We start from the raw sequence: 56,163 nt of genomic DNA on the forward strand, positions 1-56,163 counted from the left end.
CAGGGGGCGGTCGTCGTGTCGACGGCGCCGGACGGAGCCGCACGCGCGGGTGAACCGGACGGAGCCGCACGCGCGCGTGAAGACGTGGGCGCGCCCCCCACGCCCGAGACCGACGACAACCCCGACTCCGACCGCGACCCCGAATCCGACCACGACCACGACCACGACCACGACGACAAGGAGACGGCCGATGCGCTCGCCGAAACTCGCCGCGCTTGAGCTCAGGCGCTTCGGCCGGGGGAAGCTGCCGCGCGCCGCGCTGGTCTCGCTCCTGCTGCTGCCGTTGCTGTACGGCGCCCTGTACCTGTGGTCCTTCTGGGACCCGTACGGCCGTCTGGACCGCATCCCCGTGGCGTTGGTGAACGACGACAAGGGGGCGTCGGTCGGCAAGGAGAAGCTGACGGCGGGCGACGACATCGCCGAGGGGCTGCGCAGGAGCGACACCTTCGAGTGGCACCGGGTGAGCGCCGCCGAGGCCCGTGCGGGCGTCGAGGACGGCACGTACTACCTGTCGCTGACCATGCCGAAGGACTTCAGCGAGCGGATCGCGTCGAGTTCCGGGGACGTGCCGGAGACGGGCGCCCTTCAGGTGCGGACGAGCGACGCGAACAACTACATCGTGGGGCAGATCTCGCGGACGGTGTTCTCGGAGGTGCGGACGGCGGCGTCGACGAAGGCATCGCGCTCGTTCCTGGACCGGATCTTCATCTCGTTCTCCGACATCCACGGGAAGACCGAGGAGGCGGCGGACGGCGCCGACGACCTCAAGGGCGGCATCGACAAGGCGGAGAAGGGCTCCAAGAACCTCGCGGACGGCCTGAGGACGGCCAAGGAGGGCAGCGGGGAGCTGTCCGGTGGCCTGAAGGACCTGGACGAGGGCGCGGGCGATCTGGAGGACGGCGCCCAGCAGGTCGCGGACGGCACCGGCAAGCTCGCCGACAAGGTCGGCGCCGCGGCGGACCAGGTGCGGCCCTTCCTGAAGGACAACGGCGACACGATCGCCGACACCGCCACCCTGGTCGCCGACTCGGCGGCCACGATCCGGGACCACCTCGACGCGTTCGTGGAGACGGCACCGGCCGCCGCGACCGGCACCCGTGCCGCCTCGGACACACTGAACGACGTCCACAAGCGGCGCTGCGAGGAGGCCGTGCTGCCCGACGCGGCCTGCGCGGACCTGAAGAAGGCCAAGGACGCGGCGGCGGAGGCAGCCGTGCTCGCCGAGGACGTCAACACCGTGGTGAAGAACTACGGCGGTGACATGAAGGCCTTCGACAAGGACCTTCAGACCCTGGAGAAGCAGGCCCGCGCCCTCGCGAAGGCGGCGCCCACCCTCTCCACGGACCTCGACGACGCCGTCGCCAAGGTGAACGCGCTCGACAAGGGCGCCACGAAGGTCGCCAAGGGGGCCAAGACGCTGCACACGGGCCTCGGCACCGCGAAGACCGGCGCGGAGGACCTGGACACGGGGGTCGGCGCCCTGAAGACGGGCGCGGCCGACCTCAAGGGCGGTATGTACAAGCTGGCCGACGGCTCCGGGAAGCTCGCGGGCGGTCTGCACGACGGGGCCGAGCAGATCCCGGACTACGACGAGCGGGACCGCGACCGGCGTACGGAGGTGATGGCCGACCCGGTGCAGTTGGCGACCAGGGACCTGCACAAGGCGCCCAACTACGGCACCGGGTTCGCCCCGTACTTCATCCCGCTGTCCCTGTGGGTGGGCGCGATGGTGGCGTACATGCTGATCCAGCCGCTCAACCGGCGGGCCCTGGCGGCCGGTGCCTCGGCGTGGCGGATCGCGCTGGCGGGCTGGCTTCCGGTGGCCGCCCTGGGCGTGCTGCAGACGGTCGCGCTGATGGCCGTGCTGCACTGGGCGGTCGGCCTGGAGATGGCGCGGGCGGCCGGAACGGTGGGTTTCCTGTTCCTGGTGACGGCGTGCTTCGCGGCGATCGTGCAGTGGCTCAACGCACGCTTCGGAGCGGCGGGCCGGATCCTCGTCCTCGCCTTCCTGATGCTCCAGTTGACGTCCGCGGGCGGCACGTATCCCGTGCAGACCAGCCCGGACTTCTTCAACGCGGTCCACCCCTTCCTGCCGATGAGCCATGTCGTCGACGCCCTCAGGAGGCTGATCACGGGCGGCGGCCTCGGCCCGGTGTGGCAGGCCTGCGCGGTACTGACGGCCTTCACCGTCGGAGCCCTCGCCCTGACCGCCCTGTCCGCCCGCCGCAAGCAGGTGTGGACCCTGGACCGGTTGCACCCGGAGTTGAGTCTGTGACCGCGCACGGCACGGTTCCTGTGACAATCAGGCCCATGGAAAGCAGCAACGCCCCCGGCGGCGCAGGCGGGGGCCGCCGCGAGGCGACCCGGCAGAAACTCTACGAAGCGGCTGTCACCCTCATCGCGGAGCAGGGGTTCTCCGCGACCACGGTGGACGAGATCGCCGAGCGCGCCGGCGTCGCCAAGGGCACGGTCTACTACAACTTCGCGAGCAAGTCGGTCCTCTTCGAGGAGCTGCTGCGGCACGGCGTGGGACTTCTCACCGCCTCCCTCCGTGAAGCCGCCGAGCGGACCGCGCGGCAGGGAGGCAGCAGAGTCGACTCCCTGGACGCGATGATCCGGGCCGGACTGCTCTTCATCGACCGCTACCCGTCCTTCACCCAGCTCTACGTGGCCGAGCTGTGGCGCACCAACCGCGCCTGGCAGTCCACGCTGATGGTCGTCCGGCAGGAGGCGGTCGCGGTCGTCGAGGGGGTGCTGCGCGAGGGCGTCGAGGGAGGCGAGCTGAGCGACGAGATCGATGTCGGCCTGACGGCGTCGGCCCTGGTCGGCATGGTCCTGGTGGCCGCCCTGGACTGGAAGGCCTTCCAGCCGGAACGCTCCCTGGACGACGTCCATGCCGCGCTGTCACGGCTGCTCCAGGGCCGGGTCAGCGGAAGGCGCTGACCGGGCCGGAGCACGAACGAGAGCGCCGGTTCGAACTGGCCGCGTCCCCCGCGGGCCATCTCGAACCGGCGCTTTCCGTTCCCCCGTACTCCCCCGTGCCTCGCTCCCGCCGACCCACGTCGGCGGAAGGAGCGGTATGAGCGCGGGAGCCGTTCCGCCGCCCCGTGTCGGCGGTACCGCAGCCGCGCCCCTTCCCGTGCCTCCACTCTCCCGTTCCCGCAGGTGGGAGCCCATCCGTACGCGTACTCATCTCACCGGCTGAGTACGGGTACTCAGCCCTGCGTACTCAGCCCCATTTCCCCTGTTGCCAACTGGTGACGATCGCGTACGCGTTCCCGCTCCCCCGCGTCCGCCGGACAACCGCACCCCCCGCGGCTCTCCCACGAGATCGAACTGTCGGTGGCGGCCGATAAAGTTGCCGCCATGGCAAGAATCGCGGTGATCGGCGCCGGCCTCGGCGCCATGGCAGCCGCCGCCCGGCTGGCCGTCGCGGGCCACAGCGTGGTGGTGCACGAGAGCACGGCGACCTACGGCGGAGCCGTGGGGCGCTTCGAGCGCGAAGGCTTCGCGTTCGACACGGGTCCGGGGTTGCTGCCGCTGCCCGCCGTCTACCGCGATCTGTTCCTCAAGACCGGCAAGGAACCGCTGGAGAAGTGCGTCGACCTGGTCCAGGTCGACCCGGCGGCCCGGCACGTCTTCGCGGACGGTACGGACCTCCTGCTGCCCAACGCCTCACGCGCGGGCGTGGTCGCCGCTCTGGACTCCGCGCTCGGCCCGGGGGCCGGCGACCGCTGGGGCGACTTCCTGGTGCGGGCCCGCGAGGCCTGGGACCGTACCCGGCGCCCCCTCCTGGAGGAGCCGCTGTGGCCCGACTGGCGGGCCCTCGCCGAGCGCGAGCCGTACCCGTCGGTGCCCCACAAGCGGCTCCTGCGCACCCGCCGCGCCGGAACCCTCGCCGAGGTCGGCGCGTGGGAGCTGCGCGATCCCCGGCTGACGGCCCTGCTGGAGAGTCACGCCCTCGCGTACGGCCTCGATCCCAGGAACGTCCCGGCGGGCGCGGCGGTCCTGCCGTACATGGAGCACGCCTTCGGGACCTGGTACGTCCGGGGTGGCATACGGGAGTTGGCGCGGGCGCTGTACGAGCGGTGTCTGGCCCGGAAGGTCGAGTTCGCCTTCGGTGTCGAGGTCACGGGCATCGTCGAGAAGGACGGCCGGGCGGCCGGGGTCGAGCTGGCGGACGGTGCGCTGGCCGAGGCCGACTTCGTGGTCGCCGGGGTCGCGCCCGAGGTGCTGGGCCGATGGGTGCGGCAGTCGGCCGTGCGGAGTGCGGGCGAGGTACCCGCCCAGCGGGGGACGACGAGCCGTCTGACGGTGCTGTTGGCGCTGCGCGGTGGCCGGCCGGAGGGCACGGCGCACCGGACGGTGGTGCACACGGAGGACCGCGACAGCGAGCTGGACCTGCTGTTCGGGCCGTCACGCGAAATGGTGGCGGGACCGACGATGACGGTGCTGCGGCCGGACGATCCGGGACTGGTCCCGACCTCCGACCATGAGGCGGTCACGATCACGTGCGCGGTCCCCGCCGAACCCGACTGGAGCCGGGCCGAGTCGGAGGTATTCGATCTACAGGCGGAGCGGCTGATCGACGCCGCCGAGCGCGCCGTACCCGACCTGCGCGACCGCCTTCTCTGGAGCGAGGTGCGTACGCCGGCCGACATCGCCCGGACGACCGGTGCGGAGGGCGGCGCGGTCCCGGCCCCGGCGCTCGCAGCGGCCGACGGCCGTCTGCTGCACCCGTCCAACCGCACCGCGATGCCGGGTCTGTTCACCGTCGGCGGCTGGTCCCACCCCGGCGGCGGCCTCCCGCACGCCGGGATGTCGGGCGCGCTGGTGGCCGGACTGATCGTGGAGGGACCGGACTTCCGCGGCTCGCAGTGAGCCTCACCGGGGACCCGGTCGCGCTTCAGAAACGGTACTGCTGCTCGTCGTAGTCGTTCTGGCCGTTGCCATTGCCGTTGCCCTGGTACGGGTACTGCTGGTCCGCCGGGAGGTCGGTGCCGAACGCGTCGAACGAGTCGTCGGTGCTGCGCTGCTGCGGGACCCAGACACCACCGGGCGGGGTCTCGCCGCTGTAGCCGCCGTTGCCGTACTGGTCCTGGCCGTAGCCCTGTTGCCCGTATCCCTGCTGGCCGTAGGACTGGTCGTACGAGGCCGTGGCGTCGTACGTCTGGGTGCCGATGTACGGGTCGGAGTAGGCGGCGTACTGCTGCTGGTTCGGGTCGTAGCCGTAACCCTGCTGGTCGTAGCCGTAGTAGGCGAAGGCCTCGTCCTGCGCGGACTGGTCGGCGGTCGCGTAGGGCTGACCGGCGGCGCCCGCGTGGGTGTTCTCGTCGCCGTAGATGCCGTAGGTGCTGGTGTCGTCCGGCATGGGTTCCGGGGAGTAGACGGCGGCCGCGGAGGGCGTGGACTGCGGGCGGACGAACACGTCGTCGTCGCGGTCGTCGTCGTGCAGGTCGTCGCCCTGGCGGTACGTTCCGGCAGCCGTGGAATCCAGGTCCATGACCTCCAGGGTCGGGTCCTGACGGTCCGGTTCGCCACGCCGCCGCTTCTTGCCCGCCTTGACGAGCCTGCCGCCGTCCTCGCCCTCACCGGAGCGCGGGCGGACGGCCCAGCCGGCCTCGAAGCCGCGGCGGAACGAGAGGGTGACATAGGTCTGCCCGATCGCGAACGCGATCGCGCCCAGCGCGATGACGATCACGTTGGGGATCAGCACACCGAGGACGACGCAGAGGAAACCGGCGAAGGCGAGCAGCCGCCAGCGCAGACGCGCCTTGTACTGCAGCAGCACCTCACCCAGCAGCCACAACGCGACGACACCGAACGCGATGTAGAGGACCGTCCAGCCCATGTACGCCCCTCTCCCTGTGGCCGCTACGCAGTGTGTCGTACGCGAGTGCGACCGGTCTAGGCCCGTGGTGGATGGTGCGGGCCCAGGTTCTCGTGAATTTCCAGTGTCGCAGTGGAGTTGTTCAGGGTGATGAAGTGGAGTCCGGGGACTCCTTCGTCCAGCAGCCTCGCGCAGAACTCCGTGGCGAACTCGATGCCAATGGAGCGTACAGCGGCCGGATCGTCTTTGGCTGTGACGATCCGCTCTTTCAGGGCGTCCGGGATGGCGGCGTTGCTGAGTTGCGGCAACCGTTCCAGCATCTTCACGCTGGTGACGGGCATGACCTCGGGAATCACAGGGGTTTCACAGCCGGCCTTCGCGACCGCGTCCCTCAGACGCAGGTACGAGTCCGGGTGGAAGAACATCTGCGTGATCGCGTAGTCGGCGCCGGCGCGGCACTTGTCGACGAAGCGCGCCACGTCGCTGTCCCAGTCCGGGGACCGCGGGTGCATCTCCGGGAAGGCCGCGACACCCACGCAGAAGTCACCCGACTCCTTGATGAGCTGCACGAGTTCGGCCGCGTACGTCAGGCCCTGCGGATGCGCGATCCACTCGCCCATCGGGTCGCCGGGCGGGTCACCACGGACCGCGAGCATGTTGCGGATCCCGGCGTCCGCGTACTGGCCGATGATGTTGCGCAGCTCGGCGATGGAGTGGCTGACCGCGGTGAGGTGGGCGACCGGGGTGAGGGTGGTGTCGGCGGCGATCTGCTCGGTCGCCTTCACCGTGCCGGCCCGGGTGGAGCCGCCGGCGCCGTACGTCACGGAGACGAAGCTGGGGGCGACCGCCTCGATCCTGCGGAGGGCGTTCCACAGGTTCCGCTCACCCTTCTCCGTCTTGGGCGCCCAGAACTCGAAGGAGTACGTGGTCCTGCCCGTGGCGAGCATGTCACGCACGGTGCGTGCGTGATCAGTCCTGGTGGAAGCGGTTCCTAGGGCCATACCGGCAGGTTAGCCAGGTCGCGGCCGTCCCCCAACCAGAGGTGGGATTTTTGTCCGCTTTGCCGACCTCCTGTCCACGCCTTGGACAGCCGTGGTCCGCGCCGGGGGCCGGCTAGAGGGCGCGCAGACGCTTGGTGAACTCCGCCGCGGCGGCTCCGGGGTCGTCGGCCTCCGTGATCGCCCGGACGACGACGGCCCGGCGGGCGCCCGCCTCGACGACCTCGTCGAGATTGCCGAGGTCGATGCCGCCGATGGCGAACCAGGGGCGGTCGGTGCCGAGGGCGGCGGTGTACCGCACGAGGTCCAGGCCGGGGGCGTGGCGGCCGGGCTTGGTGGGGGTGGGCCAGCAGGGACCCGTGCAGAAGTAGTCCACGCCCTCCTGGACGGCCGCGGCGGCTGCCTCCTGCTCGGCGTGGGTGGAGCGGCCGATGAGGACGTCCGCACCGAGGACGGCGCGGGCGGCGGGGACGGGGAGGTCGCCCTGGCCGAGGTGAAGCACGTCCGCACCGATGGCGTGGGCGACGTCCGCGCGGTCGTTGACGGCGAGCAGCCTGCCGTGACGGCGGCACGCGTCCGCGAGGACCTGGAGGTGCTCCAGCTCCTCACCGGCCTCCATGCCCTTGTCGCGGAGCTGCACGATGTCCACGCCGCCGCCCAGGACCGCGTCCAGGAACTCCGGCAGGTCGCCCTGGCGCTTGCGGGCGTCCGTGCAGAGGTAGAGCCGGGCATCGGCGAGCTGTGCGGCGGCGTCGGGCATGCGTGAGTCCCCCGTTGGCGGTGCGGTGTCGGTGCGGTGTACGGGATCACGGCCCTCGCGGGCCCCGCCCCCGTACACCGCGCAGGCGGCTGCGTGACAGATTTCGGGTGTTTCAGGTGTTCCGGGTCAGACGGCGAGCGCCTGGGCGCGGCGCTTCACCTCCGTGCCGCGATTCTCGCTCAGAGCCTGGGCCGGGGTTCCGGGCAGGCTCGGGTCCGGAGTGAAGAGCCACTCCAGCATCTCTTCGTCGGTGAAGCCGTCGTCCCTCAGCAGGGTCAGGGTGCCGGTCAGGCCCTTGACCACCTTGTCCTCGTCGATGAATGCGGCGGGGACGTGCAGCGCGCGGTTCTCACCACGGCGTACGGCGATGAGCTGGCCTTCCTTCACCAGCTGCCGCACGCGGGTCACCTCGACGTCCAGCATCTCTGCGATGTCGGGGAGGGTCAGCCACGCGGGGACGAGAGCATCGATCTTTGCGTCAATCTCGGTCACGCCTCCAAGACTGCCATCTGGGACTGACAGTGGGTAGCCGAGCCCCTCCGACGGGGCCCGACAGCGGAGGTCGGAGAGCCCCGGGCAGCGGAAAATACGCCCCTGCCCTACACCGTCGCCGCCTTCAGGGGCCTGGCCGGGTCCTCCAGCATCTCCGGGTCCATCGGCGTGCCCGCCTCGATCAGGCGGCGGCCCTGGGCCAGGTCCCGGGGGCGGCCCACCGCCAGCAGGGCGACCAGCCGGTGCTCGCGGAGCCAGCAGACCGACCAGGCGGCGCCGGTGGGGTCGCCGCGCCGGACCATGGTGTCGGCGGAGGCGTGGTCGCCCGCGTACTGGACGAAGCGGCCGAACTGTTCGGACCAGAAGTAGGGGACGGGGTCGTAGGGCTCGGGGGTCTCGCCGACGATGTTCGCGGCGACCGTGCGGGGGCCCTGGAGGGCGTTGTCCCAGTGGTGGACGAGGAGGCGTCGGCCGTACCTGCCCGAGGGGAAGGAGGCGCAGTCGCCGACCGCGTAGACGTCCGGCGCGGAGGCGCGCAGGTGGTCGTCGGCCACCACCTCGCCGTGTGCGCCCAGCTCGATGCCCGAGTCCTTCAGCCAGGCCGTCGCCGGACGGGCGCCGATCCCCACGACGACCGCGCCGGCCGGTACCCGGGTGCCGTCGTCCAGGACCACCGTCCCGGGCTCGACGCGCTCCACGCGCGCGTGGGTGCGCAGGGTGGTCCCGCTGTCGGCGTACCAGGCGGCCATCGGCGCGGCCACCTCCGCCGGGAGCGCGCCCGCGAGCGGGCGGTCGGCCGCCTCGACGACCGTCACCGCGCAGCCCGCCTCGCGCGCGGCCGTGGCGAACTCGGCGCCGATCCAGCCCGCGCCCACGACCACGATGTCGTGCTGCCGGGCCAGCACGGGCCGCAGCCGCTCGGCGTCGTCCAGGGTTCGCAGCAGATGCACCCCGGGCACCCCCTCGGCACCCGGCAACCGGATCGGTTCCGCGCCGGTCGCCAGGACGAGGAGGTCGTACGGGACGGGCCCCGCGGCCGTGTCGAGTTCGTGCTCGGCCGGGCGCAGGCCCGACACCTCGCAGCCCAGCCGGAGTTCGATGCCGAGCGCCTCGAAGTCGACGTCGAAGGCGGATCCCTCCGCCTTGCCGAGCAGTACGGCCTTGGACAACGGCGGCCGGTCGTACGGCTGGTGCGGCTCGGCGCCGATCAGCGTCACCTCGCCCGAGAAGCCCTGTTCACGCAGAGCGACCGCGGTCTGCACGCCGGCCATGCCCGCGCCCACGACGACCACGCGCCGCGTCGGCGTTCCGCCCCTTTGCTGCGTCTGCTCGCTCACCCGGTCACCATAGACAACTGACATTCGGTCAGTCAGCCGGTGGAGCGTCGCGCGCTCCCCGTGGCCCGGCCCCCGGTCCCCTCGATCTGCTCCACCACGCTCGTCCCGCTGCCCGGCCGCGACTCCCACTCCCAGGTCTCCTCCAGCCGGACCCGCCCGTCGGGCAGTTCGACCACCAGGGACCGGCAGTGCCCGGACGCGGTGGTCCCGTCGGTCTTCAGCTGGACGTACCGGAAGTCCAGCCGGTCCCCCGCGCGCGTGCCCACGAGATGACCGCGCACGACGTCGCCGCCCGCGTACTCGGCCCAGATCTCGCCGTCCTTCTCGTGGTACGTGAACCGGGTACGGGTGCCCACCTGACCAGGGGCCTGGTCCGTGACCGGGGCGAGGACGAGACCGTCGAGCGAGCGGGCCATGGGCGGAGGCTCCCTTACTGGGACGAACGGCGAGGGCTAAGGTGGGCCAACGTAGAGCACTCGCGGGAGCCCGGACGCACCGGGCTGAGAGGGAGGCTGGCGGCCTCCGACCGTACGAACCTGATCCGGGTCATGCCGGCGAAGGGAGGGGCTGGACGCCCATGTCGCGTACGCACACGTCAGACGTCCTCGTCGTGGGGGGCGGAATCATCGGGCTCGTCACGGCGTGGCGGGCCGCGCGGCGCGGGTTCGCCACCGCCGTGGTCGATCCCGCGCCCGGCGGCGGCGCCGCGCAGGTGGCGGCCGGGATGCTCGCCGCGGTCACCGAACTGCACTACGGGGAACAGACGCTGCTGGGGCTCAACCTGGAGTCCGCGCGCCGCTACCCGGACTTCGCGGCCGAGCTGACGGAGGTGACCGGCCTCGACCTCGGCTACCGCCGCTCGGGCACGCTCGCCGTCGCGCTCGACGCCGACGACCGCGCCCATCTGCGCGAACTGCACACCCTGCAGCGCCGGTCGGGCCTGGACTCGGAATGGCTGAGCGGCCGCGACTGCCGCCGTCTGGAGCCGATGCTCGCGCCGGGCGTACGCGGCGGGCTACGGGTCGACGGGGACCACCAGATCGACCCGAGGCGGCTCTCCAGGGCCCTCGTGGCGGCCTGCGAGCGGGCCGGGGTGGTCTTCCACCGGACCTGGGCCGAGGAGCTGTCGGTGGTCCGGGAGCGGGCCGCCGGGGTCCGGGCCGGTGACGGTGACCGGCTGTCCGCCGGCCAGGTCGTCCTCGCCGCGGGCAGCCTCAGCGGGCGGCTCGCCGGGGTCCCGGACGACGTACTGCCGCCGGTGCGGCCGGTGAAGGGGCAGGTGCTGCGGCTGACCGTACCGAAGCCCTACGCGCCGTTCCTGAGCCGTACCGTGCGGGCCGTGGTGCGCGGCAGCCACGTCTACCTGGTGCCGCGCGAGAACGGCGAACTCGTCGTCGGCGCGACCAGCGAGGAGCAGGGCTGGGACACCACGGTGACCGCGGGCGGGGTGTACGAACTGCTGCGGGACGCCCATGAGCTCGTCCCCGGGATCACCGAACTGCCGCTCACCGAGACCCGCGCGGGCCTGCGCCCCGCCTCCCCCGACAACGCGCCGCTCCTCGGCCCCTCCGGGCTCGACGGCCTGATCCTCGCGACCGGCCACCACCGCAACGGAGTGCTCCTCACCCCGGTCACCGGCGATGTGCTGGCCCATGTGCTGACCACGGGTGAACTGCCGGCGGAGGCCCGTGACTTCACGCCGCTGCGGTTCCGCGCCCGCGCGGCCCGCGAACTGATGGAGCAGCCCGTATGAGCGCCACCGGGACACTGAACATCCTCGTCAACGGGGAGCGCCGGCAGATCGCTCCCGGCACGGCCCTCGACGCGCTCGTCACGACGCTCACCCCGTCCCCGTCCGGTGTCGCCGCCGCGCTCAACGAAACCGTCGTCCCGCGCGCGCGGTGGACGACCACCGCCCTCGCCGAGGGGGACCGCGTCGAGGTCCTCACCGCCGTCCAAGGAGGCTGATCCCATGGCAGACGACCCCTTCGTCCTCGGCGGCACGACCTACTCGTCCCGCCTGATCATGGGCACCGGCGGAGCGGCCGGCCTCGACGTGCTGGAACGTGCGCTGGTGGCCTCCGGCACGGAGCTGACGACGGTCGCGATGCGCCGCGTGAACGCGTCCGTGCACGGCTCGGTCCTGTCCGTGCTCGACAGGCTCGGCATCCGGGTGCTGCCCAACACGGCCGGCTGTTTCACGGCGGGCGAGGCCGTGCTGACGGCCCGCCTCGCGCGCGAGGCGCTCGGTACGTCCCTGGTCAAGCTGGAGGTCATCGCCGACGAGCGCACGCTGCTGCCCGATCCGATCGAGCTGCTCGACGCCGCCGAGACGCTCGTCGACGACGGTTTCACCGTGCTGCCGTACACCAACGACGATCCCGTGCTCGCGCGGAGGCTTCAGGACGTGGGCTGTGCCGCGATCATGCCGCTCGGGTCGCCCATCGGGTCCGGGCTCGGCATCCGCAACCCGCACAACTTCCAGCTGATCGTGGAGCACGCGCGCGTGCCGGTGATTCTCGACGCGGGTGCCGGTACGGCGTCGGACGTGGCTCTCGCGATGGAGCTGGGATGCGCCGGGGTCATGCTCGCCTCCGCCGTGACCCGGGCCCAGGAGCCGGTCCTCATGGCCGAGGGCATGCGGCACGCGGTGGAGGCGGGACGGCTGGCGTACCGGGCGGGCCGCATCCCCCGCCGGCACTTCGCGGAGGCGTCGTCACCGGGTGAGGGGCTGGCACGGCTGGATCCGGAGCGCCCTGCGTTCTGACCGGACCGGCCGGCGCGCTGAGCCGGATCCCACGTCACCCCACCCTCACTCGAACAGCCGAACGAGTTCCGCCGCGCACCCGCCTGTCACAGCCGTCCGATCCGGGTCACAGCTCTGCTGCAGTGCGTCTTCGGTGCCACGGGACTCATGGGCCTGTCGGCGGCGGCTCGTACACTCGCCTGCGTGGACACGACCCTTCAGGACCCGCTTGTCGGCCATGTGCTCGACGGCCGGTATCGAGTCGAGGCGCGGATCGCGGTCGGCGGCATGGCCACGGTCTACAGGACCGTGGACACCCGCCTCGACCGCGTGCTCGCGCTCAAGGTGATGCATCCGACGCTGGCCGCGGACCGGACGTTCGTAGAGCGGTTCATCCGTGAGGCCAAGTCGGTGGCCCGGCTGTCCCACCCGAACGTGGTGGGGGTCTACGACCAGGGCACCGACGGCTCGTACGTCTATCTCGCGATGGAGTACGTCGCCGGCTGCACCCTGCGTGACGTGCTGCGCGACCGCGGGGCGCTGCAGCCCCGGGCGGCGCTGGACATCCTGGAGCCGGTGCTCGCCGCGCTCGGCGCCGCGCACCGCGCCGGGTTCGTGCACCGGGACATGAAGCCGGAGAACGTGCTGATAGGGGACGACGGCCGGGTCAAGGTCGCCGACTTCGGGCTCGTACGGGCCGTGGACACCGTCACCAGCACCACCGGGACCGTCCTCGGCACCGTCTCCTACCTCGCCCCCGAGCAGCTGGAGCACGGCACGACCGACACCCGCGTCGACGTGTACGCGTGCGGCGTGATGCTCTACGAGATGCTCACCGGCGCCAAGCCGCACGCCGGCGAGTCCCCCGCGCAGGTGCTGTACCGCGCGCTGAACGACGACGTGCCGCCGCCGTCGGCCGCCGTGCCGGGGCTGGCGTACGAGCTGGACGAACTGGTCGCCTCGGCGACCGCGCGCAATCCGGAGCTGCGGCCGTACGACGCCGTCGCCCTGCTCGCGCAGACGCTGGAGGCACGGGCGGGGCTGAGCGACGAGCAGCTGGACGTGGTGCCGCCGCAGGCGATAGCCGGCGGCCATGACACCGCGGAGGACCGGACGAGCGTGATCCCGCGCTCGCTGTCCGTGTCGCGGTCGGTGGCGGTGGACCCCGACCCGTTCAACCGTACGAGCCGGTTCGAGTCGCCTCCGCCGCCGCCCCGGCGCCCGCGCAACGCCCCGGCGGCGCCCCGGCGTGGGCTGGTGGCGGTCGTCGTCGCGGTGCTGCTCGTCCTCGGCGTGGGCGGGGGCGTCTGGTACATCAACTCGGGCCAGTTCACGCAGGTCCCGGCCGTGCTGCAGCAGAGCCGGGCGGACGCCACGAAGCGGCTGGAGGGCGTTGGGCTGGACGTCGAGGTCGAGCAGGCGTTCAGCGACACCGTGAAGCGCGGCAGGGTGATCAGCACCGACCCGGCGCCCGGGGAGCGGATCCGGGACAACGACACCGTGACGGTGACGATCTCCAAGGGCCCGGAGACCGTGAAGGTGCCCGATCTGAAGGGGTACCGGCTGGACGTCGCGCAGAGCAAGCTGAAGGATGCCGGGCTCGAACCGGGCCTGGTGACAAGGGAGTTCAGCGACGAGGTCATCCGGGGCCAGGTGATCAGCACCCAGCCGGGCTCCGGCACCGAGATCTCCTCGGGCACGGCCGTCAGGATCCTGGTCAGCCGGGGCGCCCCGGTGGAGCTGCCCGAGCTGTCCGGTGCCTCGGTCGACGACGCCAAGGCCCAGCTGGAGGAGGCCGGCCTCAAGGTGGAGATCGCCTCGAAGCAGGTCAACTCCGAGTTCGACAAGGGGCTCGTGGCCGAGCAGTCGCCAGGGGCGGGCAAGCAGGTCGGCGTGGGCGACACCGTCACCCTGACGATCTCCAAGGGTCCCGTGATGGTCGAGGTCCCGGACGTCGTGGGTGACAACGTCGACGAGGCGACCCGCAGGCTGGAGGCCGCCGGCTTCGAGGTCGAGGAGGACCGGGGCATCCTCGGATTCTTCGCCGACGAGGTGAAGGGCCAGTCGGTGGACGGCGGTGACACGGCCCCCAAGGGGTCGAAGATCACGATCGAGATCGGCTGACCGAAGCCGGACCGGCCGTCCGGGATCGCCCGACCGGCCGGCCCCTCATCGGCGACAGCGTGCACTTCGTCGCCCTCGGGCCGTGCTCACTGGCGGGCGGGCTCGCCCAGAAGGTGATGGTGAGCATCGCCGGCGTGGCCGGGTGGCCGGGGCGGCCAGGGTGGCCAGGTGGCCGGGACGGCCAGGTAGCCGGGCGGCCAGGTAGCCGGGCAGCCGGGGCGGCCAGGTAGCCGGGCGGCCAGGTAGCCGGGACGGCCAGGGCAGCCGGGCGGCCAGGGCGGCCAGGTAGCCGGGACGGCCAGGGCAGCCGGGTGGCCAGGGCGGCCAGGGTGGCCCCCAGACCCTGGCCGGCGCGCCCGGCGATTCCGCAGCCGTTCGAGATCGGCCGGCTCCCTGGACCGGCAGAGCGAGATCGGCCGGCCTCCGGGACCGACAGAGCAAGGTCATCCGTGCGGGAGTCACAGGAAGCAGCCATGTCCGGACGGAAGTTGTGGGAGGCAGGGACGTCCGGGGGCAGCCGTCGAAGCTGCCGGTCCGGCGCCGTGGGGCGCATGACACCCTGGTGCCGTGAGCACTCAGCGGTCCTCCGGCCTCTCCGGCCTGTCCTCCAGCCCCTCCGGCAGCCCCTCCGGCCCGTCCCGTAACCCCGTCGGCGGGCACATCCCCGTCGCCGGTGGCCTGAACTCCGTCGGCCTGACGTACGCCCGGGATCTCGGGGCCGAGACGGTCCAGGTCTTCGTCGCCAATCCGCGTGGCTGGGCGACACCGACCGGGAACCCCCGGCAGGACGAGGAGTTCCGGGCGGCCTGTGCCGAGGAGTCGATCCCCGCGTACGTGCACGCGCCTTATCTGATCAACTTCGGGTCGCACACCGAGGCGACGGCGGAGAAGTCCGTGGAGTCGATGCGGCACTCGCTGCGCCGGGGCAGGGAGATCGGCGCGCTGGGCGTCGTCGTACACACGGGGAGCGCGACCGGCGGGCGGGACCGGTCGGTGGCGCTGAAGCAGGTGCGTGAGTATCTGCTGCCGCTGCTGGACGAGTTGACCCACGACGACGACCCGTATCTGCTCCTGGAGTCGACGGCGGGCCAGGGGGCCTCGCTCTGCTCGCGCACCTGGGACTTCGGGCCGTACTTCGAGGCGCTGGACTCCCATCCGAAGCTGGGCGTCTGTCTGGACACCTGCCACATCTTCGCGGCGGGGCACGACCTGACCGGCCCGAGCGGAATGCACCGGACCCTGGACCTGCTGGTGGACACCGTCGGTGAGGGTCGGCTGAAGCTGATCCACGCCAACGACTCCAAGGACGTGGTCGGCGCCCACAAGGACCGCCACGAGAACATCGGCTCCGGTCACATCGGAGAGGACCCGTTCCGCGCCCTGATGACCCACCCCGCCACCGAGGGCGTCCCCCTGATCATCGAGACACCCGGCGGCAAGGAGGGCCACGCGGCGGACGTGGAGCGCCTGAAGAGGCTCAGGGACGGCTGACGCCCCGGCCGCGGGGCCGTCACAGCTCGGGGCCGTCCCCCGGCTCCTCCTGGTACGAGTAGCGCTGTTCCTGCCAGGGGTCGCCGATGTTGTGGTAGCCGCGCTCCTCCCAGAAACCGCGGCGGTCGGCGGTCATGTACTCGATGCCGCGGACCCACTTGGGGCCCTTCCAGGCGTACAGGTGAGGGACGACGAGGCGGAGCGGGAAACCGTGCTCGGCGGTCAGGAGTTCGCCGTCCTTGTGGGTGGCGAAGATCGCGCGGTCGTCGGCGAAGTCGGCGAGGCGGAGGTTGGAGCTGAAGCCGTACTCGGCCCACACCATCACATGGGTGACCTCGGGGCCGGGCGGCGCGGTCCGCAGGATCGTGCGGGCCGGGATGCCGCCCCATTCGGCGCCGACCATGCTGAACTTCGTCACGCAGTGCAGATCGGCCACCACCGAGGCGTACGGCAGGGCGGTGAGCTCGTCATGGGTCCAGGAGTGCTTCTCGCCGTCGGCGGTGGCGCCGAAGACCCGGAAGTCCCAGCGCTCGGGGCGGAACTTGGGGACGGGCCCGTAGTGCGTGACCGGCCAGCCGCGCTGGAGTCGCTGTCCCGGCGGAAGCTGCGACGACGCCGCGTTCTCAGATGCGCGATCTCCTGATTCGCGTCCCACCGGCTGACCCATGACTCCATCCTGACAGACCCCGAGTGGTGCACATGACCAGGGTCCACCCGACTCGGACATTTAGAACTAAGGCTGCACTTACTTACTAAGCTTGCACTTACTGGACGATCTTCGGCAGCGGTGCAATCATCGCGGCGCAACCTCCTCATTCCCCGCTTGGTAAGGAGCTTCTGCGATGCAGGGCGACCCCGAGGTCATCGAATTCCTCAACGAGCAGCTCACCGCGGAGCTCACCGCGATCAACCAGTACTTCCTGCACGCGAAGATGCAGGAGAACTTCGGCTGGACGAAGCTCGCGAAGTACACGCGTCACGAGTCGTTCGACGAGATGAAGCACGCGGAGGTGCTCACCGACCGGATCCTGTTCCTGGACGGGCTGCCGAACTACCAGCGGCTGTTCCACGTCCGCGTGGGCCAGACGGTCAAGGAGATGTTCGAGGCCGACCGGCAGGTCGAGGTCGAGGCGATCGACCGTCTCAAGCGCGGTATCGAGGTGATGCGCAACAAGGGCGACGTCACCTCGGCGAACATCTTCGAGTCGATCCTCGCGGACGAGGAGCACCACATCGACTACCTCGACACCCAGCTGGAACTGCTGGAGAAGCTCGGCGAGCCGCTGTACCTCGCGCAGCTGATCGAGCAGCCGGAGAGCTGAGCTACGCCGCTTCCTCCAGCTCGGCGAGGACCGACCCGACCTGGTCGGCCGGCTCACGGCGCGGGCAGGCACCCCTGCCGAGAATCGCCTGGATCCGGCGTACGCATGAGCCGCAGTCCGTGCCCGCCTTGCAGGCCGACGCGATCTGGCGAGGAGTGCAGGCGCCGTCCGCCGCGTGTTTCTTGACCTGCTGCTCGGTGACGCCGAAGCAACTACAGACGAACACGCGGTTCACCTCCCGCCGGATCGGTACAGGACGCCATCCCGAAGATCGGTGAGGCTAACCTAACCTTACCCGGCGGGCCGGGACCGCAAAAGTGGAGTGGGGCGCGGATCGTATGTGATCCGCGCCCCACTCCATTCAGCTGTCACGGCTGTCACTAGTCGCGGTACAGCTCCGCGACCAGGAACGCCAGGTCCAGGGACTGGCTGCGGTTGAGCCGGGGGTCGCAGGCGGTCTCGTAGCGCTGGTGCAGATCGTCGACGAAGATCTCGTCGCCGCCGCCCACGCACTCCGTGACGTCGTCGCCGGTCAGCTCCACGTGGATGCCGCCCGGGTGGGTGCCGAGGCCCTTGTGGACCTCGAAGAAGCCCTTGACCTCGTCGAGCACGTCGTCGAAGCGGCGGGTCTTGTGGCCGGAGGCCGCCTCGTAGGTGTTGCCGTGCATCGGGTCGGTGATCCACGCGACGGTCGCGCCGGAGGCGGTGACCTTCTCGACCAGCTCGGGCAGCTTGTCGCGGACCTTGTCCGCGCCCATGCGCACGATGAAGGTGAGCCGGCCGGGCTCGCGGTCGGGGTCGAGGCGCTCGATGTACTGCAGCGCCTCCTCGGCCGTGGTCGTCGGGCCGAGCTTGATCCCGATCGGGTTGCGGATCTGCGAGGCGAACTCGATGTGCGCGTGGTCCAGCTGGCGGGTGCGTTCACCGATCCACACCATGTGCGCCGACACGTCGTACAGATGCCCCGTGCGCGAGTCCACGCGGGTCAGCGCCGACTCGTAGTCGAGCAGCAGCGCCTCGTGCGAGGAGAAGAACTCGACGGTGCGGAACTCCTCCGGGTCGGTCCCGCAGGCGTGCATGAAGTTCAGCGCGTTGTCGATCTCACGGGCGAGCTGCTCGTAGCGCTGGCCGGACGGGGACGACTTCACGAAGTCCTGGTTCCAGGCGTGCACCTGGCGCAGGTCGGCGTAACCGCCGGTGGTGAAGGCGCGGACCAGGTTGAGCGTGGAGGCGGAGGCGTTGTACATCCGCTTCAGGCGCTCGGGGTCCGGGATCCGGGCGGCCTCGTTGAAGTCGAAGCCGTTGACCGAGTCGCCCCGGTACGTCGGCAGGGTCACGCCGTCGCGGGTCTCGGTGCCCTTGGAGCGCGGCTTGGAGTACTGCCCGGCGATACGGCCGACCTTCACGACCGGCACGGAGGCCGCGTACGTGAGGACGGCACCCATCTGGAGCAGCGTCTTCAGCTTGTTGCGGATGTGGTCGGCCGAGACGCCGTCGAAGGCCTCGGCACAGTCGCCGCCCTGGAGGAGGAACGCCTCTCCCTTGGCGACGGACGCCATCCGGGCGCGCAGCTGGTCGCACTCGCCCGCGAAGACGAGCGGCGGATACGACTCGAGCTCCGCAACGACTGCGCGCAGAGCCTCGGTGTCGGGGTACTCGGGCTGCTGCGCCGCGGGCAGGTCTCGCCAGGTGTTGCCAGCGCTCGCGCTGGACTTAGCGTTCACGGTCACGACCTCCACATTACGGGGTCGTGTCGGGCGTCCACCCCCATGCTCATCAATTGAGACGAACCCCGCTCGATCGGAGCGGGGTTCGTCGGGCCTGTGGAGTGGGGCCCGCGTCAGTGCAGGTTCATCTCCGCGCTGTCGTCGAAGCCCACGGCGAAGACCGTGCGCAGCGACAGGTCGGCGGCGTTGTCGTAGCCGTCACAGGCGTTCTTCTTCTCGTCCGGCTCCTCGGTGGCCTTGAACTCGTGGGGGTAGCTCGTGCGCAGGCTCGTACCGGGGCAGATGTGCTCCGCCAGTCCCCACAGCTCCTCCACCTGGTCCGCGCCGAGCTTCGGCCAGTAGCTCAGGGCCTGCGGCGTCGGTGCTCGTGTCGGTCATCTTGAACCTGTCGCCGGCCTCATTCTCCGTATGAGTGACACACTCGCCCTTCCGTATCCACAAATCGTCTAGAACATGCCAAAGACCGAACCGGGAGTGATCACAAGGAGAACCTCCGACAGGATCACGTGAGTTCACGGGAGATGTCCGGTAAGGTGCCGCGCATGTTCGCGCACTCGATCCAGAACTGGTGGTGGACCGCTCATCCGGCGGCCCACTGACTGCGCGTACGCAAGACTTCGCGAAGGCCGCCCGAGGGGCGGCCTTCGGCGTTTCCAGGGCCCGGCCGCTCCTCCCCGATCACCGCGACGACCGTGATCCCCCAGGGAAGAGGAATCCATGGACCTGACCCGGCTCCTGTCCGACGAGCGCCCGTTCGCCCTGCTGCGCCGCCGCACACCCGGCCTGCACGACCACGACACGGTGGAGCTGCTGATCGGCCCGGTGACCACCTGCGAGCGGCTCGCCGACATCCCCGACGAGGGGCTGGCTCTCGTGCCCTTCCGGCAGATCCGCGAACGCGGCTTCGACGTCCGCGACGACGGGACGCCCCTGTCGGTGCTGGTGCCGGAGGAGTCGTACGACCTGCCGCTGGACCGGGTCCTCGCGGAGCTGCCCGCGCATGACGTCCGGGTCGAGGACGGAGGCTTCGACGTGGACGACGAGGAGTACGCGGAGATCGTCGGCCGGGTGCTGCACGAGGAGATCGGGCGGGGCGAGGGCGCGAACTTCGTGATCCGGCGGACGTACGAGGGCACGGTCCCGGGCTTCGGCCGCGCCGACGCGCTCGCGCTGTTCCGGCGGCTGCTGGAGGGCGAGCGGGGCGCGTACTGGACCTTCGTGGTGCACACCGGTGAGCGGACCCTCGTGGGTGCCAGCCCCGAGGTGCACGTCCGGATGTCCGGCGGGACGGTCGTGATGAACCCGATCAGCGGGACCTACCGCTATCCGGCCGAAGGGCCGACGCCGGAGAGCCTGCTGGCCTTCCTCGCCGACGGCAAGGAGATCGAGGAGCTCTCGATGGTCGTCGACGAGGAGCTCAAGATGATGTGCACGGTCGGTGACATGGGCGGGGTCGTGGTCGGGCCCCGGCTGAAGGAGATGGCACACCTCGCGCACACCGAGTACGAGCTGCGCGGGCGGTCCTCGCTGGATGTGCGGGAAGTGCTGAAGGAGACGATGTTCGCCGCCACGGTCACCGGGTCGCCCGTGCAGAACGCCTGCCGGGTGATCGAGCGGCACGAGGTGGGCGGGCGCGGGTACTACGCGGGGGCGTTGGCGCTGGTGGGGCGGGATTCGGGAGGGGCGCAGACCCTGGACTCGCCGATTCTGATCCGTACCGCCGACATCGCGGCGGACGGGCGGCTGAAGGTGCCGGTGGGTGCCACGCTCGTCCGCGGGTCGGATCCGGCGGGCGAGGTCGCCGAGACGCACGCGAAGGCGGCGGGGGTGCTGACGGCGCTGGGGGTACGGCCGGGGCGGCCCGGCCCGGAGCGGGTGCGGCCGGTTCTGGCGGACGACCCTCGGGTGCGTGCCGCGCTGGACGGGCGGCGGGGGTCGTTGGCACCGTTCTGGCTGCGGATGCAGGAGCGGACGGCCGAGCTGACGGGGCACGCGCTCGTCGTGGACGCCGAGGACACGTTCACCGCGATGCTCGCGCATCTGCTGCGGTCGTCGGGGCTGGAGGTGACGGTTCGGCGCTACGACGAGCCGGGGCTGCGGGAGGCCGTGCTCGCGCACGAGGGGGTGGTGGTGCTGGGGCCCGGGCCCGGGGATCCCGGCGATCTCGACGATCCCAAGATGCGGTTTCTGCGGTCGCTGACCGCGTCGGTGATCCGGGAACACCGGCGGGGGGTGCTCGGGGTGTGTCTCGGGCACGAACTGATCGCGGTCGAGCTGGGGCTGGAGATCGTCCGGAAGGAGGTCCCCTACCAGGGGGCGCAGACCGAGATCGATCTGTTCGGGCGCCGCGAGACCGTCGGGTTCTACAACAGCTTCGTGGCGCGTTGTGACGACGGGGCGGCGGCGGAGCTGGCCGCGCACGGGGTGGAGGTCAGCCGTGGCGAGGGCGGGGAGGTGCACGCGCTGCGGGGGGCCGGGTTCGCGGGGGTGCAGTTCCATCCAGAGTCGGTGCTGACGATGGACGGGGTGGCTGTGGTGCGGGAGCTGGTGGCGGGGGTTCAGTCCCTGCGGGCGCTCTAGGGTCGCGGGTGGGGTGCGAGCCCGGTGGGGGCTGGTCGCGCAGTTCCCGCGCCCCTGAAGGGCCAGGCCCCTGCGGGCCTGGAAGGCCACGGCCCCGCGCCTCTGAGAAGCAGGGGGCGCAGCCCCTGCTTCTCAGAGGCGCGGGGAACTGCGCGAGAAGCCCCGCCGGACCCGCACCCGCCGACGAACCGAACCCCCGCCCCCTCCCGCGCCCGCCTCAGCCGAAGAAGACGCCGACCTCCTCGTAGAGCTTCGGGTCGACCGTCTTCAACCTTGCCGTCGCGTCGGCGATCGGGACGCGGACGATGTCCGTCCCACGGAGGGCGACCATCTTGCCGAAGTCCCGGTCATGGACGGCGTCGATGGCGTGGAGGCCGAACCGCGTGGCGAGCCAGCGGTCGAAGGCGGAGGGGGTGCCGCCGCGCTGGACGTGGCCGAGGACGGTCGTACGGGCCTCTTTGCCCGTGCGCCTCTCGATCTCCTTGGACAGCCATTCGCCGACGCCGGAGAGGCGGACGTGCCCGAAGGAGTCGAGTGAGCCGTCCTTGAGGACCATCTGGCCGTCCTTCGGCATGGCCCCCTCCGCGACGACCACGATCGGCGCGTACGAGGCCTTGAAGCGGGACGTCACCCAGGCGCACACCTTGTCGACGTCGAAGCGCTGTTCGGGGATGAGGATGACGTTGGCGCCGCCGGCCAGGCCGGAGTGGATGGCGATCCAGCCGGCGTGCCGGCCCATCACCTCGACGACGAGGACCCGCATGTGGGACTCGGCGGTGGTGTGCAGGCGGTCGATCGCTTCCGTGGCGATGCCCACGGCGGTGTCGAAACCGAAGGTGTAGTCGGTGGCGGAGAGGTCGTTGTCGATCGTCTTCGGGACGCCCACGCACGGCACCCCGTACTCGTCCGACAGACGCGCGGCCACACCGAGCGTGTCCTCGCCGCCGATGGCGATGAGTGCCTCGACCTCCTGCTTCGCGAGGTTGTCCTTGATGCGGCGGATGCCGTTGTCCTGCTTGAGCGGGTTGGTGCGCGAGGAGCCGAGGATGGTGCCGCCGCGGGGCAGGATGCCGCGGACGGCGGGGATGTCGAGGCGGACGGTGTCGTTCTCGAGCGGACCCCGCCAGCCGTCCCGGAAGCCCACGAAGTCGTAGCCGTACTCCTGCACGCCCTTGCGGACGACGCCCCGGATGACGGCGTTGAGCCCGGGGCAGTCGCCGCCTCCGGTGAGTACTCCGACGCGCATGGAAATGTCCCTTCGCCGCAGTTGCCTGGTGAAGCCACGCTAGTAGTGATCCAGGTCACTTCGGCATGTACGGGAAGTCAATTCCGGCGAATTACCGCCGTTTGAGGGTGAGTTGATCAGAGTTGATCAAATCGCCTTCACTCTATGGGGTGATTCGCGGCGTTTACTCGTCGTCGAGACCGCGCTCTATGGCATAGCGGACCAGTTCCACCCGGTTGTGGAGCTGGAGCTTGCCGAGGGTGTTCTGGACGTGGTTCTGGACCGTGCGGTGCGAGATGACGAGGCGTTCGGCGATCTGCTTGTAGCTCAGCCCCTTCGCGACGAGCCGGAGCACCTCGGTCTCGCGGTCGGTGAGCTGCGGCGCCTTGGGCTCGTCGGCGCCCGGCGCGGGGGCGGGCTCGGAGGCGAGGCGGCGGTACTCGCCGAGGACCAGGCCCGCGAGACCGGGGGTGAAGACGGGGTCGCCGACCGCGGTGCGGCGTACGGCGTCGGTCAGCTCCTCGGTCGAGGCCGACTTCAGCAGGTAGCCCGTGGCGCCGGACTTCACCGCCTCCAGTACGTCCGCGTGCTCCCCGCTCGCCGACAGGACCAGCACCCGCAACGCCGGGTTCGCGCCCACCAGTTCCTTGCAGACCTGCACCCCCGGCTTCGCGGGCAGGTTCAGGTCCAGGACGAGGACGTCCGGCGCTGCGGCGTGGGCGCGCCGTACCGCCTGCTCGCCGTCGCCCGCCGTCGCGACCACGTCGAAGCCGGCCTCGGCCAGATCACGGGCGACGGCGTCGCGCCACATGGGGTGGTCGTCGACCACCATGACCCTGATGGGGCCGCTCCCGCCGGATTGTGCCCGTCCGTCCGCCGGCCCGCCGTTCCGCACGCTCTCCACGCTCTCCGTCACCGCTTCTCCACCTTCCCCCGTACGCCCTTCGGCCCTTCCGGGGCCTTGGGCACCTTCAGTTCGACTTCCGTGCCCTGTCCGGGCACCGAGATCAGTTCGGCCGTGCCGCCGATGTCGCGCAGCCGTCCCCGGATGGAGTGGGCCACCCCGAGCCGTCCCTCGCCCTCGGCCTGGGCGAGCCGCCCCTCGGGGATGCCGGGGCCGTCGTCCCGTACGGTCACGATGATCTCGTCCGGCCAGTCCTCGACCAGGATCCAGGCCCGCGCCCCGTTCCCGGCGTGTTCGCGCACATTGTCCAGGGCGGCGCCGACGGCCGCCGCCAGCTCCCGCGCGGCCCGCGGGGCGAGCGGCACCGGGCCGCCGGGCTCGGAGAAGGTGACCATCGCGCCGGCGTACGGGGCGAGGAGGGCGCGCAGATCCACCGGGTCCGCGGCGTCGCCGTCGTCGTCTCCCGCGTCCCGTTCGTCCACCACCCGTACGACCGCTCCCTGGGCCGCGTCCTCCGAGACGCGGGAGACGGGGACCAGTCCGGCGGAGACCAGGGTGCGCAGGGCGACCTCCTGCTCACCGGCCATCCGGCCCAGTTCGGCGGCCTCGCCGCCGAGGGCGTTTCCGCGCCGCTGGACCATGGCGAGCACCTGGAGCACTCCGTCGTGGATGTCCCGGGCGAGGCGTTCCCGTTCGCGGGTGGCGGCCTCGATCTCCAGGGCGCGGGCGAGGGTGCGCTCGGAGGCGCGGGCGACCTCGACGACGTATCCGATGGCGATGGAGGCGACCCAGACCAGCAGCACGTTGTGGACGGTGTCGCGAGTGGGGGCGCCCCGGTGGATCAGGTTGGCGACGGCGACGAGCGTGGAGGCGAAGGCGGCCCAGCGCCAGCCGCCCTTGATGGCGAACGCCAGCACCGCGCCGGCGGTCCATATCGAGGGGAGCGTCGGGCCTCCGGCCTCCACCCGCGCGGTCGAGTCGGCGAACCGGGTGAGCAGGATGCCGACGATCGCGATGGTGACGTCGGCCGTGAGGAACCGTTTGGTGCAACTGGCCGCGCCCGCCACCTTCGGCAGGGTCACCAGCGTCCAGCCGGCCAGCACCGCGAAGTAGGCGACGGCCAGCCATGGGCGCTCGAACTTGTCGTACGCGCTGACGAAGAGGCCGATCGCGTAGATCATCGTCAGGATCCGGTAGCCGGTGAGCGCTCGCCACAGCGGCTGCTCGACCGACATGCGCATGACCCGCTCACGCTCAGGCATATCCCCCACCCCACCCACGACGATCGCGTCCGGGACCGCGACCGTACCCGGGAACGCGGCCGTTACGAAGCCGGCCGGTCCCTGTCCGACCGGGTCTTCTCCGCCTGTTCCCTCTGTTCCTCGGCCTTCTGCTCCTTGGCCGTCTGCTCCTCGACCTTCTACTCCTTGGCCTTCTGCTCCTTGGCCGTCTGCTCCTTCTCGGCCTTGGCGAGGGCAGCCCTGGCGGCCTTGTCGGCCTCCCTCTCGGCCTTGGCCGCGTCCGCGATCTGCCGCTTGGCGGCGGTCGCGTAGATGTCGACGTACTCCTGGCCGGAGAGCTTCATGATCTCGTACATGACCTCGTCGGTCAGCGCCCGCAGGACGAAGCGGTCGTGCTCCATGCCCTGGTAGCGGCTGAAGTCGAGAGGCTTGCCGATCCGGATGCCGGGGCGCATCACCTTCGGCAGGACCTTGCCCGGGGGCTGGATCTTCTCCGTGTCGATCATGGCGACGGGGATGACGGGCGCGCCGGTGGCAAGGGCCACGCGGGCCAGGCCACCGGGCTTGCCGCGGTAGAGCCGGCCGTCGGGCGAGCGGGTGCCCTCGGGATAGATGCCGAACAGCTCACCGCTCTCGATGACCTGTATGCCGCTCCTGATCGCGGCCTCACCCGCGCCCCGCGCGCCGGAACGGTCCACCGGGAGCTGGCCGACGCCCTTGAAGAAGGCGGCCGTCAGCTTGCCCTTGATCCCGGGGGTGGTGAAGTACTCGGCCTTCGCGATGAACGTGACCTTGCGGTCGAGGACCGCGGGGAGGAAGAACGAGTCCGAGAAGGAGAGGTGGTTGCTCGCGAGGATCGCGGCGCCCTCGGGCGGAATGTTCTCCAGGCCCTCCACCCAGGGCCTGAAGGTGACCTTGAGCGGTCCCCCGATAGCGACCTTCATCGCGCCGTACAGCAACCGAGTGCCTCTCTGTGATCCGTGGATCAGACCTTAACCCGGACGTCTGAAGAAGAGTCCGACAGGTCCGACCGGTGTCGAGCGCCCCCATCACTCCCCCATCACTCCCCCATGATTCCCACCCGCTCCCCGCCCGCTCCTCGCCGGGTCCTCGCCGGGTCCTTCGCCCGCTCCCCGCCGGGCCCTCCGCCCCCTCCCCACCGGGCCCTTCACACGCCCTCCACCGCGCGAAGCCCCTGGTCGGTGTCGGAGCGGTCGCGTACGGTGAACCACATCCGGACTTTCACACCCTTCTCATGAACAGGAGACCGAACCGTGCCGGTCCTTCCTGGAGCCGAGCCGTACCACCACGAGGGCGGGGAGGTCGGTGTCCTCCTCTGCCACGGATTCACCGGGTCCCCCCAGTCCCTGCGCCCCTGGGCGGAGCATCTCGCCGCGCGGGGGCTGACCGTCGCGCTGCCCCTGCTGCCGGGACACGGCACCCGCTGGGAGGACCTCTGCCCGACCGGCTGGCAGGACTGGTACGCGGAGGTGGACCGCGAGCTGCGGGCCCTGCGCGAGCGTTGTGCGCACGTCTTCGTGGCCGGGCTTTCCATGGGTGGCGCGCTGGCGCTGCGGCTGGCCGCGAAGCACGGGGACGAGGTCGCCGGCGTGATGGTCGTCAACCCGGCGAACAAGGTGCACGGCCCCGCCGCGCACGCCCTCCCGCTGCTCCGGCACTTCGTCCCCACCACCAAGGGGATCACCAGCGACATCGCGAAGGAGGGCGTCGAGGAGGTGGGGTACAGCCATGTACCGCTGCACGCGGCGCACTCGCTGCGCAACTTCCTGCGTCTCGTCGACGGCGAACTGCCCCAGGTGACCCAGCCGTTGCTGCTGCTGCACAGCCCGCGGGACCATGTGGTGCCGCCCGTCGACTCCGAGCGTGTCCTCGGCCGGGTGTCGTCGACCGACGTCACGGAGATCCTGCTGGAACAGAGCCACCATGTCGCGACGTTGGACCACGACGCGGACCGGATCTTCGAGGAGAGCCACGCCTTCGTCACCCGTCTCGTGGCGGACTCCGATGCGCGACGCGTGACGGAGTCCGGGGCGGCCGGTGTGAAGGAGTCCGACGCGGAATCCGTACAGCAGTCTGATTCGGGGTCCGCGGAGCAGATCGGTCCGGGATCCTTGGAGCAGAGGGAAGGGACGGCCACTGGTGGCTGAGCACGACTCCGAGCGTGAGCCGGAGGAGAAGGGAGCGCCCCTCGGCGAGCGCCACGGTGACTCACGGGGCGACTCCCCGGGCGGCTCCGCGGGCAGCTCCGCGGGCGCCTCGTCCGGCGAGTCGCCGGGCGAGGAGCAGCACGTGGGCGAGGAGCAGCACGTGCCGTTCGACGAGGACGCCGCCTGGCGGGCCATCGTCGCCGGGTTCGGCAACGAGCCGCCGGACCCGCCGGGCACCAAGCCGTTCAGGTCGGTGGAGGACCTGGCCCTGCTGGAGGCCGAGCCGGAGGAATCTTCCGACAAGTCACCCGATGCCGCCGCCGGTCCCGCGGCCCCCAGGCCGCTGGGCAGCTCGGTGGCGTTCGCCCCCGGCGTCGGCTCGGGTCCACGCGACTACAGCGTGCCCGACCCGGTCGGCGAGGAACTGGACAAGGGCGACAGGGACTCCGCCGAGGAGGACGAGGACGGTGAGGGCCACTTCGTGCCGCCCGAGCCGCCCCCGCTGCCGGCGGCCGACGCGACCGCCAAGTTCGCCTGGCTGGGGGTGATCGGCGGCCCGGTCCTGCTGCTGCTCGCCGTCCTCCTCGGCTGGGAGATGACCTGGTGGCTCACCACCCTGGGCATCGGCGGCTTCCTCGGCGGCTTCGCCACGCTGGTGATGCGGATGAACGGCGACGACGAGGACGACGACGATCCGGGCCGGGGCGCGGTCGTCTGACCGCACCACCGCCGCCGTACGAGGGCCCGTCCGGGAGAGTTCCGGGCGGGCCCTCGCCGTTGCCCCGCGACGAGGGCGCGGGGATCTGTCGCCGTCGCCGCACGACGGGTGCGCGGAGATGATCTGTCGCCATCGCCCTGCGACGGGATGGAACTCGATTCCGGTGAACGGCGAAGTACGGGTGCACGACCTGAACGAGCCCAGGCCTTCAGGGCGTTCGGACGAACGAAAGGAGCCCCGATGACCGTCGGACCACCGGGCGTCGGCACCCGCGACGGGGACCGCGAGGAGAGTGATGCCCGCGTGATCGAGCGGTCCCGGGACGAGCCCGAGCTGTTCGCCGTCCTCTACGACCGGTACGCCGACACCGTGCATCGTTACGCGGCACGGCGGCTGGGCCCCGAGGCGGCGGAGGATCTGATGGCGGAGACCTTCGTCACCGCCTTCCAGCGGCGGCACACGTACGACCTGGGGCGGGCCGACGCCCGCCCCTGGCTGTTCGGTATCGCCACCAACCTCGTGGGCCGGCACCGCCGGGCCGAGGCGCGCCGGTTCAGGGCGCTCGCCCGGCTGCCGGCGCCGGTGGAGCACGAGGAGGCGGTCGCGGACCGGGCGGTCGCCAGGGCCGGTGCCACGGGGGTGCGCCGGGAGCTGGCCGCCGCGCTGGCCGGGCTGTCCGCCCGGCACCGCGACGTGGTGCTGCTGGTGGCCTGGGCCGGCCTCGACTACGAGGAGGCGGCCCGCGCCCTCGACGTGCCCGTCGGCACGATCAGATCCCGGCTGAACCGGGCTCGCGGCAGATTGCGCGAAGCACTGGGCGGATCCGATCCGACCGCTTTCCGAGAGGCAGACGCCCATGCGTGACATCGACGGACCGAGGGACCTGCGGGACCTACGTGACCTGCGGGACCTCGCCGACTTCGACGCGGGGGCTCCCCCACTGGACGACGAGGCCCGGCGGCGGGGGCGCGCCCGCCTGCTCGCCACGATCACCGCACCCGGTGCGGACCGGGCGACTCGCAGGGCGATCGGGCCCGATCGCCCGGTCCGCCGTCGCCCGGTCCTGCGTATCGCCCTGGCCGGTATGGTCGCCGCCGCGGTCACGGCGGGTGCCCTGGTCACCGTGCAGCACGACGACGGCCGGGGGAAGACCGCTGCGCCGCCGGTGGAGAACGTGCCGCACATGCGGAACGTCAGCGCGCGGACCGTGCTCAACGGGGCGGCCTCGTACGCGCGGAAGAACGACAAGGTGGTCAGTCCCCGGGACGACCAGTTCATCTACACCAAGGAGATCATCAAGGAGACCGACCGGAAGACGGGGAGGACGAAGACCCACGTCGACGAGATCTGGCGCTCCGTGGACGGCTCCCAGCGGTCCTGGATCATGGAGATCGGCAAGGGGTGGTGGTCGCCACCGAACGAGGAGAACCAGACCAGCTGGCCACCGAAGGACTGGGGCACGCTGCGAAAGCTCCCGACCGACCCGGAACAGCTGATCCTCGCGCTCCAGGACGTGGGCTTCGCGCGCGACAGGAAGAACACCTCGCTGGACAGGATCACCGACCAGGAGTGGTCGCACATCCACTTCAGCCTCGCCGGGCTGCTCAAACTGGTCCCGGTGATGCCCGAGGGGCTGCGGCCGGCGGCGTACGAGGCGCTCGGGATGGTGCCGGGGGTCAAGGCGGTGCCCGGCCAGAAGGACGCCAAGGGACGGGTAGGCGTGGCCATCAGGTACGACGACCCGACCCTACCCAAGGGCGCCGCAGGGTACGGCAGTTACTTCATCTTCGACCCGGTGACCTACGCCTTCCTCGGCTTCCGTGACGAGCGTTCCTCGGGCGACGGCAAGAACATGAAGACGTACACCCAGCTCTCGTACCTGGACAGTTGGGCCATCGTCGACAAGGTCAAGCAGTATCCGTCGGCCGCGGGCTAGAGCTCGGCGGGCACTCTGAGGGCGGCCAGGACCGGAAGATGGTCCGTGGCCGCCCTCAGGTCGTCCTCGGAGATGCCGGGGTGGTCGAGGGGGACGCCGCAGCCGAGGACCTCGATGCCGGGGGTGGCCAGGATCGCGTCGATGCGCTGGTGGGGGTCGGTGGGCGTGGAGCTGTACTCGCCGCCCCAGGGCGTGGTGGTCCAGCAGTCCTGGAGTTCGCCGGCGAGGCGACGGAACGTGCGGCCGTCCGGGCGCTCGTTGAGGTCGCCGCCCGCGACCGCGTGTGTCACGCCCAGGCCGGCCAGGTGGTCGAGGAGCAGGCCGCCCTGCTCGTACCGCTCGTCCTTCTGCAGGGAGAGGTGGCAGGACAGGACGCCGAGACGGGCGCGGCCGAAGCGGACCACTGCCGTGGCGAAGCCGCGTCGGTGCAGGCCGGGGGTGAGGGGCAGGAGCACGTCGTCGGTGTGCTCGACCGTGGCGCGGAGGTTGCACAGCAGCGCGGGGCCGGAGGCGGTGGCACCGCCGGAGAGGGTGACCAGGTGGGAGGCCGCGGCGAGCCTGGCGAGTTTCTTGCGCCAGCGGAAGAAGCGGGGGGCTTCCTGGATGAGGACCAGGTCGGGGGCGCAGGCGGTGATCACTCGGGCGAGGGCGTCCGTGTCGTCCCGCATGGAGCGGATGTTGTAGCTGAGGACGCGGATGGTCGCCGAACCGTCGGGGTTCGTGCGGGAGTTGGGCAGCGGCGTCATGTGGATCAATCTACGCGGCAGCACTGCGCCGGGAGAGCCGAGGGACCGCGGGTCGTTCGTTCGGCTGACGGCAGGCGGGGGCCGGTCGCGCCCACGCGGCGGAGCCGCACATCGACAGGGCCCCGCGCCCCGAAGAACGGGGCGCGGGGATGGCTGTCGGTGTCTACATGATCGGGTCGGGTTCTCTCGCCAGGTCCGCCGCGCCCACCAGGCCCGCCTCGTTGCCCAGTTGGGCGGCGATGACCTCGGCGACGGGGCGCCAGTTGCCGCCCACGAGCCAGCGCTTGTAGGACTTGCGGATCGGGTCGAGGACCAGTTCGCCCTCGTCCGACAGGCCGCCGCCCACGATGAACGCCGACGGGTCGAAGAGGGAGGCGAGGTCGGCGAGGCCGGCGCCGGCCCAGCGGGCGAGTTCGCGGTAGGAGTCGACGGCGACGGGGTCGCCCTGGCGGGCGGCCATGGAGATGTGCTTGCCCTCGATGCCCTCGGGGGTGCCGTCACCGAGGCCGAGGAGAAGGTCCGCGTTCTCGGGGGTGGCGTTGGCGCGCTGCTTGGCGTACCTGACCAGGGCCCGCCCTGACGCGTACTGCTCCCAGCAGCCCTGCGAACCGCAGCCGCACTGCAGCCCGTCCGGGACCATGCGGATGTGGCCGAACTCGGCGGCGACGCCGTAGTGGCCGCGGCGCAGCTTGTTGCCGATGATGATGCCCCCGCCGAGGCCGGTGCCGAGGGTGATGCAGATGACGTTGCGGTGGCCCTTGCCGGCACCGAACTTGTACTCGCCCCACGCGGCGGCGTTGGCGTCGTTCTCCACGACGACCGGCAGGCCGACGCGGGTCTCGACCTTCTCCTTGAGCGGCTCGTTGCGCCAGTCGATGTTGGGGGCGAAGTAGACCGTCGACCGCTGACGGTTGACGTAACCGGCCGCGCCGATGCCGACACCGACGATCTCGTGTCCGGCTCGCGCGCCCTCGACGGCGGCGGCGATGGCGTCCACGATCCCCTCGGGCGTGCCCGGGGTCGGCACCTTGTGCGTCGAGAGGATGTTGCCTTCCTCGTCGACCACACCGGCCGCGATCTTGGTACCGCCGATGTCGACGCCGATGGTGAGTCCCATGAATCCCTCAGTTTCGGTCGAGCCCCGCTACGGCCAACCGTACCCGAGGCCCTGCGCCGGGACTCCCGGCGTCCGCCGGGCGGACGGGCCGGTGTCAGTCCAGGTCGATGCGTTCTCCGGGGCCCGGGTCGTCGCCCTGGTCGCGGTTTTCCCGGTGGGCGGTGTCCCGGTTCGTCCAGCGGCGCTCCTGGGCCTCGACGGCGGAGCGGTACGCGGCGAGCAGTTCGCCGCCGGCGGAGGCGAGATGGTCGAAGACGTCCGGGTTGCGTTCGATGACGGGTTCGACGGCGGCCTTGGCCTGCCGGACGACCTGGCTGACCATCTGCTGGGCCGCGCCCCCGGCGACCGCGCCGAGCAACGGCGACTGCAGCCCGGACAGTTTCTCCGCGACGGTGTCGACCAGCTTGCGCAGTTCCTCGGCGGCCGAGCCCGGCGGTGGCCCGTACTTCGCCCGGCGGCGGGCCTTCTCCGCGACGAGGTCCTCCTCGCACGCGGTCGCCCAGGCGTCGGAGTCGGTCGCGCGCACCCGGTCGGTCGCGCGGGCCTGCTCGGCCGACCGTTCCTCCTCGGCCGCGTCCTGACGACCGGCGTCGGACGTGGGGCGCTCTTCGCTCATGGCGGGCTCCTGCCTACGGTTCGTACCTTCGACGTTACCCGAACGGGCGCACACGGTTCACCGTGTCCGGGGCCACAACCGCGGGTCCGGCGCGAAACGGATCCTCAAGCTGCCTTCGCGCAGGGCGGCGCCGTCGACCGTGCAGCGGCGCAGTGCCGACGGCAGCGGAACGATACGGCGGAACTGCCCCGCCGTGACGACCAACTCGTCGCCGCGCCGGACGAGATCCAGGTCGTCCCGTATCGCCCCGGGCAGCGGGATGTGCCACACGAGCACGCCCTCGTCGCCGAGGTTGTCGGTGACGGCCCACTCGACGCGGGCGGGAGCGTCACCCGCACCGGGGACGTCGAGGGCGGCGAGGTCGTCGCCGCCGCGGGGGTCGCGGCCCAGGTGGGCGACGCCGCGTACGGGACGGGCCTCTCGCTCCGAGGAGGCCTCCTGCCATTCCTCCAACGCCTTGCGCTGTTGGGCGACGAGGCCGGCGAGCCAGGTGTCGTGGACGCCCTCGGGCAGGACGCGGTTGGCGATCAGCATGTCCACGGGGAGGGCCCGCAGGGCGAGTCCGACGCTCGCGAGGCGCACGAGGTCGGCGCCGGCCGGACCCGGTTCGGCGACCAGTCGCACACTCGTCCCCGGGTCCTCGACGACCGCCGCGACGGCGGCCAGCTCGACGTCCCACCGGGCGGCCGTCTCGTACAGCCACTCGGCGGGCATCGGCACCCCGGCGAGCCGCCCGAGGACCGGCCGCAGCGCACGGGCCGCCTGCCGCTCGGCCGGGAGCAGCCGCCGCAGATACCGCCGCAGCTCCTCCGGGAGACCGAGCAGGGCGAGTGCCTGCGGCGCGGGCGGCAGATCGACGACGAGCAGGTCGTACGCCTCCGACAGCGCGGCGTCGCGCAGCGCCCGCAGCAGGGCGAGTTCCTCTGCGCCGGGCAGGGGGGTGAGTTCCTCGGCGTCCAGTCGGCCGGCACCGAGCATTCCCAGCACGGACGCGGCCCTCTCCTGGAAGGCGACGAGATCCTCCCGGAACCGCTCCGCCGCGTCGGGCCGCCACGCGGTCAGGTTCGGGACGACCCGCACGGGTTCCGTCCCGGTCGCCACCCCGAGCACCGCCCCCAGGCTGTCGACGCGGTCCGCGCTCAGCACAAGGGTCCGCACGCCCTCACGGGCCGCCTCGACGGCCGTGGCCGCCGCGACCGTCGTACGGCCGCTGCCGCCTTGCCCGGTGATCAGGATGGTGCGCATGAGGGTGAACGGTAACCCAGCGCCCGGCCCATCAGCGCCGCCCGGCACCCTCCGCCGAGGCCTGGCGGAGGTGGGAGGCGCTCACCGGCGCTGTCGGGGCGCCGGATGCGCCCACCCGTACCGCCCCAGAGGCACGACTGCCCGCAGGTGAGCAGCCCACGCGCATCCCGTCCCAGGGGCACGGGGAACCGCGCGATCAGCCATGACGGACGGCGGCGACGGACGGCTGGAGCCCGCGGACGGACGACACCCACGGACGGACTGCGGCCGCCACATGACGCAGCCCGCCGAGTCATGGGGCGCGGGCTCACCCGCCCATCGGCCTACAGGTGACTCGGAACCCGCCGCAGCAGGCTCCGGGAGCACCCTCCGCCACCAGGACGGGTCGGACGTTCGGACGGGTGGGCGGGGCTCAGGCCCCGGACTCCACGCGCTTCTTCAGCCCCGCCAGCGCCCGGTCGATGATGACCTTCTCCGCCTTGCGCTTGATCATGCCGAGCATCGGGATCTTGACGTCGACGGTCAGCTGGTACGTCACCTCGGTCACCGAGTCACCGACCGGCTTCAGGATGTAGGAGCCGTCGAGCGACCGCAGCATCTGAGACTTGACCAGCGTCCAGGACACCTCGTTCGCCCCGGTCCAGGTGTACGCCAGCGTCTGGTCGTCCTTGATCGCGCCCGCGTCCATGACGAGCCGGACCTGCTCGGCGCGGCCCTGACCGTCGGTCTCCAGCACCTCCGCCTCCTTCACCTCGCCCGTCCAGTCCGGGTAGCGGGCGAAGTCGGCGATCACTCCCATGACGTCGGCGGCCGCAGCCTCGATCGTGATGCTCGAACTGGTGAATTCCGCCATCGCGGTGGCTCCTCCAGAGACTGTCCGGTGAGGGAGGTGGGTGCGCACGTCTGTGCAGCGTGAAGGCTACCGCTTACCGGGACTCACCATTCCAGCGCCCACGGCTTCCCGGTCCCCGCGAAGTGGCCCACGTTCACACACTCGGTCGCCCCGACGCGCATCCGCCGCGCCAACGGCTGGTGGACGTGTCCGAACAACGAGTACCGGGGCCGGGTCTTCCGGATCGCCTCCAGCAGCGCCCGGCTCCCCCGCTCGAAGCGGCGCGCCACCGTGTCGTACACCAGCTCGGGGATATCCGGCGGGATGTGCGTGCACAGCACGTCCACCTCCCCCACCGCCTCGATCTTCGCCGCGTACTCCTCGTCGCTGATCTCGTACGGGGTCCGCATGGGGGTGCGGAGTCCGCCGCCCACGAACCCGAAGACCCAGCCTCCGATCTCCACCCGTTCGCCGTCCAGCACGGTCGTCCCCGGACCCGCGTACTCGGGCCACAGCCTCGGCATATCGACATTGCCGTACGTGGCGTACGTCGGCGCTGGGAAGGCCGCGAACATCTCGGCGTACTGCTTGCGGACGGCCTTCTCGATCACGGCGGAGCGCTCCTCCCCCACGCCCGCCCACAGCCGGGCCCCGAGTTCGCGCGCCTCCTCGAAGCGGCGGGCGGTTCGCAGTTCGACGAGGCGGGTGGCGTTCTCGGCGCCGAAGAGGTCGGGGAAGATGCCGCGGGAGTGGTCGGCGTAGTCGAGGAAGAGGACCAGGTCACCCAGGCACACCAGGGCGTCGGCGCCCTCACCCGCTCCGGCCAGGTCGCGTGCGTTGCCGTGCACGTCGCTGACCACGTGAATGCGAGTCCTGCCGTTACCGCCCGATGTGCGTGCCATGACGATCAAGCGTAGGCGTGTGTGGCATACGTGAACAGAGCCGGTCGGACGTGTGGTTACTGGCCAGTCGGCAAGTGGGGGGACTATTCTTCCCGGGTAGAACCCCGCACGTGTGACGCGGAGAACATCTCGCCCGACCCCCCTCGCGTAGAGGCCATACCGACGGGTAACGTCCGGGCAGTCCAGTTGTGCTCAGGTTTTCAACCAGTAGGAACCGAAGAACCAAAGGGGACCTGAGCGCTCTCCCGGCCTTGGACCGCACCGTCGCAGCACACAGAGTCGTGGCGCCGGCGCCCTATGAGGAGCAGCAGTCTTGCGCGAGTTCAGCCTTCCGGCTTTGTACGAGGTCCCGACGGACGGCAATCTGACCGACATCGTCCGTAGAAACGCCGCGCAGCATCCCGATGTCGCCGTCATCGCCCGCAAGGTGGACGGCGTCTGGCAGGACGTCGACGCCGTCCGGTTCCTCACCGAGGTGCGGACGGCCGCGAAGGGGCTCATCGCCGCCGGGGTCCAGCCTGGCGACCGGGTCGCGCTGATGTCCCGTACCCGCTACGAGTGGACCCTGCTGGACTTCGCGATCTGGACGGCCGGCGCGGTCACCGTGCCGGTGTACGAGACCAGCTCGGCGGAGCAGGTGCAGTGGATTCTCGCCGACTCGGGCGCCACCGCCATGATCGTGGAGCTGGACGGGCACTCGGCCGCCGTCGAGTCGGTGCGCGACCGGCTGCCGGGGCTGAAGCACGTGTGGCAGATCGAGGGCGGCGGTGTGGAGGAGCTGGGCCGCCTCGGCCAGGGGGTCACCGACCAGGCCGTCGACGAGCGCAGCTCGATGGCCAAGGCCGACGACCCGGCGACCATCGTCTACACCTCCGGCACGACCGGCCGCCCGAAGGGGTGCGTCCTCACCCACCGCAGCTTCTTCGCCGAGTGCGGGAACGTGGTGGAGCGGCTGCGCCCCCTGTTCCGTACGGGCGAGTGCTCGGTCCTGCTCTTCCTCCCGCTCGCGCACGTCTTCGGGCGGCTCGTGCAGGTCGCGCCGATGATGGCGCCGATCAAGCTGGGCACCGTACCGGACATCAAGAACCTCACCGACGAGCTGGCCTCCTTCCGGCCGACGCTGATCCTCGGTGTGCCGCGCGTGTTCGAGAAGGTCTACAACTCAGCGCGGGCCAAGGCGCAGGCGGACGGCAAGGGCAAGATCTTCGACAAGGCCGCGGACACGGCGATCGCGTACAGCAGGGCGCTGGACACGGCGTCGGGCCCGGCGCTCGGCCTGAAGATCAAGCACAAGGTGTTCGACAGGCTCGTCTACAGCAAGCTGCGGGCGGTGCTCGGCGGCAAGGGCGAGTTCGCGATCTCGGGCGGCGCCCCGCTGGGCGAGCGTCTGGGTCACTTCTTCCGCGGCATCGGCTTCACGGTCCTGGAGGGCTACGGCCTGACGGAGTCCTGTGCGGCCACCGCGTTCAACCCCTGGGACCGCCAGAAGATCGGTACGGTCGGGCAGCCGCTGCCGGGTTCCGTCATCCGGATCGCGGACGACGGGGAGGTGCTGCTGCACGGCGAGCACCTGTTCAAGGAGTACTGGAACAACCCGGGCGCGACCGAGGAGGCGCTGGCCGACGGCTGGTTCCACACGGGCGACATCGGCACCCTCGACGAGGACGGCTACCTCAGCATCACCGGCCGCAAGAAGGAGATCATCGTCACCGCGGGCGGCAAGAACGTCGCCCCGGCCGTGATCGAGGACCGGATCCGGGCGCACGCCCTGGTCGCGGAGTGCATGGTGGTGGGCGACGGGCGGCCCTTCGTGGGCGCGCTGGTCACCATCGACGAGGAGTTCCTGGGCCGCTGGGCCGCCGAGCACGGCAAGCCGGCGGGCTCCACCGCGGCGTCACTGAGTGCGGACGCCGATCTGAACGCGGCCGTGCAGGCCGCGATCGACGACGGCAACGCCGCGGTGTCGAAGGCGGAATCGGTGCGGAAGTTCCGCATTCTGTCCTCCCAGTTCACGGAGGAGTCGGGCCACCTGACGCCGTCCCTGAAGCTCAAGCGCAACGTGGTGGCGAAGGACTACACGGACGAGATCGAGGCGATCTACCAGAAGTAACCAGCCGTCAGGCAGCAATCAGCGGTCGCACGGCTCATGGCGCGGTGTCCTCGGCGAGGACCCGCGTCATCGTGCGTTCGGCGAGCGCGGTGATCGTGACGAACGGGTTCACCCCGATCGAGCCGGGCACGAGCGAGCCGTCGGTGACGTACAGCTTCGAATACCCCTTCACCCTCCCGTAGTTGTCGGTCGCCTTCCCCAGCACACAGCCGCCCAGCGGGTGGTAGGTGAAGTCGTCGGCGAACACCTTGTTGGACGAGCCGAACAGGTCGTAGCGGTACATCGTGCTGTTGGCCGAGTTGATCCGGTCGAAGAGCTTCTTGGCCATGGAGGAGGAGACCGCGCTCTGGGCGGCGCTCCAGCCGAGCTTCGCCGAGTCGCTCGCGGCGTCGTAGGTGAAGGACGCGCGCTCCGGGTTCTTGGTGATCGCCAGATAGAGGCTGACCCAGTGTTCGAGGCCCGTGGGCAGCGGGGCGATCTCGGCGAAGACGGGGTTGGCGGTGTTGGCCCAGTCGTCGATGCCCATGACCGGCATGGTCGACTGGTTCGCCCCGACCGTGTCCCACAGGTGGTTGGCCCGGCCGAGCATGACGTTGCCGTTCGAACCCCAGCCGGCGCCGACACTGGCGTCCAGCGCGGGCAGGGTGCCCTTCGCCCGTGCGCGGACGAGGAGTTCGGTGGTGCCGACGCTGCCGGCGCCGAGGAACAGATAGGTGCAGCCGTACTCCTTGGTCTCGACGACCGCCCCCGTGTCGGCGATGCGGTCGACGGTGACGACGTACGTCCCGTCGCTCAGCCGACGGATGCCCCTGGCCCGTTCCATGGTGTGGATGGTGACGTTGCCGGTGCCGAGGGCGGCGGCGAGGTACGTCTTGTCGAGGCTCTTCTTTCCGTGGTTGTTGCCGTAGATGACCTCTCCCGCGAGGGCCGACCTGGTCGCGGTGCCGGCCGCCTCGCGCTGCATGTAGCCGAAGTCGTAGACGCTCGGCACGAAGGTGGTCCGCAGGCCGGCCTTGTCGGCGTGGGCACGGGAGATCCGGCTGAAGCGATACCACTCCGTGGACTCGAACCAGGCGGGGTCGATGGTGTTGACGCCGAGCATGGCGCGGGCGCGCGGGAAGTACGTGGAGTACATCTCGGCGGTGTCGACGGCCGGGAACTGCTCGGCGAAGTACGACTGGAGCGGGGTGACGGCCATGCTGCCGTTGACCAGTGAGCCGCCGCCGACACCGCGGCCCAGGAAGACCGACATGTCGGCGTAGCGGACGCGGTCCAGGACGCCGGGGTAGGGGTTGATGTCCTGGTTGACGACGTCCAGCCAGAGGAAGGTGGCGAGCGGGGCCTCGGTCCGGGTCTTGAACCACATGGACCGATCGTCGGGCTCCTTGGTCGAACAGAAGATCTTGCCGTCCGAGCCGGGGCTGTTCCAGGCCCTGCCCATCTCCAGGACGAGGGTGCGGATGCCGGCCTGGCCGAGTCGGAGGGCGGCGACGGCGGCGCCGTAGCCGGAGCCGATGACGATCGCGGGGGCGGAGTCGACCGCGTCGGGTTCGGCCGCCTGGGCGGACTGGAGGCCGATGCGGGTGAGACCGAGGGCGGCCGCCGTCTGCAGGGCGGCCATACCAAGGATGTGACGTCTCGTCAGTTGACGCTGCATCAGTTTTGCTGTCATGTGCGCAGCATGTGCGGATTTTTCGGCTCCGGCTAGGGGCTCCGCCGTGCCGTGCGGCGCTTACCGGTGTGCCGGGTGCTCCTGGAAGGCGACTTCCGGTCGTCTCGTGGCTGGTCGCACCGTTCTCCGCGCCCTCCGGGGGGCTAGAGCAACGATTTCAAAGTTTCTGCCAACAGGTCCCAGCGCCATTTCTCCTCGACCCACTCCCGTCCCCGCTGCCCCATGCGTGCCCGGAGTTCCGGGTCGCCCAGGAGGGTGACGATGCGTTCGGCGGCGTCGTTCGGGGAGCCTCCTCGTACGACCCAGCCGGTCTCGCCGTCGAGCACGGCGTCGGGGGCACCGCCGGAGTCGCCCGCGACGACGGGCAGTCCGGTCGCGGAGGCCTCCAGGTAGACGATCCCGAGCCCTTCGACGTCCAGCCCGCCCCGGCGCGTACGGCACGGCATGGCGAAGACGTCGCCGGCGCCGTAGTGGGCGGGCAGCTCGGACCAGGGGACGGCGCCGGTGAAGCGGACGGACGCGGCGACCCCGCTCTCGTGGGCGAGCCGGCGCAGCTCCTTCTCGTACGGTCCGCCGCCGACGATCAGCAGCACCGCGTCCGGCTCCTCGGCGAGGATGGCGGGCATCGCCCGGATCAGCGTGTCCTGCCCCTTGCGCGGCACGAGCCGGGAGACACAGACGACGACCGGCCGGTCGGTGAGCCCCAGCCGGGCCCGGACCTCGGCACCGCCGGAGCCGGGGTGGAAGGTCTTCTCGTCGACCCCGGGCGGCAGCTGGACCATGCGCCCGGCCGCCTGCGAAGTGAGAGCCGTGGCGATCCGGGAGCGCGTGTACTCGCCCAGGTAGGTGATCGTGTCCGTGCCCTCGCCGATCCGTCCCAGCAGCTGCCGGGCGGCGGGCAGCTGCGCCCAGCCCGCCTCGTGGCCGTGCGTGGTGGCCACCAGCCGCCGGGCGCCCGCCCGGCGCAGCGCGGGGGCCATCAGACCGAGCGGGGCCGCCGCACCGAACCACACCGCCGTACAGCCGTGCTCCCGCAGCAGCGAGACCGCGCGGCGGGTGACGGCGGGCGTCGGCAGCAGCATGGTCGTCCGGTCGCGTACGACGGTGAAGGGCTGCTCGGCGTCGAAGGCGGCCGTCGCCCGGGCGCCCTCCCGGCTCCGCTTCCACGTCGAGGCATAGACGACGATCTGCTCGGGATCCAGCCGTAGCGCCATGTTGTGCAGAAACGCCTGGATACCGCCGGGCCGGGGCGGGAAGTCGTTGGTCACGATCAGGGTCTTGTGCATCGCCGCCGACCCTACCGAACCGGCGTCGGCCCCCGCCCCCGGGCACCTCCGCACCGGTCCCGGCCATGCTTCACAGGCCGATGGGGGATCATGTCCCCCACGCGCGCGAAGTTCGGCGCGGCCGGACACCGACAGACACTTGTGGACAGGGACTCACGTGGCTCAGACGCATATAAGGGGCTCTCGACGGCTCCCGCTGGGGCTTCTGACGCTCTGGGGCGCGACCCGGCTGCTCCTGCTGCTGTTCGTCTTCAAGGTGTACGTGTTCCCCGGCCCGGACGTCACCAGCGACGTCTCGGTGATCTACCAGGGCTGGTACGAGACCCTGCGCACAGGAACGTATCCCCTGAACGACGTCACCTGGCAGTACCCGCCCGCCGCCGCCCTCGCGATTCTCTCCCCCGCGCTGCTGCCCTTCCTGGACTACGCGTCCGCGTTCTTCGTCCTCGCCTTCCTCGCCGACCTGGTCGTGCTCGCGCTGCTCCTGTACGCGGGCGGGCGCCCCGGGAAGACATGGCGCGGCGCCTGGGTGTGGGTGGTGGGCCTGCCGCTGCTCGGCCCGACCGGGTACGCCCGCTACGACGTGATGGTGACGGCGGTGGCGGTCGCCGCCCTCCTCGCCGGCAGCCGTCACCCGCGCGCGATGGGGGCGCTGACGGCCTTCGCGGCCCTGCTGAAGGTCTGGCCGGTACTGCTGCTCCTGGGCGCCCGCAAGCGTGCCGCCTGGGCGTGGGCCGCGGGCACCGGCCTGGCGGTGGCCGCCCTCTTCGCCGTCTCCATGCCCGGCGCCTTCGCCTTCCTGACGTTCCAGCGGGACCGCGGCACGGAGGTCGAGTCGCTGGGCGCCCTCGTCTTCCATGTGGCCCGGCAGTTCGGCTGGGACGGCGAGGTACTGCTCAACTACGGCTCGGTGGAGTTCCTCGGCGACCACGTCGACACCGTCAGCAAAGTGGCCCTGCTGCTCAGCGGGGTGGCGTTCGCCTGGCTGCTGCTCTGGCGGGTACGGGCCCGGCGGTTCGCGCCGCACACCCTCGCGGACGCCGCGTTCGTGGCGGTGCTGATGTTCACGGCCACGAGCCGGGTGATCAGCCCGCAGTACATGGTGTGGCTGGTGGGCCTCGCCGCGGTGTGCCTCTGCTTCCGGGCGAGCCGGATGGGCCCGTCGGCGGTCATGGTCCTGATGGCGTCCTTCGTGACCGTCCTGGAGTTCCCCGTCTGGTTCGCCCACGTCGTCGCCAGCGACGGGCTGGGCGTCACCCTCCTCTTCGCCCGCAACGGCCTCCTCGTCCTCGCGGCCCTGCTCGCCGCGTTCCGACTGTGGCACGACACGGTCCCCCGGCCCGCCCCGGAACCCCTGCCGCAACAGCAGGACAACGTCAAGGAAGCACTGGGTTCCTGAGCCGGCCCGCGCGGCAGCGACGGCACGAGCACCGCGCACTGCACCCCCATGGACACCGCCGGCGCCAGGCAGATCCCGGGCAGCGCGAGCCCCGAACGAGCGTGGGCGAGCGACGGTTGGACCGCCGTACCCAGCAGCGTCACCCGCGGCAGCACCAGCACTCCCCCGCTGCCCTCGAAGACCCCGCCGAGCGCGATGCAGCACGCCGTCAGCACCAGATACGGCCCGACGCGGCGCAGGAAGAGCGCGCCCTCCGCGGTGACGGCGGGCCCGGCCCCGAAGGCCCGCAGCACCACCGGCCCGAGCAATGCCGACGGCACGGCCGCCACGCCCGCTCGGCCTTCCCGGTCGCCCGCGCCACCCGCAGCGTGCCCTGCCGGAACAGGCCGCCGGCCTCCTCGGCACGCACGGGTTCGCCGCCCTCGTGGAAGAAGCTCGCCGGAGTCGTGAGGAAGTGCTCGGGGAGGCGATCGCCCAGCTGGATCCCGGTCAACCGAGCTGACCGCGCACGTACTCCCGCCACCGCTCGGTGAACTCGTCGACCGTCGTGCCGAGGACCTCCTTCAAGGCCCCCTCCACCGCCCCCTCGCGCCTCCCGTGTTCGCCGACGGCGCGGTAGAACTCGTCGAGGCGGGCCTCGCCCCAGTGGCCGGCGATCAGACGGCAGGCCAGCCATCCTCCCTCGTAGGCCTGGGCGAGCCTGCCGGAGTCTTCGGAGAAACCGAAGTCGGGGTCGGCGGGGAGCGAGGCCGGGAGCCGTCCCTCCGCCACCGCCCGCTGGAGCTCGGGGGCCACCTCGGGTGCCGTGCGGCCCGTCCCCCGGTAGCCGACCCAGTCGGCGTAGCCCTCGGAGAGCCAGAGGGGGGTGGCGGCGTCGGTGTGGGCGCGGGTGGCGACGTGGGTCGTCTCGTGGGTGAGGACGACCTGCTTGCCGAGGTCGCCGAGGACGGCGTACGCGTCGGGGTTGACGACGATCCGGTCCGCCGGGGTCTTCGCCGAGCCCCCCGCCTCGCCGGTGGTGACCGCCGCGATCCCCCGGTACCCGGACGCGGGCGCCCCCAGCAGCCCCGCCATGTCCTCCAGCGACTCCGGCACCACGACCACGACCCGCCGCGCCCAGTCCTCGCCCCACGCCTCGGTCACGGCGGGCACGGCCCGGTCCGCCAGCCCCGCGTACTCACGCAGGGCCTCCGCCGGCCACCCGACCCCCAGCACGAGGCTCCGCTCCCCGCGTACGGCCCGTATCCGCCCCTGCTCCCACAGCTGTTCGGTGCCCTCCCGCGAGGGCTCGTCGGCGGCGACCCGCCACACCCCGTCGTCGTCCCGGAGAAGGGTCAGGGTCCGTGCGGCGGTCACGGGCGCCTTGTCGTAGCCGCGTATCCGGTAGCGGAGGGCCGCCTCGGCCGTGGCCCGGTCGCCGGAGCGGCGGAAGGCGGTGAGGTCGTACGACCAGGAGGACAGGGGCAGGCTGCGGAGGTTCACGAACTCGGCCTCTCCGGTGGCCAGTTGGCCGGCGACGGAGGACGCCGGCGCCTCGGTGGCGCGGTATGCCGTCCCGTCCCGTTCCAGGACCGCCGAGGCCCGCCGGTCGAGCATCCGCTGCACGTCGGCGCGGGCGGCGTCGGGCGCCGCGTTGCCGCCGCAGCCGCCGAGGAGGGCGAGTGCGAGCACGACCGCCGGGAGAACACTTCCGCGGCCCGGGGCCGACCCGGGCCATGCACGCGCCGTGCGCCTTCGACCAGCCACGTTCCCGATCGTACGGGCGCCCGGTCGCCGTCGGACAGGGCCCCGGCCATCGGGCAGGCCCCAGGCCGTCAGGCAGGGCCCCGGCCGTCGTACGGCCGCCGAGACCCGTGGTGTTCAGGGGCGGGTGACCGAGGCGATCGGCATCATGCCGACAGGGTCGTAGCGGACCGGGGCGCCCGGGTAGGGGGCGTGGATGACCTGGCCGTTGCCGGCGTACATGCCGACATGGCTGGCGTCGGCCCGGTAGGTGACGAGGTCGCCGGGCCGGGCCTGGGAGAGCGGGACCCGGGTGCCGGCGTATCGCTGGGCCTGCGAGGTGCGCGGCAGGCCGACGCCGGCCTGTCCGTACGACCAGACCATGAGGCCGGAGCAGTCGAAGCCGTCGGGGCCGGTGGAGCCCCACACGTACGGCTTGCCGAGGGCGGAGCGGGCGGCGGCGACAGCGGCTGCCGCGCGGCCGCCCGGGGCGACGGCGCCGTCGAGGTCGGGCATGTCGGTCCGGCCTGAGCCGGTGGAGCGGGAGGATCGGTCGTACGCGGCGCGCTCCTCGTCCGGGAGGGAGTCGAGCAGCCGCCGGGCCGCCGCGAGCTTCCCCTCGACGGCCCGCTTGTGCTGGGCGACGGCCTTGCGGCTCTTCTCCAGCTCGGCGAGCTTGCCACTGGCCTCCGCGCGGTTCTGGGAGAGGGCGCGCATGGCGTGCCGGAGGTCGTGGAGTTCGCCCGCCTGGTGGGCGTTGATGCGGTCCAGGGCGGCGGCCGTGTCGAGGTAGTCGTCCGGATCGTCGGAGAACAGCAGGGCGATCGACGGGTCGACGGCGCCGGAGCGGTACTGGGCGCCGGCGAGCGAACCCAGCGACTCCCGCATGACGTTGATGCGGTCCTGCTGCCGGGCGATCGAGTCCTGCGCGGTGCCGACCTGCTCACGCAGCTCGTCGGCGCGCTCGTCGGCCTTGTTGTAGGCCTCGGTGGCCCGCTCGGCCTCCTCGTACAGCCGGTCCACCTCGGCCCGGGTGTTGTCGTGCGGCGCGGCGGCGGCCGTCTGGACGGGGATGGCGCCGAGGGCGGCGGCCGCGGCGGACAGCACACCGAGGGCGGCGGCCGCGCCCCGGTCGAACCCGGACGGTACAAGGCGACTGTGGGACACCACGGGAAGCCGCACTCCCTTCGACGACGGACAGGGCCTTCCCCCGGGGCCGAAGGGGCCCCGAAGGAGGGGCACACTCACGGCGGGTGAGGGAAGCGCGGCCGACAGTAGCCGCGCGACCGTGTCCCAGCCAAAGACCTCCGCGGCCACAGAGCGTGACGTCAGGCCTGGGGCCCAGGTCACCAGCGGGGGAAGGGGTCAGCACGAGGTGCGGGAATTCGCCCGTTCGGGCGGCACTGTGTCCTGATCTTGAAGAAAAACAGGGCCGATCGTCACACGGTGTGACGATCAGCCCTGTTCAAGTCGGCGCGGGTGTCAGCCGATACGGACACCGAACTGGAAACTGCCGATGGTGCTCATCGACTCGTAGCGGACGACCTTGCCCGGGTACGGGGCGTGGATGACGGTGCCGTTGCCCGCGTAGAGGCCGACATGTCCCAGGTCGTTGAAGAAGACGAGGTCGCCCGGCATGAGTTCGCCGCGGCCGATCCGGGTGCCGTCGTTCGCCTGCGTGTACGTGGTCCGGGTGATCGACACACCGGCCTGGGCGTAGGCCCACTGGGTCAGCCCGGAGCAGTCGTAGGAGTTGGGGCCGCTGCCACCGGAGACGTACGGCTTGCCGACCTGGGTGCCGGCGGCGGCGAGGGCGGCGGCTCCACGATCGGAGGCAGGTGCCTCGTTGCCCAGGTCGACGCGGTCCCCGGCGTCACGGCTGGCGCGGGTCTCCTGCTCGTCCAGATCGGCCTTCTCCGCGGCCGTCAGGGTGTTGAGGAGCTTGTTCGCCGCGGCCAGCTTGCTCTGGACTTCCTTCTTCTTCTTGGCCAGGGTCTCGCGGGTGTCCGCGAGGTCCGCCAGCTTCTCCGTGGCCTCCTGGCGCTGCTGCGCGAGGGTGCGCTGCTTCTCCTGGACCTTCTTCAGCGACTCGACCTGCTGGCTGGTCAGCTGGTCGAGCGTGGCGGCCTTGTCCAGGTAGTCGTCCGGGTCGGCGGAGAGGAAGAGCTGGATCGAGGAGTCGATGCCGCCCGAGCGGTACTGGGCGCTGGCCGCCAGGCCTATGCCCTCACGCAGCTCGTTGAGGTCTTCCTGACCCTTGGCGACGTTGTCCTGGATCGCGGAGATCTCCTTCTCGAGCTTCTCCTGCTTCTCCTCGGCCCCGTTGAGCTTGTCGGTGGCCCGCCCGGCGTCCTCGTAGAGCTTGTGGACCTTGGCCTGGACGTCGTCCTTGCTCGGCTTCTCCGCGGGCGCGGCGTTGGCGGCCTGGGAGGTCAGGGCCACGGCAGCGGCGGCGGCAGTGGTGAGCACGGTCACGCGCGCACGGCTCGGCTGCTTCGGTCGACGGTGGGACGCCACGGTAGGTGAACTCCTTCATGTGAGCGACCGGCCGGCGAGGACTCCGGCGATACGATCACCCGTTCAGAGGTTTGAGCCCAGACCCTAGTGACCCAATGGTGATCACTTCAAATCCCCCACAGGAAAAATCCCGTCCCACGGCGCACAATTTACACTGAACACACATCCAGTAACGCCCGGTTGACGCTACGTTGCGCAACAGTTCCGTAAATTCGGGCATAGCGCCTGTTCGTTGTTGTTGGGGCGGACAGTGCCGAACGGTCAGGAAAGCCGCTTGAGGAGCACCACGGACGCAACCGGGCGGGCCCCCGCCTTGGCGATCCCGTCGGCCACCTCGCGGTCGGTGGAGGCGACGATGACCGGCCGGCCGGGCGGCTCGGCGCGCACCAGCTGGCGGATCAACTCGTCGGCGGTGACCCCCGGCTTGGAGAACAGCACCCGCACCCCGCGCGGCGGCGCGAGCAGCACCGGCGCGGCCAGCTCGGCACCGTCGAAGACGCAGGTGACCTCGGCGCCGGTCTGCGCGGCGAGCTGGGAGAGCTGCCCGAGGAGCCGCAGCCGCTGCTTCTCCAGCGGCATCTGCGGATAGCCGGTCTTGGTGACGTTGTAGCCGTCGACGACGAGATGCGCCTGCGGCAGCGCCAGCAACTGGTCCAGGATCGCCGGGTCGTTCTCCGACAGCGCGCGGGTGGCGATGTCCTTCGGGGTCATCCGCCCCGGTTCGACCGCGTCGACGGTCTCGGCGGGCCGTACGGAGACCGGCGGCAGCGCCAGCTCCCGCCGCAGCCCCTGGGCCGCGTCCAGCACGGTGTCCAGCAGCAGCCGTACGCGCATGTCCTCGACGCTGCGGCCCTCTCGGGCGGCCCGCCTGGTGGCCTCCAGGGCGGCCTCCGCCTCACCGAGCCGGGCCTTGAGCCGTCGGCTCTCGCTCTCGGCGGCGGACACCTGGGAGTGCGACTCGGAACGTACGGTCTCCATCTCGGCGTGCAGCTTGCGCAGGGCGGCCTCGCCGCGCTTGACGTCGCTGAGGGCGGCCCGGAGTTTGCGGTGCATCGCGTCGGCCTCCTTCTTGGCCGACTCCAGCTCCGCGCGCAGCCGTTCCGTCTCGGCCTTCGTGTGGCCGCGGGCCTCGGCGAGCCGTTCGCGCAGCCGCTCCAGCTCGGCCCGGCTCTCCTCGTCGGCCCGCTCGGCGTACGCCCGCAGGGCCTCCTCACCGGCGGCGGCGACCAGCTTCACCCAGCCCGTGGGGCGCAGCACATAGGCCGCGGCTGCCACGTCCAGCGGATCCGCGGCCGGGGGCGGCGCGCCCGTGTCGAGGGCGTCGGCCAGCTCCGGGTGGGCCTCCCGGAACCGCTCCGAGATCCGCTGTCTGAAAAGCGTGTCGCTCTCCAGGGCGGCCGCCATCGCGTTCCCGGCGAACTTCACCCGACGGGTCGGGGTGAACCGGGCATACTGCCTCAGCTGTGCGGGCAGTTCGGCGACGGTCAGTCCGCCGAAGCCGTCGGAGACGATCTGCACGACCCGTCTGCGCACGCCCTCGGGCAGCGGACGGTCGAGCACCTCGGCGGCGCCGTCGCCCGGCCCCCCGCCTGCGCTCTCCACCATCCGTCACACCCCATTTCTCTGCGGGGCCCTCCCCCACTCTCGGCTTCGCTCGAGCGGGGGGACCCCCGTCCTCAGGAGCCGGCGCCCGGCCTGTCCACGAGTTCCACCTGGTCCACGGCGTTGCACCAGCGGCAGCGCACCGACTCGATGGTCTCACTGACCACGTCGCGCTCCTCGACCTTGGGCTGCCCGGCGAGGTCGAGGTGAACGTACTCGACGACCTTCGACGAGCGGGTCACGTCGAAACGCGTGAGGTTGCCACAGAGCGTGCAGCGCCAGCGGGTCGTGTCCGTCGGCAGGGGAACCGTCATCGTGGCTGCTCTTCCTTCTTCCAGTCTCGGTGAAGCGCCGGCGTCCCGGTGCGTGTGGCTCGTAACCCTACGGCCTGACCGGTACTGGACGCCCGTTCGCCTGCGGCGTCGGCGCCGATTGCCTCCGGCGGCGAGGCCGGCCGTGACCGGCGGCGAGGCGGTCTGCGCCGGTGAGTCCTGTTACGTCATGCTCTGTTCATGATCGGCAAGTGGAGCACCGCGGCCGCCCGGGCCGTTCGAAACGAGTCGGCGCCGGTGACGTACGGGCTGATCGCCGTCTGCTGTGCGATCTTTCTCATCGGACCGGCGGCGGGCCTCAACCCCGTGTACGGCACCGGGGACGAACTGCTCGCCGCGCAGCGGGCGTACTTCCGCCGCTGGGGCGTCGTCCCCGGCGAGCTCTTCGACGGCACCCCGCGCGCCGCGCTCACCCCCCTCACCGCGCTGTTCGTCCACGGCAGCTGGCTGCACCTCCTGGGCAACATGCTCTTCCTCTTCGTCTTCGGGGCGATGGCCGAGGAACGCATGGGCAGGGTGGCGTTCGCCCTCTTCTACGTGGGCTGCGGCTATCTCGCACTGGTGGCGTACGCGGCGGCGCACGCCGGGTCGCCGCAGTCGCTGGTCGGCGCGTCGGGGGCGATCTCCGCGGTCCTCGGCGCCTTCCTCTTCCTTTTCCCCGGAGCGCGGGTGACGAGCCTCCTGCCGTTCCTCTTCTTCCTCCCGCTGCGGTTTCCGGCGTGGGTGACCCTGCCGTTCTGGGTGAGCCTGCAGTGGCTGGCCGCGGGGCGGCAGACCTCGGGGCCGGGCGTCGCCTATCTGGCGCATCTGGTGGGGTTCGGACTGGGGTTCGCCTACGCGTGGGGGCGTTATGGGCGTAGGGCTAGAGTGAAAGCGCCAGCGGACGCCTCAGACAACGTCCCTGCTCCGGCCCCCGAGGGAGAGAAACAGCCGTGATCACCGCGATCGTGCTCATCAAGACCAGCGTGGACCGGATCCCGGAGATCGCGGAGTCGATCGCCGCGATCGACTCCGTGACCGAGGTGTTCTCCGTGACCGGTACGTACGATCTGGTCGCCATGGTCCGGGTGAAGGAGCACGAGGACCTCGCGGACGTGATCCCGGGCCGTATCAGCAAGATTCCGGGGGTTCTCGGAACGGACACGCACGTCGCGTTCCGGGCCTACTCGCAGCACGACCTGGAGGCCGCGTTCGCCATCGGCCTGGACGGCTAGCGGTCGCACGGCCGGTGCGGGGCCGGGGCCGGCTCCGCACCGTTTCCCGCGCGGCCGAACCCGGCGGCGGGGGTCAGACCGCCGGGACGCAACGACCGTCTTCCGTGCGGTAGTTCCACTGCGCGCCGTTGCGCACGAGCTCCTTCACCGCGCCCACGAACCGCTCCACATGCTCGTCGGGGGTGCCCGCGCCGAAGCTCACCCGGATCGCGTTGAGGGACCGCTCACCGGGCGCGGCCTCGGGGGCGCCGCACTCGCCCTGGGTCTGCGGGTCGCTGCCGAGGAGGGTGCGGACGAGCGGGTGGGCGCAGAAGAGGCCGTCGCGTACGCCGATGCCGTACTCGGCGGAGAGTGCGGCGGCGAAGTGGGAGCTGTTCCAGCCCTCGACGACGAAGGAGAGGACTCCGACGCGCGGGGCGTCGTCCCCGAAGAGGGAGAGGATGCGCACCTCGGGCACCTCGGCGAGCCCGGCCCGTACGGCGTCGATCAGATACCGCTCACGGGCGACCAGCGTGTCGAACCCGGCCTCGGTGAGGGCCTTGCAGGCGGAGGCGATGGAGTAGGCGCCGATGACGTTCGGCGAGCCGGCCTCGTGGCGGGCGGCGCTCTCGTGCCACTCCACGTCCACTCCCCCGTCCGACCGCCGGGTCACCTTGCGGCTGGCGCCGCCGCCCGCGAGGTACGGGGCGGCCTCGCGCAGCCAGTCGGCGCGCCCGGCGAGCACACCGGACCCGAAGGGCGCGTACAGCTTGTGCCCCGAGAAGGCGACCCAGTCCACGTCCAGCTCCCTTACGGAGACGGGGTGGTGGGGCGCGAGCTGGGCCGCGTCGAGCACGATCCGCGCGCCGTGCGCGTGCGCGGTGGCGGCCAGCTCACGCACCGGCCAGATCTCCCCGGTGACGTTGGAGGCACCGGTGACGCACACCAGCGCCGGCGCGTACGGGTCGCGGTCGGCCAGTGCGGTCTCCAGGGTGGCCACGGCCTCCTGGTGCGTACGCGGCGCGTCCAGGTACGTGACCCGCGCGTTCCGCCAGGGCAGCAGCGAGGCGTGGTGCTCGGTCTCGAAGACGAAGACCTGGCAGTCGGCGGGGAGTGCCTGGGCCAGCAGGTTCAGGGAGTCCGTCGTCGAGCGGGTGAAGACCAGCTGGTCGTCGGCCCGGCAGTCGAGGAACTCCGCGACGGTGGTGCGGGCGTTTTCGAAGAGGTCGGTCGACAGCTGGGAGAGGTAGCCGGCGCCGCGGTGGACGCTGCCGTAGTAGGGCGCGTACGCCGCCACGTCGTCCCACACACGCTGCAGGGCCGGGGCGCTGGCGGCGTAGTCGAGGGCGGCGTAGGTGACCTCCCCGCCGGTGACGAGCGGGACGGTGACATCCCGGCCCAGAACGGGCAGCGGGGCGCAAACGGACCGGTCGGCGGCAACGGTGGAGACAGACATGAGGAGCTCCCGTGAGAGGCATGCCGAAGCAAGGCATGCGGAAGAAGGAAAGAAGGGTGCGCGGAGGCGGGGCTCGGCAGCCCTATCGCATTCGCTTGCTCACGGAAGGCTCCCTCGAACGACCAGGACCCCTGGCGTATCCACTCAGAAGAGTGCGAGGGGTCCGCGCTTGCCGTAGACCTCGCTGCCTACGACCTGGTCTTCACCCGGGGCACCCCGCCACGGACGGAGGGTTGCCGGACAGTCGGCCGGGGCCTTGTGACTGTCACTCATGACCTGCCGAAAAACGTACGTGAAGTGATCGCAGCGCCGCAACTTCTGTCCGGATGGCGGGATGCGCCTCATAGCTCGGGGGTTCGGGGCTGCATGGGTGGTGCGGGTGGGTGGTGCGGGTGGGTGGGTGGTGCGGGTTGGGGGCTGGTCGAGCAGTCCCCCGCGCCCCTGAAAGGCCGGGCCCGCGGGCCTGAAGAACCACGGCCCCGCGGGCCCGAAAGACGACGGGGGCTGCGCCCCCGAAAAGCGCGGGCGCATCCCCTGTCAGGGGCGCGGGGAACTGTGCGACCAGCCCCCACCAGGCCCGCAGCCGCTACGCGTTGGTCGCCGCGACCCACCGCTCAAGAGCCCGCCGCGCCGCCCCGGAGTCGATCGACTCCGCCGCCTTCGCCATCCCGTCCCTCAGTTGCTCCGCCAGCGACCCGGAAGTCGGCTCCAGAGCAACCAACGCCGCCGCCGAGTTCAAGACAACCGCGTCCCGCACCGGCCCCGTCTCCCCGCCCAGCAACCGCCGCGCGACATCCGCGTTGTACGACGCGTCAGCCCCCCGCAACGCCTCCACCGGCACCAGCTCCAGGCCCACGTCGCGCGGGTCGAAGGCCTCCTCGGTGACCTTGCCGTCCCTCACGACCCACACCCTCGACGTGGCCGTCGTCGTCAGCTCGTCGAGCCCGTCGTCGCCCCGGAAGACCAGCGAGGAGTTGCCGCGCTCGGCGAAGACGCCCGCCATGATGGGTGCCATCCGCGGATCGGCGACACCGACCGCCTGGGCGCGCACCTTCGCCGGGTTGGCCAGCGGCCCCAACGCGTTGAAGACGGTCCGGATGCCCAACTGCCCGCGTGCGGCGGCCACATGGCGCAGCGCCGGATGGAACTTCACCGCGAAGCAGAAGGTGATCCCGGCCTCCTCGGCGACCTCGGCCACCCGCTTCGGCGTCAGCTCCAGATTCACGCCCAGCTTCTCCAGCACATCGGACGCCCCGGATGCCGACGACGCGGCCCGGTTGCCGTGCTTGACGACCTTCGCGCCCGCACCGGCGACGACGATCGACGACATCGTCGAGATGTTGACCGTCTTGGCGCCGTCTCCGCCCGTACCGACGATGTCGACGGTCCTGCCCGCCACCTCGATCACATTGGCGTGCTCGTACAGCGCCTCGACGAGACCGGTGATCTCGTCGACGGTCTCCCCCTTGGCCCGCAGCGCCACCACGAACCCGGCGATCTGCGCGTCCGTCGCCTCGCCGCGCATGATCTGGTCCATCGCCCAGAACGTGGCGCCGGCGTCCTGGTCGTGCCCGGACAGCAGCGCGTTCAGCACCGCGGGCCAGGAACGGCCCGCCGCGGTGTCGCCTCCAGCGGGGGTCACAGCGCTCATAGCCGCTCCTGGGTGTCGTGGCCGCGGGCAGGGAATGCCACGCGGACCGTGAAATCACTGATGCGCCCACCCTATCCAGGTAGGAGCACGGCGCAGGGCCCCCGTCCGAAGATCGGACGGGGGCCCTGCGACCGTGGTGTGGCGAAGCGAAGGGATCAGTGGTGGCCGTGGCCGCTCGTGATCTCCTTGTACTCCTCGACGGTGGGCTTGGCGATCTGGCTGTCCTCGCCGTAGTAGCCCTTGCTCAGCTTGGCGCGGAGCTTCGCGAGGCGTGTGATCTTGCGGGCGACACCGTTCTCGTCGACCGCGGCACCGATCTCGGTCGGCGCGTACTGCTCGTGCGCCGTGAGCGTGTGCAGCTGCTCCTGGCTGAGCGGCTCGTGGACCTCGATGAACTCACCGTGCGGCAGGCGCTTGATGATGCCGGTCTCCCGACCGTGCAGGACCTTTTCCTTGTCCCGGCGCTGCAGGCCGAGGCAGATGCGCTTGGTGACGACGAACGCGACGACCGGGGCCACGAAGAACGCGATCCGGACGAACCAGGTGATCGAGTTGATCGACAGGTGGAAGTGGGTCGCCCAGAGGTCGTTTCCACCACCGATCAGCAGGACCATGTACCAGGTGATCCACGCGACACCGAAGGCCGTACGGGTCGGGGCGTTGCGCGGGCGGTCCAGGATGTGGTGCTCGCGCTTGTCGCCGGTGACCCAGGACTCGATGAACGGGTAGACCGCGATCGCGACCAGGACCAGCGGGAAGATGATCAGCGGGATGAACACGCCCAGGACGAGCGTGTGGCCCCAGAAGTTGATCTCCCAGCCCGGCATGACACGGATCAGACCCTCCGAGAAGCCCATGTACCAGTCGGGCTGGGCGCCGGTGGACACCTGGTCCGGCCGGTAGGGGCCCATGGTCCAGATCGGGTTGATCGTGGCGATCGCCGAGATCACCGCGATGACACCGAAGACCAGGAAGAAGAAGCCTCCGGCCTTCGCCATGTACACCGGGAGCAGCGGCATGCCGACGACGTTGTTGTTCGTCTTTCCGGGGCCCGCGTACTGCGTGTGCTTGTGGTAGAAGACCAGGATCAGGTGCGCCACCACCAGGCCGAGCATGATGCCCGGCAGCAGCAGGATGTGGACCGAGTAGAAGCGGGCCACGAAGTCGCCGCCCGGGAACTCTCCGCCGAAGAGGAAGAACGACAGGTACGTGCCGACGATCGGCACGGACAGGACCGCGCCCTCCATGAAGCGGACACCGGTGCCGGAGAGCAGGTCGTCCGGGAGCGAGTAACCGGTGAAGCCGGTGAACATGCCGAGGACGAACAGCAGGAAGCCGAACAGCCAGTTGACCTCACGCGGCTTGCGGAACGCGCCCGTGAAGAACACGCGCATCATGTGCACGAACATGCCGGCGAGGAAGATCAGCGCCGCCCAGTGGTGGATCTGCCGGATCAGCAGACCACCGCGCACCTCGAAGGAGATGTGCATGGTCGAGTTGAACGCCTCGGACATCAGCTGGCCCTGCAGCGGGACGTAGCTGCCGTGGTACTCCACCTCGTTCATCGACGGGTGGAAGAACAGCGTCAGGTACACACCCGTGAGGATGATGATGATGAAGCTGTAGAGGCAGATCTCGCCCAGCATGAACGACCAGTGGTCGGGGAAGATCTTGCGCATGTTGGCCTTGGCCAGGGAGTAGATCCCGAGCCGGCCGTCGGCCCAGTCGGCGACGCGCTCGCCGGCCGGTGCCTTCTCGCGCTTGTCGCGCGCATCGGTGCTGGTCGTAGTACTCATCCGCGCTCCCAGAAGGCAGGACCGACGGGCTCTTCGAAGTCGCTGACCGCTTCGAGGTAGCCGTCTTCACCGACGGTGATCCTCAGCTGCGGCAGGGCGTGACCCGCGGGGCCGAAGATGACCCGGCCGCCGTCGGCGAGGTCGAAGGTGGACTGGTGGCAGGGGCAGAGCACGTGGTGCGTCTGCTGCTCGTACAGGGAGATCGGGCAGCCCACGTGGGTGCAGATCTTCGAGTACGCGACGATGCCCTCGTACGACCACTCCAGCTCGCGCTTGTCCTTGATGTCGTCCGGCTGGATCCGGACGATCATCAGGGCGTCCTTGGCGATGTTCTTCTGGAAGTCGTGGTCGTGCTCGTCCAGGCCGTCCGGCATGGCGAAGGTCAGCGACCCGACCGCGACGTCCGAGGGACGCAGCGGCTCGTTGGTGTTCATGTTGACGAGCTTCTTGCCCTTGGCCCAGGTGGTGTGCCGCAGCTTGGTGCCGGGCGCCGGACCGAGGCCGCCCAGCAGCATGACACCGGAGAGCGGGAACAGGGACAGCGCGCCGAACATCGTGTTGCGGATCAGCTTGCGACGGCCGAGCGCGGACTCCTTGGCGCCGTCCGCGAAGTCGGCCAGGACCTTGGCCTTGACCTCGGGCGAGGCCTCGATCGGGTGACGCTCGTCGGCGACCTCCACGTCCGACATCAGCGTGCGGGCCCAGTGGACCGCGCCCGCGCCGATGCAGAACAGCGACACGCCCAGCGTCATGCCCAGCGCGAAGTTCAGCGCGCTGATGTGGCCGATCGGGAAGACGTAGATCGACTTGTCGACGTCGATCGCCAGGTACGAGGCGATGAAGGCGACGGTGGCCAGCATCGACACCGTGAACAGCAGGGCGACCGTGCGCTCGGACCGCTTCGCAGCCCGCTCGTCGATGTCCTGGACACGGTGCTCGTGGGGCGGGAGGCCGGGGTCCGCGAAGGGGTTCTTCTCGTCCGCGACCTTGACCGCGCCGTGCGCGTCCTGCTCGATGGGCAGGTTCTCTTCTGGAATCTCTTGGCTACTCATGACTTCTTGGCCTTTGCGGTCCGAGCGGCGACCCAGACGGCGACGGCGATCAGTGCGCCGAGCCCGAACACCCAGCTGAAGAGACCTTCGCTGACCGGGCCGAGTCCGCCGAGGCTGAGGCCACCGGGCTCCACGGTGTCGCCGCTGTTGACCGCGTCGAGGTACGCGATGATGTCCTTCTTGTTCTCCTCCGACAGCGTGGTGTCGGGGAAGGACGGCATGTTCTGCGGGCCGGTCTCCATGGCCTCGTAGATGTGCTTCGGGTCGACACCCTCAAGGTCCGGCGCGTACTTGCCCTCGGACAGCGCACCGCCCTTGCCGGTGAAGTTGTGGCACTGCGCGCAGTTGGTGCGGAAGAGCTCGCCGCCCTCGGCGATGTCCGCACCCTCGGGGTCGTACGCGTTCTCGCTCGGGACCTCCGGGCCGGCGCCCAGGGAGGCGATGTACGCCGCGAGCTGGTCGATCTCGGCCTGCGAGTAGACGACCGGCTTCTTCGGGATCTGCGCGCCCGGCTGCTGGGCCGGCATACGGCCGGTGCCGACCTGGAAGTCGACGGCTGCCGCGCCCACACCCACCAGAGGCGGACCGTCGGTGGTGCCCTGACCGCCGGTGCCGTGGCAGCTTGCGCAGCCTACGGCGTAGAGCTTCTTGCCCTCCTCGATGGTGAGGGTCTGGGCGGTTTCATCGGCCTGCGCCTTTTCCGCGGGGGCGAAGGCGGTGTACAGCCCCGCGCAGGCCGCCAGCGCGATGAATAGGACGACGACCGCCGCCAGCGGATGGCGTCGTCGTGCGGAGAGCTTTTTCACGGATTACCCCGGTGTCAGGATCTTCTGCGTCGGTGCTTCTGGAAGGGTCGTTCTCGGTGCGCGGCAGGCGTACGGTCCGCCCGGCCCGGCCGCCCGATCTACTTGATCATGTAGATCGTGGCGAAGAGGCCGATCCAGACGACATCGACGAAGTGCCAGTAGTAGGACACGACGATGGCCGCGGTCGCCTGCTCGTGGGTGAACCTCTTGGCCGCGTAGGTGCGTCCGAGGACCAGCAGGAAGGCGATGAGACCGCCCGTCACGTGCAGGCCGTGGAAGCCGGTGGTCAGGTAGAACACCGAGCCGTACGGGTCGGACGAGAGCGACAGGCCCTCGTGCTTGACCAGCTCGGTGTACTCGAAGACCTGACCACCGATGAAGACCGCACCCATCACGAACGTGACGATGAACCACATCCGGAGCTTCTTCACGTCCCCGCGCTCGGCGGCGAACACGCCGAGCTGGCAGGTGAGGGAGGAGAGCACCAGGATCGTGGTGTTGGTCGCCGAGAA

53 protein-coding genes, 1 pseudogene and 2 riboswitches (2 of these 56 cut by a window edge) are annotated in these 56,163 nt (G+C 71.0%); of the genes and pseudogenes, 20 read left to right on the forward strand and 34 right to left on the reverse strand.

The window, feature by feature from the left end; all coding sequences use genetic code 11:
- From OG858_RS12220 to OG858_RS12235, 4 genes are all read left to right on the forward strand, one after another.
- On the forward strand, positions 1 to 219 hold the 3' portion of the coding sequence (locus OG858_RS12220) for an ATP-binding cassette domain-containing protein (protein WP_327749012.1). It extends 693 nt beyond the left edge of the window; 219 of the gene's 912 nt are visible here — the last part of the coding sequence; its start codon lies off the left edge, out of view; the stop codon is at positions 217 to 219.
- Positions 191 to 2,275 carry a YhgE/Pip domain-containing protein gene (locus tag OG858_RS12225; protein WP_086753507.1) on the forward strand — a complete coding sequence of 695 codons (2,085 nt, stop codon included), beginning with the start codon at positions 191 to 193 and terminating at the stop codon, positions 2,273 to 2,275. Before OG858_RS12220 ends, OG858_RS12225 begins: the two co-directional genes overlap by 29 nt.
- Positions 2,276 to 2,310: 35 nt before the next feature.
- Complete coding sequence (locus OG858_RS12230; protein ID WP_086753509.1) at positions 2,311 to 2,943, forward strand: TetR/AcrR family transcriptional regulator; 633 nt, start codon at positions 2,311 to 2,313, stop codon at positions 2,941 to 2,943.
- A 423-nt stretch (positions 2,944 to 3,366) separates the two neighbouring features.
- Positions 3,367 to 4,881, forward strand: coding sequence for a phytoene desaturase family protein (locus OG858_RS12235; protein WP_328544915.1), 1,515 nt, complete (start codon positions 3,367 to 3,369; stop codon positions 4,879 to 4,881).
- 25 nt (positions 4,882 to 4,906) lie between these two features.
- On the opposite strand, the gene OG858_RS12240 is transcribed toward OG858_RS12235, so the two are convergent.
- The 6 genes from OG858_RS12240 to OG858_RS12265 all read right to left on the reverse strand — a co-directional run bounded on the left by OG858_RS12240 (position 4,907) and on the right by OG858_RS12265 (position 9,833).
- Positions 4,907 to 5,851: an SCO2102 family sporulation regulator gene (locus OG858_RS12240; protein WP_319066096.1), complete on the reverse strand. Its 945-nt coding sequence runs from the start codon at positions 5,849 to 5,851 to the stop codon at positions 4,907 to 4,909.
- A gap of 56 nt (positions 5,852 to 5,907) precedes the next feature.
- Positions 5,908 to 6,831, reverse strand: a complete 924-nt coding sequence (gene metF / locus OG858_RS12245) for a methylenetetrahydrofolate reductase [NAD(P)H] (RefSeq protein ID WP_086746497.1) — start codon at positions 6,829 to 6,831, stop codon at positions 5,908 to 5,910.
- Between the two features lie 112 nt (positions 6,832 to 6,943).
- Entirely contained in the window at positions 6,944 to 7,588 is a 645-nt protein-coding gene (gene thiE / locus OG858_RS12250) for a thiamine phosphate synthase (RefSeq protein ID WP_060891750.1), read from the reverse strand.
- A gap of 126 nt (positions 7,589 to 7,714) precedes the next feature.
- Positions 7,715 to 8,080 (reverse strand): Rv2175c family DNA-binding protein, encoded by a 366-nt coding sequence (locus tag OG858_RS12255; protein WP_013004329.1) that lies wholly within the window; start codon positions 8,078 to 8,080, stop codon positions 7,715 to 7,717.
- 107 nt (positions 8,081 to 8,187) lie between these two features.
- On the reverse strand, positions 8,188 to 9,417 hold the full coding sequence (locus OG858_RS12260; RefSeq protein ID WP_086746498.1) for an NAD(P)/FAD-dependent oxidoreductase: 1,230 nt from the start codon (positions 9,415 to 9,417) through the stop codon (positions 8,188 to 8,190).
- A 32-nt stretch (positions 9,418 to 9,449) separates the two neighbouring features.
- Positions 9,450 to 9,833, reverse strand: a complete 384-nt coding sequence (locus tag OG858_RS12265; RefSeq protein ID WP_086746499.1) for a hypothetical protein — start codon at positions 9,831 to 9,833, stop codon at positions 9,450 to 9,452.
- Positions 9,834 to 9,885: 52 nt separating this feature from the next.
- A riboswitch (TPP riboswitch) is annotated at positions 9,886 to 9,997 on the forward strand.
- Here OG858_RS12265 and thiO point away from each other — a divergent pair.
- The 5 genes from thiO (at position 9,995) to OG858_RS12290 (ending at position 15,778) form a co-directional block, all read left to right on the forward strand.
- A complete protein-coding gene (gene thiO, locus OG858_RS12270) occupies positions 9,995 to 11,170 on the forward strand; it encodes a glycine oxidase ThiO (RefSeq protein ID WP_086746500.1) in 1,176 nt (391 codons plus the stop codon). It overlaps the preceding riboswitch by 3 nt.
- Positions 11,171 to 11,184: 14 nt before the next feature.
- Positions 11,185 to 11,385, forward strand: a complete 201-nt coding sequence (thiS, locus tag OG858_RS12275; protein WP_086746502.1) for a sulfur carrier protein ThiS — start codon at positions 11,185 to 11,187, stop codon at positions 11,383 to 11,385.
- A gap of 4 nt (positions 11,386 to 11,389) precedes the next feature.
- Positions 11,390 to 12,184, forward strand: coding sequence for a thiazole synthase (locus tag OG858_RS12280; protein WP_086746501.1), 795 nt, complete (start codon positions 11,390 to 11,392; stop codon positions 12,182 to 12,184).
- A 183-nt stretch (positions 12,185 to 12,367) separates the two neighbouring features.
- A complete protein-coding gene (pknB, locus tag OG858_RS12285) occupies positions 12,368 to 14,287 on the forward strand; it encodes a Stk1 family PASTA domain-containing Ser/Thr kinase (protein WP_086746503.1) in 1,920 nt (639 codons plus the stop codon).
- 567 nt (positions 14,288 to 14,854) lie between these two features.
- Positions 14,855 to 15,778 (forward strand): deoxyribonuclease IV, encoded by a 924-nt coding sequence (locus tag OG858_RS12290; RefSeq protein WP_406195932.1) that lies wholly within the window; start codon positions 14,855 to 14,857, stop codon positions 15,776 to 15,778.
- Positions 15,779 to 15,797: 19 nt separating this feature from the next.
- Here OG858_RS12290 and OG858_RS12295 read toward each other — a convergent pair whose 3' ends face one another.
- Positions 15,798 to 16,445: a sulfite oxidase-like oxidoreductase gene (locus OG858_RS12295; protein WP_086748726.1), complete on the reverse strand. Its 648-nt coding sequence runs from the start codon at positions 16,443 to 16,445 to the stop codon at positions 15,798 to 15,800.
- A gap of 175 nt (positions 16,446 to 16,620) precedes the next feature.
- Here OG858_RS12295 and bfr point away from each other — a divergent pair, with 175 nt between their 5' ends.
- A complete protein-coding gene (gene bfr / locus OG858_RS12300) occupies positions 16,621 to 17,100 on the forward strand; it encodes a bacterioferritin (protein ID WP_319066107.1) in 480 nt (159 codons plus the stop codon).
- A 1-nt stretch (position 17,101) separates the two neighbouring features.
- Here the strand turns inward: bfr and OG858_RS12305 are convergent, their stop codons facing one another.
- From OG858_RS12305 to OG858_RS12315, 3 genes are all read right to left on the reverse strand, one after another.
- On the reverse strand, positions 17,102 to 17,335 hold the full coding sequence (locus tag OG858_RS12305; protein ID WP_046709443.1) for a (2Fe-2S)-binding protein: 234 nt from the start codon (positions 17,333 to 17,335) through the stop codon (positions 17,102 to 17,104).
- Positions 17,336 to 17,480: 145 nt separating this feature from the next.
- Positions 17,481 to 18,830, reverse strand: a complete 1,350-nt coding sequence (locus OG858_RS12310) for a class II 3-deoxy-7-phosphoheptulonate synthase (protein WP_037696300.1) — start codon at positions 18,828 to 18,830, stop codon at positions 17,481 to 17,483.
- A gap of 110 nt (positions 18,831 to 18,940) precedes the next feature.
- Entirely contained in the window at positions 18,941 to 19,141 is a 201-nt protein-coding gene (locus tag OG858_RS12315) for a hypothetical protein (protein WP_256960444.1), read from the reverse strand.
- Positions 19,142 to 19,369: 228 nt separating this feature from the next.
- On the opposite strand from OG858_RS12315, the gene OG858_RS48120 reads away from it, so the two are divergent.
- Both OG858_RS48120 and OG858_RS12320 read left to right on the forward strand, forming a co-directional pair.
- Entirely contained in the window at positions 19,370 to 19,426 is a 57-nt protein-coding gene (locus tag OG858_RS48120; protein ID WP_076973970.1) for a trp operon leader peptide, read from the forward strand.
- 118 nt (positions 19,427 to 19,544) lie between these two features.
- The gene (locus OG858_RS12320) at positions 19,545 to 21,407 is read left to right on the forward strand and encodes an anthranilate synthase family protein (RefSeq protein ID WP_319260840.1); all 1,863 of its coding nucleotides are present in this window, start codon (positions 19,545 to 19,547) and stop codon (positions 21,405 to 21,407) included.
- Between the two features lie 217 nt (positions 21,408 to 21,624).
- Here OG858_RS12320 and OG858_RS12325 read toward each other — a convergent pair whose 3' ends face one another.
- From OG858_RS12325 to OG858_RS12340, 4 genes are all read right to left on the reverse strand, one after another.
- The gene (locus OG858_RS12325) at positions 21,625 to 22,653 is read right to left on the reverse strand and encodes a 6-phosphofructokinase (protein WP_086750986.1); all 1,029 of its coding nucleotides are present in this window, start codon (positions 22,651 to 22,653) and stop codon (positions 21,625 to 21,627) included.
- 163 nt (positions 22,654 to 22,816) lie between these two features.
- The gene (locus tag OG858_RS12330) at positions 22,817 to 23,464 is read right to left on the reverse strand and encodes a response regulator (protein WP_086750987.1); all 648 of its coding nucleotides are present in this window, start codon (positions 23,462 to 23,464) and stop codon (positions 22,817 to 22,819) included.
- Positions 23,465 to 23,544: 80 nt separating this feature from the next.
- On the reverse strand, positions 23,545 to 24,798 hold the full coding sequence (gene macS / locus OG858_RS12335; protein WP_086750985.1) for a MacS family sensor histidine kinase: 1,254 nt from the start codon (positions 24,796 to 24,798) through the stop codon (positions 23,545 to 23,547).
- 158 nt (positions 24,799 to 24,956) lie between these two features.
- The gene (locus tag OG858_RS12340; RefSeq protein ID WP_319066113.1) at positions 24,957 to 25,721 is read right to left on the reverse strand and encodes a lysophospholipid acyltransferase family protein; all 765 of its coding nucleotides are present in this window, start codon (positions 25,719 to 25,721) and stop codon (positions 24,957 to 24,959) included.
- 330 nt (positions 25,722 to 26,051) lie between these two features.
- On the opposite strand from OG858_RS12340, the gene OG858_RS12345 reads away from it, so the two are divergent.
- The 4 genes from OG858_RS12345 to OG858_RS12360 all read left to right on the forward strand — a co-directional run bounded on the left by OG858_RS12345 (position 26,052) and on the right by OG858_RS12360 (position 29,599).
- A complete protein-coding gene (locus OG858_RS12345) occupies positions 26,052 to 26,945 on the forward strand; it encodes an alpha/beta hydrolase (protein WP_328544914.1) in 894 nt (297 codons plus the stop codon).
- A complete protein-coding gene (locus OG858_RS12350; RefSeq protein WP_408059387.1) occupies positions 26,938 to 27,663 on the forward strand; it encodes a hypothetical protein in 726 nt (241 codons plus the stop codon). The genes OG858_RS12345 and OG858_RS12350 overlap by 8 nt, the downstream gene beginning before the upstream one ends.
- Positions 27,664 to 27,903: 240 nt before the next feature.
- Positions 27,904 to 28,527 carry an RNA polymerase sigma factor gene (locus tag OG858_RS12355; protein WP_319066115.1) on the forward strand — a complete coding sequence of 208 codons (624 nt, stop codon included), beginning with the start codon at positions 27,904 to 27,906 and terminating at the stop codon, positions 28,525 to 28,527.
- Positions 28,520 to 29,599 (forward strand): CU044_5270 family protein, encoded by a 1,080-nt coding sequence (locus OG858_RS12360; protein ID WP_319066116.1) that lies wholly within the window; start codon positions 28,520 to 28,522, stop codon positions 29,597 to 29,599. Before OG858_RS12355 ends, OG858_RS12360 begins: the two co-directional genes overlap by 8 nt.
- On the opposite strand, the gene OG858_RS12365 is transcribed toward OG858_RS12360, so the two are convergent.
- The 6 genes from OG858_RS12365 to OG858_RS12390 all read right to left on the reverse strand — a co-directional run bounded on the left by OG858_RS12365 (position 29,596) and on the right by OG858_RS12390 (position 35,015).
- On the reverse strand, positions 29,596 to 30,345 hold the full coding sequence (locus OG858_RS12365) for an endonuclease/exonuclease/phosphatase family protein (RefSeq protein ID WP_086751510.1): 750 nt from the start codon (positions 30,343 to 30,345) through the stop codon (positions 29,596 to 29,598). The genes OG858_RS12360 and OG858_RS12365 overlap by 4 nt on opposite strands.
- Positions 30,346 to 30,508: 163 nt before the next feature.
- Positions 30,509 to 31,462, reverse strand: coding sequence for an ROK family glucokinase (locus OG858_RS12370; protein ID WP_037693449.1), 954 nt, complete (start codon positions 31,460 to 31,462; stop codon positions 30,509 to 30,511).
- Between the two features lie 94 nt (positions 31,463 to 31,556).
- Entirely contained in the window at positions 31,557 to 32,078 is a 522-nt protein-coding gene (locus tag OG858_RS12375; protein WP_327749006.1) for a DUF5304 domain-containing protein, read from the reverse strand.
- 57 nt (positions 32,079 to 32,135) lie between these two features.
- On the reverse strand, positions 32,136 to 33,323 hold the full coding sequence (locus tag OG858_RS12380; RefSeq protein ID WP_086751506.1) for an ArsA family ATPase: 1,188 nt from the start codon (positions 33,321 to 33,323) through the stop codon (positions 32,136 to 32,138).
- Positions 33,324 to 33,735: 412 nt separating this feature from the next.
- A complete protein-coding gene (locus OG858_RS12385) occupies positions 33,736 to 34,176 on the reverse strand; it encodes an SRPBCC family protein (protein ID WP_037693456.1) in 441 nt (146 codons plus the stop codon).
- 83 nt (positions 34,177 to 34,259) lie between these two features.
- Positions 34,260 to 35,015: a metallophosphoesterase family protein gene (locus OG858_RS12390; RefSeq protein WP_086751504.1), complete on the reverse strand. Its 756-nt coding sequence runs from the start codon at positions 35,013 to 35,015 to the stop codon at positions 34,260 to 34,262.
- A gap of 355 nt (positions 35,016 to 35,370) precedes the next feature.
- Here OG858_RS12390 and OG858_RS12395 point away from each other — a divergent pair, with 355 nt between their 5' ends.
- The gene (locus OG858_RS12395) at positions 35,371 to 37,167 is read left to right on the forward strand and encodes an AMP-dependent synthetase/ligase (protein ID WP_086751502.1); all 1,797 of its coding nucleotides are present in this window, start codon (positions 35,371 to 35,373) and stop codon (positions 37,165 to 37,167) included.
- A 34-nt stretch (positions 37,168 to 37,201) separates the two neighbouring features.
- Here the strand turns inward: OG858_RS12395 and OG858_RS12400 are convergent, their stop codons facing one another.
- Both OG858_RS12400 and OG858_RS12405 read right to left on the reverse strand, forming a co-directional pair.
- On the reverse strand, positions 37,202 to 38,824 hold the full coding sequence (locus OG858_RS12400) for a GMC oxidoreductase (RefSeq protein ID WP_455681700.1): 1,623 nt from the start codon (positions 38,822 to 38,824) through the stop codon (positions 37,202 to 37,204).
- Positions 38,825 to 38,982: 158 nt separating this feature from the next.
- On the reverse strand, positions 38,983 to 40,125 hold the full coding sequence (locus OG858_RS12405) for a glycosyltransferase family 4 protein (RefSeq protein WP_328544913.1): 1,143 nt from the start codon (positions 40,123 to 40,125) through the stop codon (positions 38,983 to 38,985).
- Between the two features lie 157 nt (positions 40,126 to 40,282).
- Here OG858_RS12405 and OG858_RS12410 point away from each other — a divergent pair, with 157 nt between their 5' ends.
- Positions 40,283 to 41,524: a glycosyltransferase family 87 protein gene (locus OG858_RS12410; RefSeq protein WP_327723888.1), complete on the forward strand. Its 1,242-nt coding sequence runs from the start codon at positions 40,283 to 40,285 to the stop codon at positions 41,522 to 41,524.
- A 325-nt stretch (positions 41,525 to 41,849) separates the two neighbouring features.
- Here the strand turns inward: OG858_RS12410 and OG858_RS12420 are convergent.
- The 6 genes and pseudogenes from OG858_RS12420 to OG858_RS12445 form a co-directional block, all read right to left on the reverse strand.
- Positions 41,850 to 41,978, reverse strand: a pseudogene (locus tag OG858_RS12420) (PadR family transcriptional regulator); the annotation flags it as partial.
- 35 nt (positions 41,979 to 42,013) lie between these two features.
- The gene (locus OG858_RS12425) at positions 42,014 to 43,270 is read right to left on the reverse strand and encodes a hypothetical protein (protein WP_406195948.1); all 1,257 of its coding nucleotides are present in this window, start codon (positions 43,268 to 43,270) and stop codon (positions 42,014 to 42,016) included.
- Positions 43,271 to 43,384: 114 nt separating this feature from the next.
- A complete protein-coding gene (locus OG858_RS12430) occupies positions 43,385 to 44,416 on the reverse strand; it encodes a C40 family peptidase (RefSeq protein ID WP_086746531.1) in 1,032 nt (343 codons plus the stop codon).
- Between the two features lie 312 nt (positions 44,417 to 44,728).
- Positions 44,729 to 45,763 carry a C40 family peptidase gene (locus OG858_RS12435; RefSeq protein ID WP_179200784.1) on the reverse strand — a complete coding sequence of 345 codons (1,035 nt, stop codon included), beginning with the start codon at positions 45,761 to 45,763 and terminating at the stop codon, positions 44,729 to 44,731.
- A gap of 261 nt (positions 45,764 to 46,024) precedes the next feature.
- Complete coding sequence (locus OG858_RS12440) at positions 46,025 to 47,368, reverse strand: NYN domain-containing protein (RefSeq protein WP_319066123.1); 1,344 nt, start codon at positions 47,366 to 47,368, stop codon at positions 46,025 to 46,027.
- Between the two features lie 71 nt (positions 47,369 to 47,439).
- Positions 47,440 to 47,679 carry a hypothetical protein gene (locus tag OG858_RS12445; protein ID WP_037693477.1) on the reverse strand — a complete coding sequence of 80 codons (240 nt, stop codon included), beginning with the start codon at positions 47,677 to 47,679 and terminating at the stop codon, positions 47,440 to 47,442.
- 198 nt (positions 47,680 to 47,877) lie between these two features.
- On the opposite strand from OG858_RS12445, the gene OG858_RS12450 reads away from it, so the two are divergent.
- Complete coding sequence (locus tag OG858_RS12450; protein ID WP_086747188.1) at positions 47,878 to 48,633, forward strand: rhomboid family intramembrane serine protease; 756 nt, start codon at positions 47,878 to 47,880, stop codon at positions 48,631 to 48,633.
- The gene (locus tag OG858_RS12455) at positions 48,630 to 48,911 is read left to right on the forward strand and encodes an Lrp/AsnC family transcriptional regulator (RefSeq protein WP_005478309.1); all 282 of its coding nucleotides are present in this window, start codon (positions 48,630 to 48,632) and stop codon (positions 48,909 to 48,911) included. Before OG858_RS12450 ends, OG858_RS12455 begins: the two co-directional genes overlap by 4 nt.
- A 73-nt stretch (positions 48,912 to 48,984) precedes the next feature.
- On the opposite strand, the gene OG858_RS12460 is transcribed toward OG858_RS12455, so the two are convergent.
- From OG858_RS12460 to ctaE, 6 genes are all read right to left on the reverse strand, one after another.
- Entirely contained in the window at positions 48,985 to 50,346 is a 1,362-nt protein-coding gene (locus tag OG858_RS12460) for an aminotransferase class V-fold PLP-dependent enzyme (protein ID WP_319066124.1), read from the reverse strand.
- Between the two features lie 160 nt (positions 50,347 to 50,506).
- A riboswitch (SAM riboswitch) is annotated at positions 50,507 to 50,623 on the reverse strand.
- Positions 50,624 to 50,932: 309 nt separating this feature from the next.
- Complete coding sequence (trpD, locus tag OG858_RS12465; RefSeq protein WP_086746628.1) at positions 50,933 to 51,997, reverse strand: anthranilate phosphoribosyltransferase; 1,065 nt, start codon at positions 51,995 to 51,997, stop codon at positions 50,933 to 50,935.
- A gap of 155 nt (positions 51,998 to 52,152) precedes the next feature.
- Positions 52,153 to 53,793 (reverse strand): cytochrome bc1 complex cytochrome b subunit, encoded by a 1,641-nt coding sequence (qcrB, locus tag OG858_RS12470; RefSeq protein WP_086746629.1) that lies wholly within the window; start codon positions 53,791 to 53,793, stop codon positions 52,153 to 52,155.
- Entirely contained in the window at positions 53,790 to 54,845 is a 1,056-nt protein-coding gene (gene qcrA, locus OG858_RS12475; protein WP_086746630.1) for a cytochrome bc1 complex Rieske iron-sulfur subunit, read from the reverse strand. The genes qcrB and qcrA overlap by 4 nt, the downstream gene beginning before the upstream one ends.
- Positions 54,842 to 55,651, reverse strand: coding sequence for a cytochrome bc1 complex diheme cytochrome c subunit (gene qcrC, locus OG858_RS12480; protein WP_086746631.1), 810 nt, complete (start codon positions 55,649 to 55,651; stop codon positions 54,842 to 54,844). The genes qcrA and qcrC overlap by 4 nt, the downstream gene beginning before the upstream one ends.
- 98 nt (positions 55,652 to 55,749) lie before the next feature.
- Positions 55,750 to 56,163, reverse strand: partial view of an aa3-type cytochrome oxidase subunit III gene (gene ctaE, locus OG858_RS12485; RefSeq protein ID WP_086746632.1) — the 3' portion only. Its footprint extends 207 nt past the window's final position; only the last 414 of its 621 coding nucleotides appear in the window; its start codon lies beyond the right edge, outside the window; the stop codon is at positions 55,750 to 55,752.

Source organism: Streptomyces europaeiscabiei (genome assembly GCF_036346855.1).
Taxonomy (GTDB): Bacteria; Actinomycetota; Actinomycetes; order Streptomycetales; family Streptomycetaceae; genus Streptomyces; species Streptomyces europaeiscabiei.

What these genes read in the sequence shown, in the direction of transcription:
- OG858_RS12225 (WP_086753507.1), top strand. Translation starts at nt 191, where the DNA reads ATGCGCTCGCCGAAACTCGCCGCGCTTGAGCTCAGGCGCTTCGGCCGG.
- OG858_RS12230 (WP_086753509.1), top strand. Translation starts at nt 2,311, where the DNA reads ATGGAAAGCAGCAACGCCCCCGGCGGCGCAGGCGGGGGCCGCCGCGAG.
- OG858_RS12235 (WP_328544915.1), top strand. Translation starts at nt 3,367, where the DNA reads ATGGCAAGAATCGCGGTGATCGGCGCCGGCCTCGGCGCCATGGCAGCC.
- OG858_RS12240 (WP_319066096.1), bottom strand. Translation starts at nt 5,851, where the DNA reads ATGGGCTGGACGGTCCTCTACATCGCGTTCGGTGTCGTCGCGTTGTGG.
- metF (WP_086746497.1), bottom strand. Translation starts at nt 6,831, where the DNA reads ATGGCCCTAGGAACCGCTTCCACCAGGACTGATCACGCACGCACCGTG.
- thiE (WP_060891750.1), bottom strand. Translation starts at nt 7,588, where the DNA reads ATGCCCGACGCCGCCGCACAGCTCGCCGATGCCCGGCTCTACCTCTGC.
- OG858_RS12265 (WP_086746499.1), bottom strand. Translation starts at nt 9,833, where the DNA reads ATGGCCCGCTCGCTCGACGGTCTCGTCCTCGCCCCGGTCACGGACCAG.
- thiO (WP_086746500.1), top strand. Translation starts at nt 9,995, where the DNA reads ATGTCGCGTACGCACACGTCAGACGTCCTCGTCGTGGGGGGCGGAATC.
- OG858_RS12280 (WP_086746501.1), top strand. Translation starts at nt 11,390, where the DNA reads ATGGCAGACGACCCCTTCGTCCTCGGCGGCACGACCTACTCGTCCCGC.
- OG858_RS12295 (WP_086748726.1), bottom strand. Translation starts at nt 16,445, where the DNA reads ATGGGTCAGCCGGTGGGACGCGAATCAGGAGATCGCGCATCTGAGAAC.
- bfr (WP_319066107.1), top strand. Translation starts at nt 16,621, where the DNA reads ATGCAGGGCGACCCCGAGGTCATCGAATTCCTCAACGAGCAGCTCACC.
- OG858_RS12320 (WP_319260840.1), top strand. Translation starts at nt 19,545, where the DNA reads ATGGACCTGACCCGGCTCCTGTCCGACGAGCGCCCGTTCGCCCTGCTG.
- OG858_RS12325 (WP_086750986.1), bottom strand. Translation starts at nt 22,653, where the DNA reads ATGCGCGTCGGAGTACTCACCGGAGGCGGCGACTGCCCCGGGCTCAAC.
- OG858_RS12330 (WP_086750987.1), bottom strand. Translation starts at nt 23,464, where the DNA reads ATGGTGGTCGACGACCACCCCATGTGGCGCGACGCCGTCGCCCGTGAT.
- macS (WP_086750985.1), bottom strand. Translation starts at nt 24,798, where the DNA reads ATGCCTGAGCGTGAGCGGGTCATGCGCATGTCGGTCGAGCAGCCGCTG.
- OG858_RS12340 (WP_319066113.1), bottom strand. Translation starts at nt 25,721, where the DNA reads ATGAAGGTCGCTATCGGGGGACCGCTCAAGGTCACCTTCAGGCCCTGG.
- OG858_RS12355 (WP_319066115.1), top strand. Translation starts at nt 27,904, where the DNA reads ATGACCGTCGGACCACCGGGCGTCGGCACCCGCGACGGGGACCGCGAG.
- OG858_RS12360 (WP_319066116.1), top strand. Translation starts at nt 28,520, where the DNA reads ATGCGTGACATCGACGGACCGAGGGACCTGCGGGACCTACGTGACCTG.
- OG858_RS12365 (WP_086751510.1), bottom strand. Translation starts at nt 30,345, where the DNA reads ATGACGCCGCTGCCCAACTCCCGCACGAACCCCGACGGTTCGGCGACC.
- OG858_RS12370 (WP_037693449.1), bottom strand. Translation starts at nt 31,462, where the DNA reads ATGGGACTCACCATCGGCGTCGACATCGGCGGTACCAAGATCGCGGCC.
- OG858_RS12375 (WP_327749006.1), bottom strand. Translation starts at nt 32,078, where the DNA reads ATGAGCGAAGAGCGCCCCACGTCCGACGCCGGTCGTCAGGACGCGGCC.
- OG858_RS12380 (WP_086751506.1), bottom strand. Translation starts at nt 33,323, where the DNA reads ATGCGCACCATCCTGATCACCGGGCAAGGCGGCAGCGGCCGTACGACG.
- OG858_RS12385 (WP_037693456.1), bottom strand. Translation starts at nt 34,176, where the DNA reads ATGGCGGAATTCACCAGTTCGAGCATCACGATCGAGGCTGCGGCCGCC.
- OG858_RS12400 (WP_455681700.1), bottom strand. Translation starts at nt 38,824, where the DNA reads ATGCAGCGTCAACTGACGAGACGTCACATCCTTGGTATGGCCGCCCTG.
- OG858_RS12405 (WP_328544913.1), bottom strand. Translation starts at nt 40,125, where the DNA reads ATGCACAAGACCCTGATCGTGACCAACGACTTCCCGCCCCGGCCCGGC.
- OG858_RS12440 (WP_319066123.1), bottom strand. Translation starts at nt 47,368, where the DNA reads ATGGTGGAGAGCGCAGGCGGGGGGCCGGGCGACGGCGCCGCCGAGGTG.
- OG858_RS12445 (WP_037693477.1), bottom strand. Translation starts at nt 47,679, where the DNA reads ATGACGGTTCCCCTGCCGACGGACACGACCCGCTGGCGCTGCACGCTC.
- OG858_RS12450 (WP_086747188.1), top strand. Translation starts at nt 47,878, where the DNA reads ATGATCGGCAAGTGGAGCACCGCGGCCGCCCGGGCCGTTCGAAACGAG.
- OG858_RS12460 (WP_319066124.1), bottom strand. Translation starts at nt 50,346, where the DNA reads ATGTCTGTCTCCACCGTTGCCGCCGACCGGTCCGTTTGCGCCCCGCTG.
- trpD (WP_086746628.1), bottom strand. Translation starts at nt 51,997, where the DNA reads ATGAGCGCTGTGACCCCCGCTGGAGGCGACACCGCGGCGGGCCGTTCC.
- qcrB (WP_086746629.1), bottom strand. Translation starts at nt 53,793, where the DNA reads ATGAGTACTACGACCAGCACCGATGCGCGCGACAAGCGCGAGAAGGCA.
- qcrA (WP_086746630.1), bottom strand. Translation starts at nt 54,845, where the DNA reads ATGAGTAGCCAAGAGATTCCAGAAGAGAACCTGCCCATCGAGCAGGAC.